The sequence below is a fragment of the Terriglobia bacterium genome (genome assembly GCA_020073185.1).
In the GTDB taxonomy this organism is placed as follows: Bacteria; Acidobacteriota; Terriglobia; order Terriglobales; family Acidobacteriaceae; genus JAIQGF01.
Genome location: JAIQFT010000023.1, coordinates 1 through 57,671, shown reverse-complemented (window position 1 = coordinate 57,671; position 57,671 = coordinate 1). Strand labels below are relative to the sequence as shown.

49 protein-coding genes and 1 pseudogene (1 of these 50 running past the window's edge) are annotated in these 57,671 nt (G+C 61.7%); 40 read left to right on the top strand and 10 right to left on the bottom strand.

The window, feature by feature from the left end:
- The 7 genes and pseudogenes from LAN64_10350 to LAN64_10320 all read left to right on the top strand — a co-directional run.
- Window positions 1–126 carry the final stretch of a transposase gene (locus LAN64_10350; GenBank protein ID MBZ5568235.1) on the top strand. It extends 381 nt beyond the left edge of the window, so 126 of the gene's 507 nt are visible here — the last part of the coding sequence; its start codon lies beyond the left edge, outside the window; it ends in the stop codon at window positions 124–126.
- A gap of 151 nt (window positions 127–277) precedes the next feature.
- Window positions 278–736, top strand: a complete 459-nt coding sequence (locus LAN64_10345; GenBank protein ID MBZ5568234.1) for a transposase — start codon at window positions 278–280, stop codon at window positions 734–736.
- A 489-nt stretch (window positions 737–1,225) separates the two neighbouring features.
- A pseudogene (locus LAN64_10340) lies at window positions 1,226–1,351 on the top strand (transposase).
- Window positions 1,352–1,529: 178 nt separating this feature from the next.
- Window positions 1,530–2,960: an aminopeptidase P N-terminal domain-containing protein gene (locus LAN64_10335; protein ID MBZ5568233.1), complete on the top strand. Its 1,431-nt coding sequence runs from the start codon at window positions 1,530–1,532 to the stop codon at window positions 2,958–2,960.
- Between the two features lie 113 nt (window positions 2,961–3,073).
- On the top strand, window positions 3,074–3,226 hold the full coding sequence (locus LAN64_10330; GenBank protein MBZ5568232.1) for a hypothetical protein: 153 nt from the start codon (window positions 3,074–3,076) through the stop codon (window positions 3,224–3,226).
- A 33-nt stretch (window positions 3,227–3,259) separates the two neighbouring features.
- On the top strand, window positions 3,260–3,817 hold the full coding sequence (locus LAN64_10325; GenBank protein ID MBZ5568231.1) for a biotin transporter BioY: 558 nt from the start codon (window positions 3,260–3,262) through the stop codon (window positions 3,815–3,817).
- Window positions 3,818–3,929: 112 nt separating this feature from the next.
- Entirely contained in the window at window positions 3,930–4,781 is an 852-nt protein-coding gene (locus LAN64_10320; protein MBZ5568230.1) for an ABC transporter substrate-binding protein, read from the top strand.
- Window positions 4,782–4,853: 72 nt separating this feature from the next.
- On the opposite strand, the gene LAN64_10315 is transcribed toward LAN64_10320, so the two are convergent.
- A complete protein-coding gene (locus LAN64_10315) occupies window positions 4,854–5,189 on the bottom strand; it encodes a hypothetical protein (GenBank protein MBZ5568229.1) in 336 nt (111 codons plus the stop codon).
- A gap of 16 nt (window positions 5,190–5,205) precedes the next feature.
- Window positions 5,206–6,903, bottom strand: a complete 1,698-nt coding sequence (locus LAN64_10310) for a Zn-dependent hydrolase (protein MBZ5568228.1) — start codon at window positions 6,901–6,903, stop codon at window positions 5,206–5,208.
- Window positions 6,904–7,108: 205 nt separating this feature from the next.
- Between LAN64_10310 and LAN64_10305 the strand changes: the two genes are divergently transcribed.
- From LAN64_10305 to LAN64_10285, 5 genes are all read left to right on the top strand, one after another.
- Window positions 7,109–7,822: an HAD family hydrolase gene (locus tag LAN64_10305; protein MBZ5568227.1), complete on the top strand. Its 714-nt coding sequence runs from the start codon at window positions 7,109–7,111 to the stop codon at window positions 7,820–7,822.
- A gap of 211 nt (window positions 7,823–8,033) precedes the next feature.
- Window positions 8,034–9,287 carry an HD domain-containing protein gene (locus LAN64_10300; GenBank protein MBZ5568226.1) on the top strand — a complete coding sequence of 418 codons (1,254 nt, stop codon included), beginning with the start codon at window positions 8,034–8,036 and terminating at the stop codon, window positions 9,285–9,287.
- A 331-nt stretch (window positions 9,288–9,618) separates the two neighbouring features.
- Window positions 9,619–10,278, top strand: coding sequence for a VWA domain-containing protein (locus LAN64_10295; GenBank protein MBZ5568225.1), 660 nt, complete (start codon window positions 9,619–9,621; stop codon window positions 10,276–10,278).
- 145 nt (window positions 10,279–10,423) lie between these two features.
- Window positions 10,424–12,544 carry a DUF1800 domain-containing protein gene (locus LAN64_10290; protein ID MBZ5568224.1) on the top strand — a complete coding sequence of 707 codons (2,121 nt, stop codon included), beginning with the start codon at window positions 10,424–10,426 and terminating at the stop codon, window positions 12,542–12,544.
- Window positions 12,545–12,616: 72 nt separating this feature from the next.
- Complete coding sequence (locus LAN64_10285) at window positions 12,617–13,903, top strand: DUF1501 domain-containing protein (protein MBZ5568223.1); 1,287 nt, start codon at window positions 12,617–12,619, stop codon at window positions 13,901–13,903.
- 135 nt (window positions 13,904–14,038) lie between these two features.
- Here LAN64_10285 and LAN64_10280 read toward each other — a convergent pair whose 3' ends face one another.
- Window positions 14,039–14,863: an ABC transporter permease gene (locus LAN64_10280; protein ID MBZ5568222.1), complete on the bottom strand. Its 825-nt coding sequence runs from the start codon at window positions 14,861–14,863 to the stop codon at window positions 14,039–14,041.
- A 235-nt stretch (window positions 14,864–15,098) separates the two neighbouring features.
- Between LAN64_10280 and LAN64_10275 the strand changes: the two genes are divergently transcribed.
- From LAN64_10275 to tsaE, 17 genes are all read left to right on the top strand, one after another.
- A complete protein-coding gene (locus LAN64_10275) occupies window positions 15,099–15,872 on the top strand; it encodes a DUF4412 domain-containing protein (GenBank protein MBZ5568221.1) in 774 nt (257 codons plus the stop codon).
- Between the two features lie 647 nt (window positions 15,873–16,519).
- Entirely contained in the window at window positions 16,520–16,732 is a 213-nt protein-coding gene (locus LAN64_10270; GenBank protein MBZ5568220.1) for a helix-turn-helix domain-containing protein, read from the top strand.
- Window positions 16,733–16,742: 10 nt separating this feature from the next.
- The gene (locus LAN64_10265; protein ID MBZ5568219.1) at window positions 16,743–17,801 is read left to right on the top strand and encodes a pilus assembly protein PilM; all 1,059 of its coding nucleotides are present in this window, start codon (window positions 16,743–16,745) and stop codon (window positions 17,799–17,801) included.
- Entirely contained in the window at window positions 17,798–18,394 is a 597-nt protein-coding gene (locus tag LAN64_10260; protein MBZ5568218.1) for a PilN domain-containing protein, read from the top strand. Before LAN64_10265 ends, LAN64_10260 begins: the two co-directional genes overlap by 4 nt.
- Window positions 18,395–18,404: 10 nt before the next feature.
- Entirely contained in the window at window positions 18,405–19,034 is a 630-nt protein-coding gene (locus tag LAN64_10255; protein ID MBZ5568217.1) for a type 4a pilus biogenesis protein PilO, read from the top strand.
- An 8-nt stretch (window positions 19,035–19,042) separates the two neighbouring features.
- Window positions 19,043–19,687, top strand: a complete 645-nt coding sequence (locus tag LAN64_10250; protein MBZ5568216.1) for a hypothetical protein — start codon at window positions 19,043–19,045, stop codon at window positions 19,685–19,687.
- A 198-nt stretch (window positions 19,688–19,885) separates the two neighbouring features.
- A complete protein-coding gene (gene pilQ / locus LAN64_10245; GenBank protein MBZ5568215.1) occupies window positions 19,886–22,333 on the top strand; it encodes a type IV pilus secretin PilQ in 2,448 nt (815 codons plus the stop codon).
- A 210-nt stretch (window positions 22,334–22,543) separates the two neighbouring features.
- On the top strand, window positions 22,544–23,620 hold the full coding sequence (locus LAN64_10240) for a Xaa-Pro peptidase family protein (GenBank protein MBZ5568214.1): 1,077 nt from the start codon (window positions 22,544–22,546) through the stop codon (window positions 23,618–23,620).
- A gap of 22 nt (window positions 23,621–23,642) precedes the next feature.
- On the top strand, window positions 23,643–24,155 hold the full coding sequence (accB, locus tag LAN64_10235) for an acetyl-CoA carboxylase biotin carboxyl carrier protein (GenBank protein ID MBZ5568213.1): 513 nt from the start codon (window positions 23,643–23,645) through the stop codon (window positions 24,153–24,155).
- A 150-nt stretch (window positions 24,156–24,305) separates the two neighbouring features.
- Window positions 24,306–25,664 (top strand): acetyl-CoA carboxylase biotin carboxylase subunit, encoded by a 1,359-nt coding sequence (gene accC / locus LAN64_10230; protein MBZ5568212.1) that lies wholly within the window; start codon window positions 24,306–24,308, stop codon window positions 25,662–25,664.
- 35 nt (window positions 25,665–25,699) lie between these two features.
- Window positions 25,700–26,359: a thiamine phosphate synthase gene (gene thiE, locus LAN64_10225; protein ID MBZ5568211.1), complete on the top strand. Its 660-nt coding sequence runs from the start codon at window positions 25,700–25,702 to the stop codon at window positions 26,357–26,359.
- Between the two features lie 255 nt (window positions 26,360–26,614).
- Window positions 26,615–27,340, top strand: coding sequence for a hypothetical protein (locus LAN64_10220; protein ID MBZ5568210.1), 726 nt, complete (start codon window positions 26,615–26,617; stop codon window positions 27,338–27,340).
- Window positions 27,341–27,525: 185 nt separating this feature from the next.
- Entirely contained in the window at window positions 27,526–28,986 is a 1,461-nt protein-coding gene (locus tag LAN64_10215; protein ID MBZ5568209.1) for an amino acid permease, read from the top strand.
- 30 nt (window positions 28,987–29,016) lie between these two features.
- The gene (locus LAN64_10210; GenBank protein ID MBZ5568208.1) at window positions 29,017–30,588 is read left to right on the top strand and encodes an amino acid permease; all 1,572 of its coding nucleotides are present in this window, start codon (window positions 29,017–29,019) and stop codon (window positions 30,586–30,588) included.
- Window positions 30,589–30,729: 141 nt separating this feature from the next.
- Window positions 30,730–31,728, top strand: a complete 999-nt coding sequence (locus tag LAN64_10205) for a potassium channel protein (protein ID MBZ5568207.1) — start codon at window positions 30,730–30,732, stop codon at window positions 31,726–31,728.
- Window positions 31,729–31,872: 144 nt separating this feature from the next.
- Complete coding sequence (locus LAN64_10200) at window positions 31,873–33,474, top strand: NAD(P)H-hydrate dehydratase (protein ID MBZ5568206.1); 1,602 nt, start codon at window positions 31,873–31,875, stop codon at window positions 33,472–33,474.
- A gap of 120 nt (window positions 33,475–33,594) precedes the next feature.
- Window positions 33,595–34,026 (top strand): tRNA (adenosine(37)-N6)-threonylcarbamoyltransferase complex ATPase subunit type 1 TsaE, encoded by a 432-nt coding sequence (tsaE, locus tag LAN64_10195; protein MBZ5568205.1) that lies wholly within the window; start codon window positions 33,595–33,597, stop codon window positions 34,024–34,026.
- Between the two features lie 22 nt (window positions 34,027–34,048).
- On the opposite strand, the gene LAN64_10190 is transcribed toward tsaE, so the two are convergent.
- Window positions 34,049–34,819, bottom strand: coding sequence for an enoyl-ACP reductase (locus LAN64_10190; GenBank protein MBZ5568204.1), 771 nt, complete (start codon window positions 34,817–34,819; stop codon window positions 34,049–34,051).
- Between the two features lie 129 nt (window positions 34,820–34,948).
- Window positions 34,949–36,202 carry an MFS transporter gene (locus LAN64_10185; GenBank protein ID MBZ5568203.1) on the bottom strand — a complete coding sequence of 418 codons (1,254 nt, stop codon included), beginning with the start codon at window positions 36,200–36,202 and terminating at the stop codon, window positions 34,949–34,951.
- 224 nt (window positions 36,203–36,426) lie between these two features.
- Between LAN64_10185 and secA the strand changes: the two genes are divergently transcribed.
- Complete coding sequence (gene secA / locus LAN64_10180; protein ID MBZ5568202.1) at window positions 36,427–39,342, top strand: preprotein translocase subunit SecA; 2,916 nt, start codon at window positions 36,427–36,429, stop codon at window positions 39,340–39,342.
- 225 nt (window positions 39,343–39,567) lie between these two features.
- Complete coding sequence (locus LAN64_10175; GenBank protein ID MBZ5568201.1) at window positions 39,568–40,836, top strand: OpgC domain-containing protein; 1,269 nt, start codon at window positions 39,568–39,570, stop codon at window positions 40,834–40,836.
- 377 nt (window positions 40,837–41,213) lie between these two features.
- On the opposite strand, the gene LAN64_10170 is transcribed toward LAN64_10175, so the two are convergent.
- Window positions 41,214–41,711: a hypothetical protein gene (locus LAN64_10170; protein MBZ5568200.1), complete on the bottom strand. Its 498-nt coding sequence runs from the start codon at window positions 41,709–41,711 to the stop codon at window positions 41,214–41,216.
- A gap of 568 nt (window positions 41,712–42,279) precedes the next feature.
- On the opposite strand from LAN64_10170, the gene pilB reads away from it, so the two are divergent.
- From pilB to LAN64_10145, 5 genes are all read left to right on the top strand, one after another.
- On the top strand, window positions 42,280–43,995 hold the full coding sequence (pilB, locus tag LAN64_10165) for a type IV-A pilus assembly ATPase PilB (protein MBZ5568199.1): 1,716 nt from the start codon (window positions 42,280–42,282) through the stop codon (window positions 43,993–43,995).
- A gap of 49 nt (window positions 43,996–44,044) precedes the next feature.
- Window positions 44,045–45,154, top strand: a complete 1,110-nt coding sequence (locus LAN64_10160; protein ID MBZ5568198.1) for a type IV pilus twitching motility protein PilT — start codon at window positions 44,045–44,047, stop codon at window positions 45,152–45,154.
- Window positions 45,155–45,226: 72 nt separating this feature from the next.
- Entirely contained in the window at window positions 45,227–46,435 is a 1,209-nt protein-coding gene (locus LAN64_10155) for a type II secretion system F family protein (protein MBZ5568197.1), read from the top strand.
- Between the two features lie 66 nt (window positions 46,436–46,501).
- Window positions 46,502–48,178 carry a hypothetical protein gene (locus LAN64_10150; protein ID MBZ5568196.1) on the top strand — a complete coding sequence of 559 codons (1,677 nt, stop codon included), beginning with the start codon at window positions 46,502–46,504 and terminating at the stop codon, window positions 48,176–48,178.
- Window positions 48,171–49,553, top strand: a complete 1,383-nt coding sequence (locus tag LAN64_10145; protein ID MBZ5568195.1) for a sigma-54 dependent transcriptional regulator — start codon at window positions 48,171–48,173, stop codon at window positions 49,551–49,553. The genes LAN64_10150 and LAN64_10145 overlap by 8 nt, the downstream gene beginning before the upstream one ends.
- Before the next feature lie 106 nt (window positions 49,554–49,659).
- Here LAN64_10145 and LAN64_10140 read toward each other — a convergent pair whose 3' ends face one another.
- Window positions 49,660–50,010 (bottom strand): tetratricopeptide repeat protein, encoded by a 351-nt coding sequence (locus LAN64_10140; protein MBZ5568194.1) that lies wholly within the window; start codon window positions 50,008–50,010, stop codon window positions 49,660–49,662.
- Between the two features lie 89 nt (window positions 50,011–50,099).
- Between LAN64_10140 and LAN64_10135 the strand changes: the two genes are divergently transcribed.
- Window positions 50,100–50,333 (top strand): hypothetical protein, encoded by a 234-nt coding sequence (locus LAN64_10135; GenBank protein MBZ5568193.1) that lies wholly within the window; start codon window positions 50,100–50,102, stop codon window positions 50,331–50,333.
- Between the two features lie 71 nt (window positions 50,334–50,404).
- Here LAN64_10135 and LAN64_10130 read toward each other — a convergent pair whose 3' ends face one another.
- From LAN64_10130 to LAN64_10120, 3 genes are all read right to left on the bottom strand, one after another.
- The gene (locus tag LAN64_10130) at window positions 50,405–51,232 is read right to left on the bottom strand and encodes an SAM-dependent chlorinase/fluorinase (GenBank protein MBZ5568192.1); all 828 of its coding nucleotides are present in this window, start codon (window positions 51,230–51,232) and stop codon (window positions 50,405–50,407) included.
- Between the two features lie 164 nt (window positions 51,233–51,396).
- Window positions 51,397–52,428: a DUF4097 family beta strand repeat-containing protein gene (locus LAN64_10125; protein MBZ5568191.1), complete on the bottom strand. Its 1,032-nt coding sequence runs from the start codon at window positions 52,426–52,428 to the stop codon at window positions 51,397–51,399.
- A gap of 139 nt (window positions 52,429–52,567) precedes the next feature.
- Window positions 52,568–53,776, bottom strand: a complete 1,209-nt coding sequence (locus LAN64_10120; GenBank protein ID MBZ5568190.1) for an efflux RND transporter periplasmic adaptor subunit — start codon at window positions 53,774–53,776, stop codon at window positions 52,568–52,570.
- A gap of 467 nt (window positions 53,777–54,243) precedes the next feature.
- Here LAN64_10120 and LAN64_10115 point away from each other — a divergent pair, with 467 nt between their 5' ends.
- The 3 genes from LAN64_10115 to LAN64_10105 all read left to right on the top strand — a co-directional run bounded on the left by LAN64_10115 (window position 54,244) and on the right by LAN64_10105 (window position 57,524).
- Window positions 54,244–55,608 carry a hemolysin family protein gene (locus tag LAN64_10115; GenBank protein ID MBZ5568189.1) on the top strand — a complete coding sequence of 455 codons (1,365 nt, stop codon included), beginning with the start codon at window positions 54,244–54,246 and terminating at the stop codon, window positions 55,606–55,608.
- Between the two features lie 162 nt (window positions 55,609–55,770).
- Window positions 55,771–56,688 carry an ABC transporter permease gene (locus LAN64_10110; GenBank protein MBZ5568188.1) on the top strand — a complete coding sequence of 306 codons (918 nt, stop codon included), beginning with the start codon at window positions 55,771–55,773 and terminating at the stop codon, window positions 56,686–56,688.
- Window positions 56,689–56,816: 128 nt separating this feature from the next.
- A complete protein-coding gene (locus LAN64_10105; protein ID MBZ5568187.1) occupies window positions 56,817–57,524 on the top strand; it encodes a PilZ domain-containing protein in 708 nt (235 codons plus the stop codon).
- Window positions 57,525–57,671: the final 147 nt, after the last annotated feature.

Sequence of the window (57,671 nt, the reverse complement as noted above, 5' to 3'; positions counted from 1 at the left end):
CACAAACTCGTGATGATCCGGAGCCGCGTGAAAAACGAACTGCAACACCTTTCCTTGAATAAGGGAATGCAGCGCAAGCGCAAGCTGTGGAGCCAAATCGGGCAGCAGATGCTGCGTGAGCTGTGAAAGCTGTGCGCTTGCAAAACCGCCACGCACACGCTGCTCAATCGCACGCGCAAACAATGCGACGGCATACTCCCGGAACTGTCAAACTTTGGGAGCCTCCCCGGCAGAGCCGGGGGAACTCCTAGTTGCATTAGACCAGCAGATCGGGAAGTTGGACGGAGCCGTGCAGCAAGCCGCCGATCAGCATCCGCAAGCGAAGCTGCTGATGACGCAACCCGGGGTGGGGCCGAACACCGCGCTGGCATACGTACTCACCATCGGCGATGCGAACCGCTTTGCACGCGGCAAGCAGGTGGCCAGCTACTTGGGTTTGATTCCGCGCGAGGAAAGCTCGGGTGGACGGCAGAAGCTGGGCGCGATCACCAAGCAGGGCAACCGGATGGTGCGCTCCTTACTGGTGGAAGCCGCACAGGTCGCAGTGCGCCTGGACCCAGGGATGAGGAAACAGTACTTACATCGCTGCCACCAAAAACCGAAAGGCGTGGCCAAGGTGGCAGCGGCGCGCAAATTAGCCGTACGACTCTACTGGATGCTGCGCACGCAGACGGGGTATCCGGAGATCGTTCGCATCGAGAGCAGCTCGGGGCTGGCCCTGGTCGGCGCAAGCTAGACCGCAGGTGTTGATTGGGCGCTCTCGCATCCCGCACCGGGGCGGGATGTTCGCATAGAAGAATCATGGCCGCGGTTTAGGTCGAATCGATGGTTGGTGGAACGATCTTCCACCGAGAGTGATTCAGCGTGAGATTTCCAGAGTCTTGGTCCTCAACCGCTCTGGCGAAACGAGCGGTGCTGACGCACCGCCAGGGGAATTATGTCCTTGACAACGCCTTCGCTCTTATCGAGGGCCAGCCCCCATAACGGACTTAATCACGTACCACTTGCCAAATTGCGAGGACCCTACCTTCGTCAAAATGGCTCTTGAGCACCACAAGAGGACAACAGGGCGAGACGCGAGCATCGCTCAAGTCTGCGACCAAACACTAATGAAATGGGAGTTCCCCCGGCTCTGCCGGGGAGGCACGAGCAGTTTGACAGATACTGGAGTCCATCCAAGAAACTCCAGGCGTGAGCCGCGAAGCACACGCAAAGGAGAAACTGGATGGACGAGTATGAGAGCTTAAGCCACTCGAAATGGGAGTGCAAATACCACGTGGTGTTTATCCCCAAGGGTCGGCGAAAAGCGTTGTATGGGGAGCTGCGGAAGTATTTAGGAGAGGTGTTCCGGAGGAAGACCGATTTAGATACGCCACGCGCTGGGCGATGTCTCGCAACACGTATAATCGCCGCTTATGAAACGAGCCGATCCTCTTCGTTCAAACGGTTGGCCTGTTAGCGACTGGGAGCAAGCCAGCCCCGCAGGGGCAGCACAGGATAGCCCGGCACGTGAGTGCCGGGATAGCGGCGTGAAAAAACTCCGGAGTCCCGTAGGGACGGCACGAGAAGCGTTTTCGGCGGGGCGGAACGCCGTAACGACAAAATTAACCATCGCCGTTGTTTTGCTGCTGCTCCTCATCGTCACCGCCGCCTTTGCCCTCGAGCGGCAGCCCAACCAGACTTACCGCGCCCGCCGCGAGGCGCTGGCCAAGAAAGCCAATGGCGCGCCGATCCTCGTCTTTGCCACCACCGAGAGCGATCTCACCGAGGTGCTCACCGGCTTCCGCCAGGACGAGGATTTCTGGTATCTCACCGGAGTGAACGAGCCCGGCGCGGCGGTGCTGATCGTGCCCGCACTAGACGCCGAAGCGTTGAAGGCCGCCAACGCGCAGTTGCCGCCCGGACGTCCAGCGACGTTAAAGCCGCGCGCGTACTCCGAGGTCCTGCTGCTGCCGCAACGCAATCGCGCCGCCGAGCGCTGGACTGGACCGAAGCTCGGCCCCGACGATCCCGAGGCGAAGACGGCAACCGGCTTTGATCGCATCGTGGCGATTGACGCATTGCGCGACGAGTTGGCGAAGGTCGTTTCCCCGCTGGGCGGCGTGGTGCTGGTCAATGAAGGCAAGGATTCCAAGCTCGCCCTCGACTGGCTGAAGCACGGCAACCTGTCGGTCTATTCGCGTGACGCCCGCCCGCTGATCGCGTCGCTGCGGGCGGTGAAGGACGCGGGCGAGATCGAGCTGATCCGCAAGGCTACCGACGCGTCGGTCGAGGCGCACCTGGCGGCCTGGAAGGCGATCAAGCCGGGCGCGTCCGAGCGCCAGATCGCAGCGCTCATGGTGTACGAGTACGAGCGGCGCGGCTGCGAGCGTCCGGCGTACGGGCCGATTGTCGGCTCGGGCTTTGACTCCACCGTGCTGCACTACGACGAAGACTCCGGGCCGATCAACGACGGCGACGTGATCGTGATGGACGTGGGCGGCGAGTACTCGATGTACGCCACCGACATCACGCGCACCGTGCCCGCCAACGGCGAGTTCACGCCGCGGCAGCGCGAGCTTTACGACATCGTGCTGGGCGCGCAGCAGGCGGCGATCCGGGCGTTCCGGTCGGGCAAGTCCGTGCTCAGCGGGCGCGACGAGAATTCGCTGTTCATGGCCGCCTACGACTACATCGACTCGCACGGCAAGGACCTGCACGGACAGCCGCTGGGACAATACTTCATCCACGGCGTCAGCCACATGGTCGGGCTGAACGTGCACGATCCCGGCGGCGAGGGCAAGCCGCTCGGGCCGGGCATGGTATTCACCATCGAGCCCGGCATTTACATTCCGGAAGAGAAGATCGGCGTGCGCATCGAGGACACGTTCCTGGTGGATGGAGGCGGAAAGCTGGTCAGCCTGAGCGAGAAACTGCCGAAGACGGCGGAGGAGATTGAGAGGTACATGGCGGGACGATAAATGGAGAATTCAGAATGAAGAATGTAGATTGGCCGGGGTTCGAGCGGATGTCCATTCTTTGATTCTTCATTCTTCAATCTGCAATCTTCAATGCCTCTGTTATCCTTACCACGGTGTTGATCAAGATTCTGTACGTAGTCCTGGTGGTTTCCATGCTGGCGCTGCTGTCGGCCGCGGGGGCCTGCTACGTTCGGGTGCGGCGTCACCTGGCAGCGAAGCAAGAAAGCGGAGAGCATCCCGCCTCGACCGCCTTGCGCAGAAACTGAAGCGCGTACCAGGCACGGTTAGGGAGCGAAATCATGGCGAGAGATACAGCGATCGTGCGGGACCAGGTCGCGGCGATGAGCGCGGCGCGGCAGGTGGCGATTGTCATTGGGGCGAGCCTGTTTGTAGCGCTGTGCGCGCGGCTGTGGGTGCCGCTGCCGTTTACGCCGGTGCCGCTAACGCTGGCCAACTTCGGGGTGCTGGTGGTCGGCATACTGCTGGGCAGCAAGCGCGGATTCGCCGCGCTCGCCGTGTATCTGGCGCAGGGGGCAGCCGGGTTGCCGGTGTTCAGCTCCTTCGGCCCGGGCGGCATCGCGCAACTGCTGGGCCCCACCGGCGGTTATCTGCTCGCCTATCCCGCGGCGGCTTTCCTGGCCGGATGGATCGCGGAGCGCGGCGCCGGCAAGTTCGCGCGATTCGTGATGGCGGCCCTGGCGGCGGAAGTTGTGTTATTTGCCGGCGGGCTGGCATGGCTTGTGGTGTTGACGCATGGCGCCACGCAGGCGATGAATTTCGGGCTGTATCCATTCCTGTTCGCCGAGATCATCAAGATCGCGGCCGCGGCAGGAATTGCGACGCGCATCGAGTTGTGAGTTGCGAGTTGCGAGCGTCAACTCGCGGATTCCCTCAGCGGCTCGAGCCGCCAGGTTAAAGGCATTCCACGGCACGGCTGAAGCCGTGCCCTTCCAAATCTGAACCAAGATCATGCCCACGACAGCCTCGACGAAAGCGCGCACCATCAGCATCGCGCACAGTCCCGACTCCGACGATGCGTTCATGTTCTACGGGCTGGCGACCAACAAGGTGCGCGTGCCGGGGCTGAAGTTCGCGCACACGCTGTGCGACATCGAGACGCTGAACCGCAAGGCGATGGAAGCCGTGTACGACGTGACCGCAATTTCCTTCCACGCCTATCCGTACATCCAGGAGAAGTACGCGCTGATGTCGTGCGGCGGCAGCGTGGGCGAGGGCTACGGGCCGATGATCGTGGCCGCTAAGGCGTACTCCATCGCCGAGATCAAGTCGAAACGCATCGCGGTGCCGGGCAAGCTGACCACCGCCTACCTGGCGCTGAAGCTGTTCGCGCCGGAGATCGAGACCGAGGTCGTGCCCTTCGACCAGATTGTCCCGCAGGTGATCGAGGGCAAACACGAAGCCGGCCTGATCATCCACGAAGGACAACTGACCTACGCAAAGTTGGGGCTGCACCGCGTCATGGATCTTGGCAAGTGGTGGCGCGACAAAGAAGGGCTGCCGCTGCCGCTGGGCGGAAACGCCATTCGGCGAGATTTGGGAGCCGAGACCACCGCAAGAATTTCCGACGCCGTGAAGCGCAGCATCCAGCACGCGCTCGATCATCGCGAGCAGGCGCTGGAGTACGCCATGCAGTTCGCGCGCGAGCTGGAACCGCGGATGGCGGACAAGTTCGTCGGCATGTACGTGAATGAGCGCACGCTGGATTATGGCGAGGATGGGCGCGCCGCGGTGGCGCTGCTGCTGCACATGGGATGGCAGGCGGGAATCATTTCGCAAGAGCCGAGATTGGAGTTCGTCTAATTTGGTGATTGGGTCATTGGGTAATTCGGCCGGAATGGAATTATTCGAACAGCGCGCCGAAAAGCGCGTTTCTTATTTTTCGGAACCCGGAACGTAGAAATATTTGCCGATAAGGACGCCGATTTCGACGGCCGCATCGGGATCGAGATGGTGGAACTCAAACCCCGTATCGCCTTGTTCAGTCCGATAGAGTAGGACGACATCGATGCGGCGGCGAATGCCGTCTTGCTCGGCCACAATGACCAACGTCAGCGGGACGTCGATGGGAAACGTGCGGCTGGTTTGCAACAGAAAGCCGCCGCGGCCGAGAACGAGGATTCGGCCCAGGCGCGTGCCGTGATCGTCTTCGGCAAAGAGGTTGGCCGCCGGCGGAATCATCACGCGATCGAATTTCCGGCGTTCTTCCATAGCGAGCCGCGAGCCGCTACTTCACTCCACCGGCTGCGGAAATGAGAACTTGGGCGTGATGTCCACCGGGACATCCGCAACCGTGCCGAGCGCGGCCTTCAGCTCTCCCGGCATGGCGCCGTATTTCTGAAACCAGTTTTCGGCGCGGGCGCGATCGCCGGTCGCCTCCATCTCCAAGCAGTTCCTTGGCAAGCGCGGCGATCGCGGTGGCGGTGCGGTCGTAATCAATGACGTAGCGGCCGCCGGCGTCGCGCTGAATGGCCTTCTGCTGGAAGAGATAGTTGAACTCCATCATTTCAGCCTTACCGTGGGCCTCGGCGGTGCCGAAGCGGATGGTGCGGAACAGGCCGGCCAGATACGACGAGTAAAACTCCGGCAGGCGCTCCTTGGGCAGCACGCCGTGGTCCACCAGCCATTTGATGCCGAACATGCCGACCACGTCGGCCTTGGCTTCTTCCAGCCCGTTGAAGGCGGGACCGATGGCTTCGCGGATGTCCACCTGCTTGCCGTTTTTGCGCGCGAAAGACGGACCGAGGCCATGGGAAATTTCGTGCAGCAGGGTGCCTGCGAGATAGCCGTCGGCGGAAGCTAGCGCGGCCTGGTCGGCACGCATCAGGCGCTTGGCGACCGGCAGGATCACGACGTTGACCCGCGCGTCCATGAAGTTCTTGAAGAAGATTTTCTTGGTGCCCTTCTCCTGGTGGATGCGCGGGTCATTGGGAAGATTGTCGGCGACGGCCTGGTAGCCATGGTTGAGGTCGCCGGCGCGGAAGGGCGTGTCCATGACTTCCATGGGCGTCTGGTGGCCGCGTTTCGAAGGGCGGTCTTCGGCGGGCAGGGGCAGCGCGTCCTGGATGTCGGGAATGTATTTTTCGTAGAGCGTGAGCTTGCGGCTCTCGGCTTGGTTGCGGACCAGGACAGCGGCGCCGTAACTGGTCTTCACGCCGAGCAGGCCGTCATCGTAGGTCTCGTAGGGCGCGAAGATGACGTCGAACTTGGGCGCTTGCAGGTCGAGCCAGGCGATATCGCTCTTGTAGTAGTCATCGGTGAGCAAGGCATCGGCACGCAGGCGGAGGAAGTCGGCGAACTGCGGCTCGTCGGCGAGCGCGGCGGCGTCACGCAAGGCTTGGGCCGCGGGCTCGAGAAACGACCGATAGGCAACGTGGTAAGAGACGGCATCGAGCTGATTGCCCTTCCAGCGAACGACGGTTTGCGGCGCGTAAATGGCGGCCTTCCCGTCGGGATGCTGCTTGAGATACTGCTCCACCTGGTCGCGCGTTAGGCCGTGCGGATAAAAGCCGCGTCCGGGATACATGGGCGGGCATGTACCGCCGTTGGCCTGCGCTTCCGAGTGCGTGCAGACGAAAGGCTGGTTGTCTTCGAGCAGGTCGAAGCGGCTGGCGTTGATGAAAATGTACTGGCGCACCAGTTGGTCGCGCGCGTCCTTGCTGCCGGCGAGTTGCTGGTAGAGAGTGAGGGCGTCAGGGTCGCTTTGGCGCCAGTAGATATCCTCGAGGTAGCGGCAGGCTTCGACCAGCTTGTCAACCAGTTGGCGCTCGCGCGCGCTCAGGCCGGCGGAGTCGAACGGCATTTCCACGGGCTTGAATTTGGCGACGCGCTGGGCAAGGTCGGCAACGACGTTGAGTTTTGGCGCCGTGGGGGAAGTTTTCGGCGCGTGCTTGCGGTGGGTCTGCGAGTCGGCAAGTGGAGACATGAGAAGGACCAGCAAGGCTACCGTGAGTCTAACGCCCGCGCTCGGCATATCGGAGGATTCTAGCAAACGCGGTGGGTTTCAGCGGAAGTCGATGGCCGATGGTCGATGGTCGATGGTCGATGGTCGATGGCCAAAGCAGATTCCTCGCTGCGCCTTGAAAATCGCCCTACTGACATTAGGAAAAAGTCGCGGCTATATTAAGGACATGTCCAGTTCTCCCCAGAACAACGGCGCGCAGACGTTGCTCATCGATGCCGATGACACGCTGTGGGAGAACAACATCTATTTCGAGCGGGCGATTGCCCATTTCATTTCGTATCTGAACCACCGCGAGTATTCGCCGGGACAGGTGCGGGCAGTGCTGAACCAAGTGGAGCGCGAGTGCATCATTTCACACGGATATGGGCTGCACAGCTTTGCGCACGCGCTGATGCGGACATTCGAGCAGTTGGCGATCGATCCGGTTACGCCGGAACAGCACGAGCGCATTCGCAGCTTCGCCCATGCCATTGCGGAGCATCCGGTGGAGATCCTGGCGGGCGTGCCGGAGACCTTGGAGTACCTCACGGCGCGGCATCACCTGATCCTGATGACCAAGGGCGACATCACGGAACAATCCGGGAAGGTGGAGCGGTCGGGATTGAAGGAGTATTTCGCGGCGGTGGAGATCGTGGCGGAGAAGGACGCAGGGACGTACAGCGAGGTAGTCTCGAAATACGGGCTGGCGCACGATGCGACGTGGATGATCGGGAACAGCCCGAAGTCGGACATCAATCCGGCGCTGGCGGCGGGGTTGAACGCGGTGTTCGTGCCGCACGATCAGACCTGGATCCTGGAGCATGAGGAAGTGGCGCAGGCGCCGCAGGGGCAGAAGTTGATCGTGGTGGAGAAATTTGCGGGGTTGAGGGAGCACTTTTGAACTTGCGCCATTGGCCATTAGCCGTTAGCCATTGGCCACTTCGAATCTGAGCAGCCAAGGCCGATGGCCAGGAGCCAACCGCAGGCTACTTCCGTAACTGGTTGCGAGCACACGAGTTTGAACCTATTTTGCTAACACGGGGACGGATTCGCAAACAGTTGTAGCGTGGTACTCTCATTCTGCTCTGCGATTCTTGCTCCCGCGCGCCACGATGGGGGTCAAGAACGACAATTTTCGGCGCCTTCTGCTCACCTTCCAGGCCCTGAGCGAACTCGGCTCGGAGATGACGGCGGAGACTGACTTTGTGGAACGTGCGCGCCGCATTCTTTCCTGCGTCATGGAGGCGGCGGACGCGCGCCAGGCTGCGCTGTTCGTTCTCCGCGACAAGCCCGCGGTGTTGGCGACGGTGGCCGCGCGCGGGTTCATTTCGTTTCCCGAGCCGGCCGTCATACCTCTGTTGCCCAAGCACGTTTATGCGCTGAACAACGTGCGCTCGCCGTTGCTGATTTCGCGCGCTTCGTGGGAACAATACCTGAGCGCCAACGGCAACGTGGCGCCGGAGCTATTCCAATGCATCACGCCGCTGCGGGTGGGCGGCAAGCTGGTGGGCATGATCGCGCTGGGACGTCGCGACGAAGACGCGGCGTACGCGGAAGACGATCTCCAGGCGATCGATATGATGGCGCATTACGTGGCGCTGGCGGTGCACAACCACGTGCTGTCGGAGTCGCTGGCGCAGCGAGTTTCCGATCACCTGAAGCTGCTGGCGTCGGTGCACAGTTTTTACGACACCGCACTGGAGACCTTCGCCAACGCGATTGACATCAAGCACGTGAACGTTCGCGGGCACTCGCTGCGCGTGGGGCGCTACGCGGCCGGGATCGCCGAAGCCATGGGGATGGACCAGGCGGACGTGTCCGGACTGCGCGCGGCGGGCTTCCTGCACGATATCGGCAAGGTGGCGGTGGACAAGCGCCTGTTTGCCAAGCCGAGCGCGCTGGATGAAGAAGAATTCCGCGAGATGGCGGACCACACGCTGGTGGGGCACCAGATCGTTCAGGGCGTGGAGTTTCCGTGGCCGAAGGTGCCGGAGGTGGTGCGGTCGCATCACGAGCGGGCGGACCGCAGCGGATATCCTGACCGGCTGACGGGAGAGGAAATCACGATGCCGGCGCGGATCACCGCCGTTGCCGACAGCTTCGACGCCATGACCAGCGAGCGTCCGTATCGGCCGGGCAGGGGCGTGGGCGAAACGCTGAGCGAGATCGTGCGCATTGCGCCGTACAAGTACGATGTCAACGCGGTGCAGTCGCTGCTGGTGCAGGTGCGGCGCGATGCGGTGGGGCGCCGGGAGCATCGCTTCCTCGATGAACGCATGTTATGCGACATCGGGCCGGCCGACATTGACGTGCTGGCCTCGGCGCTGAATCACAAGATCACGCATGGCAGGATTTACTCCGCGTGAGGCGGCAGTCCGTATGAGTGATCCACGGATGGACCTATAATCAAAGTGCGGACTCTCCTATTCCTATGCCCATTCCTGCACGGTGGACGCTCATGCTGGCGGTCTTGGGTTGCGCGCTGCTCTGTTCTGCTCAGCGACCCGACCCTTGCCTTGAGCGAAGGATACTGGTAGTGCCGACTGCGTCAGGATTCAGACCGGCTACGGAATTCTCGATGGAACAAATCCGCGGTGAGGTGCATGGCAAACCTGTGTCGGTTGTCGGACTAAGTCCGTTTGCGGGCAGGCGTCGCACGGTTGTGTTGCTCGACGCAAGCGGAAGTATGAAAAGCAGATGGGCCGCGGTGTTGGCCATTACCGCAAATCTCATCAAGTCGTCGCCGACGATGTTTCCATCGCCATGGTTAGCTATTCGGACAAGATGGAAGATGTTGTCAACTTCTCCCAACACTCGCGAAGCGACATCGGGCAGCGCCTACTGGAATATGTGAAGCGGCATGATCTCCCTCGGGGGAACAGCCCCTTGCTGGCTGCGATCAATAAAGCGGCCGATCTGCTCCAGCCTGCTCAGTTTGGGGATTCCATCATATTGATCACCGACGGTGTAGAAAGTGAGGAGCGCGAGCGGTTCGAAACCGTGCGGCAGAGACTTATCGCTGGCGGAATTCGGCTGTTTTCGATGCTCTGGTTTGATTCTACCCCGAGGACAGAAGAGGAACTGAGCGGCCCCGTCAGGTTCGAACGGCTATCTGAAGAAACTGGCGGTTGGTTCATCATCACAAGGGTTGGCCCCGATGCCGCGACCGCCGCGGCAAACGGCTTTCTTACGAGCATCAATGAGAATCACGGACTCAGCGTCCAGGTGCGGTTACCAGAACCGATACAAGAGTGGCGGAAGTGGAAGCTGACGATCGTCGACGCCAAGGGTAAACCAAGCACCAAGACCACCCTCAGTTATCCTCGGTTCCTGAGCCCCTGCGAGCAGAGGAACTGATCATAAGATCACGCACGGCAGGATTTATTCGGCGTGAGGCGGTCGTCGGTAGTCCGGATTTTCTCCTTAGATCCCGATCGTGCAACTTCCCTGCCCTCAATGGGTTCATAATCGGCATGGGATGGCGCTCGTTCGGAGGCCCACCATGCAACGCAAGCACCTAACAATCCTGCTGCTTGTTCTCGCCCTTGGGATTTCCGCGTCGGTCTGGGCTGGCAACAAGAAAAAAGATAAGAAGGCAGCGGCGGCCGTGCAGATGCAGATGGATGCCCGGCAGCGGGCGCTGCACGCGCTCAACCGCCTGACGTTTGGGCCACGACCGGGCGACGTGGATCGCGTGATGGCGATGGGGCTGGACAAGTGGTTCGAGCGGCAACTGCATCCGGAAAAGATTGATGACGCGGCGCTGGAGGCGCGGCTGGCGCCGTTGCGCACGCTGCGCATGGATGCGCGGCAACTGGTGGAGAACTTCCCTCCTCCGCAGTTAGTCAAGCAAGTGGCGGAGGGACGCCGGGCGATGCCGTCGGACAAGACGGAGCGCGCGATCTACCAATCGCAGGTGGAGAAATACGAGCAGAGGCAGGAGAAGAAAGCGGCGAAGCTGGAGACCGCGGGCACATCGCAGGAGGAAAATCCCCACCCTGTCGTGCCAAACCCGGGCCCGACAAGGGTGGGCCAACCGCAGGTGGGCGACGATCTGCAGATGACGCTGACGGAAGAGCAGAAGGCGGAACGGCGCGAGGCCCGCTGGCAGGCGCGCGAGCAGGCGGAAAGAATCATGGCGTTGCCCACGCCGGATCAGCGCATGCAGGCAATCCTGGCGATGGATCCGCAACAGCGACAGATGCTGGCGCGAGCGCTTCCGCCGGAGGAACGCGAGCGGTTGATGAACTCGCTTACTCCACAACAGCGCGAGCAGTTGATGGCGATGAACAATCCGCAGCAGGTGATCGCCACCGAGCTGATGCAGGGCAAGATTCTGCGCGCGACTTACAGTGAGCGTCAACTCGACGAGGTGATGACCGATTTCTGGCTCAACCACTTCAATGTGTTTATCGGCAAGGGGGCCGACCGATACCTGGTGACGGATTACGAGCGCGACGTCATCCGTCCGCACGCGCTGGGCAAGTTCCAGGATCTGCTGATGGCGACCGCGAACAGTCCGGCGATGCTGTTTTATCTCGACAACTGGCAGAGTGTGGGGCCGCGATCGCCGGTCGGGATGGGCGAATCGCCGCGAGCGAGAAACTACGGCGGCTTCCGGCGAAATCGTCCGTTTGGCGGGCCTTTCGGGCGTCCGTTCCCGCCGCCTCAACGTCGTCCGCAGCAGCAGGCGAAGGGCAAGAAGCAGCAGCGCGGGTTGAACGAAAACTACGCGCGCGAATTGATGGAACTGCACACGCTCGGCGTGGACGGCGGATATTCGCAGAAGGACGTCACGGAGCTGGCCCGCGTGTTTACCGGGTGGACGATCAGGGAACCGCGGCGCGGCGGCGATTTCGAGTTCAACGAGCGCATGCACGAGCCGGGAACGAAGTTCGTGCTCGGACACACCATCAAGGAACACGGCGAGGATGAAGGCAAGGAGATGCTGAAGCTGCTGGCGCATCATCCGTCGACGGCGCACTTCATCTCGAAGAAGCTGGCGATGCGGTTTGTGTCGGACAATCCGCCGCCAACGCTGGTCAACCGCATGGCGGAGACGTTCCTGAAGTCGGATGGCGATATCCGGCGGGTGCTGCGGACCATGTTTGACGCCCCGGAGTTCTGGGCGCCGGAAGCGTTTCGCGCCAAGGTGAAGACGCCGCTGGAATTCGTGGTTTCGGCGGTGCGGGCCAGCGGCGCCGAGGTCAGCAACGCCATGCCACTGGTGCAGACTCTGAACCAGATGGGAATGCCGCTGTACGGCGCGCAGCCTCCAACTGGGTACTCGATGAAGGCAGAGACGTGGGTGAATTCGTCGGCGCTGCTGAACCGGATGAACTTCGCGCTGCGGTTCACCTCGAGACGGATGCCGGGCGTGGCGTTTGCGCCGGAACGCGTGCTGGGTTCGGCGGAAGCGCCCAGCGATACCAGCACGGCACTGGCGCGGCTGGAGAACACGCTGCTGGCGGGCGACGTCTCCAAGCAAACGCACGAGACGATCCTAAAACACGCGGCAGAGCCGGAGATCACCGGTCGCATCCTGGATGATCCTGCGCGGCCACCCAATGTGGGAGCGCTGGCGGGACTCATCTTTGGGTCGCCGGAGTTTCAGAAAAGATAGCTGTCAGCTCTCAGCCATCAGCGAGGACTCGTTTTGCTGAAAGCTGATAGCTGAGAGCCATTGGAGTTCGCAATGTCGATCACAAGGAGAGTTTTCCTTCAGGGCGGAGCAATGGCGGTGGTGGGGACGACGGTGGTGCCGGCGTTCCTGCAGCGGGTGGCGTTCGCGTCGGAAAGGGCGGCGACAGGCAAGCGAAAGTTTATTGTCATCTTCCAGCGCGGCGCGGCGGACGGGCTGAACATCGTGATGCCGCACGGTGAGGCGTCCTATTACGCTATGCGACCGACAATTGCGATCCCGCGACAGCAGGTGATCGATCTGGACGGATTTTTCGGCCTGCATCCGGCGATGGCGTCGTTCAAGCCGCTGTGGGAGCAGGGGCATTTGGCGATCGTACACGCCGCCGGTTCGCCCGACCCGACGCGCTCCCACTTCGACGCGCAAGATTACATGGAGTCGGGAACGCCCGGAGTGAAGTCAACCGAGGATGGATGGCTGAACCGCGCGCTGCGCGACCGTTCGTGCGTGGGCAGCGAATCCGGGTCGGGAACACGCCTTGGAGAACCGTGCCACGCCGAGTCACCGTTTCGCGCCGTCGCGCTGGGCAGCGCGCTGCCGCGCATGTTAGCGGGAAGCGCTCCAGCAGTGGCAATCAGCAACGTCAACAATTTTGGGGTCGGCGGGCGGAACCCGCAGGCGCAACCGCTGGCCAACACGTTCGAAGCCATGTACGACCAGTCGGTGGACGCGGTGCTGCACGGCACCGGGCAGGAGACGTTCGACGCGGTGAAGATGCTGAAGTCTGCCGATCCGCAAAAGTACACGCCGGCGCCGGGAGCGAATTATCCGCGCGAGCCGCTGGGCAATGCGCTGCGTCAGGTGGCGCAATTGATGAAGGTGGACCTCGGAGTGGAGGTCGCGTTTTCCGATGTCGGCGGCTGGGATCACCACGTGAATGAAGGCTCGGTGCAGGGGCAGATCGCGCAACGCGTTGGCGACTTGTCGCAGGCGATGGCGGCGTTGTGGACGGATCTGGGGAACCTGGCGGAAGAGACGGTGGTCGTGACGATGTCGGAATTCGGGCGCACGGCGCGCGAGAACGGCAATCGCGGCACCGATCATGGGCATGCGAACGTGATGTTCATCTTGGGCGGTCCGGTGCGCGGAAGGCGCGTGTACGGGCGCTGGCCGGGGCTGGCGCAGGAACAGCTTAACGAAGGCCGCGACCTGGCGCTGACCACGGATTTCCGCACCGTGCTGAGCGAAGTCGTGTACCGCCACCTCGGCAACCGCAACCTGGGCACGGTGTTTCCGGGATTTGACGCGAGTCCGGGATCATTCCTGAAGTGTCTCGTCTAGGTCGAAATTTAGCCACAGAGGCCAGAGGAAAGAAGGCCTTGCCGAAGTTCGAAACCTTCATGGCTCCTCCGATTCGATCCTCGCCAGGCTGATTACCCTGGCGTTCTATATAGGTAAGAGTAGTCTGCGGGATTTCTACAAGCCGGCTTCGATGCGGGCGCGGGGGTCGAGGAAGTCGCGCAGGGCGTCGCCGATGAAATTGAAGGAAAGCACGGCGAGCATCACGGCGACGGCCGGGAACAAGACCAGGTGGGGCGCGTCGAACAAGTGCGAGCGGCCGTCATTGAGCATGGAGCCCCAACTGGCAGCCGGAGGCGGAACGCCGAGACCGAGGAAGCTCATGGTCGCTTCGGCGAGGATGGCGCCGGCCATGCCGATGGCAGCCTGCACGATGACAGGCTGGATCATGTTGGGCAGGATGTGGCGGGTGATGACGCGCCAGTCGCTGGCGCCGAGGGCGCGCGCGGCCTCCACGAATTCGCGCTCGCGCGTGGCCAGCACCTGGGCGCGGACCAGGCGCGCGTAGCCGACCCATCCGCCGATGGAAAGCGCCAGAATCAGATTGAACATCCCGGGGCCGAGAAAAGCGACGAAGGCGATCGCCAGCAGGATGCCGGGGAATGAGAGGAAGGCGTTCATCACCACGATGTTGACCACGCGGTCCACGCGCCCACCGTAGTAGCCGGCTATGCATCCGACAATCAAGCCGAGGAAGAGCGCGACCGAAACGACGCTGGAGCCGACCAGCATGGAGATGCGGGCGCCGTAGATGATACGGGAGAGGATGTCGCGTCCCAGTTCGTCGGTCCCGAACCAGTGCGCCGCCGATGGGCCGGTAAGGCGCGCCGGAAGATCAATGTGGGCGGGATCCTGGGGAGCGATCCAAGGGGCAAAAATGGCGAGCACGGTGAAGATGGCGACCAGGACGACCCCCACGGTGGCGAGCGGGTTCAGGCGCATTGCGAGCAGCAGGCGCTGGGCGGCAGGCGAGGTCGCCGGGATCCTTGACGAAGAGGTTGCAACTGTGGCCATGGGATAGGGTTGTAGTTGCTGAGAGTTTCAGTTTCTGTTTCTGTTTCAGTTTACTTCAGTTGCGGTTTGAGAGATGAATGAGAGTCGTGGCAGGTCGAGGAAAAGCAGTGGCGCGTCCTCGCTCGGGATGACATCACATTGAATGTATTGTGAAAGGCGTGGAATGCGTAAGCCCATTGTTACCCTCTGCTTCCTGCTGATGGCAACGGCGCACGCGCTCGCCGGCGTGGAGTTTGTAGCGCAGACGCGCAGCGATGGCGGCGGCGATGTCACCGTGCACGCGTTTGTCAGCGGGTCGCGGGCGAAGGTGGTGTTCGTGGAAAGTGACGCGGAGATCTATGCCACCGGCGACTACATGCTGTCGCCGGACGAGGGCAAGACGCTGTACCTGGTCAGCCCGGCGACCAGGACGTACACCAGGTACGACGTGCAGGCAATGATGGCGGGCATGGGCGGCATGGTGCAGGGTATGCGCGGCATGATGAAAGTCACCTTCGAATCGCCCAAGATCGAAAAATTGCTGGAAGAAGACGGCGGAGCGATCGCGGGGCTGCCGACGCGCCATTATCGCTATCGCACCAGTTATGCGGTGAGCATGCACATCACCGGGGCGAAGAAGGTGTCTACGGTGACGGAAGAAGACATCTGGACGACCGAACAATTGGCCGATCCGGCGTTGAAGGTCTGGCTGAAGCGGGATCCGCCGACGACGGGCGATGAGCAGGTGGACAACATGATCCGCGCCGAGATGAGTAAGGTGGAGGGCTTCCCGCTCAAGCGCGTGACGGTGACGCGCACGACTGACGCCAGCGGCGAACGCAGCAGCCGCAGCGAGATGAATGTGCTGGAAGTGAAACAGGTCAGGGTACCGGAGTCCGAGTTTGCGCTGCCGCGAGGATATCGGGAAGTGCCGCCGAAGAGAGCGTTGGAGGAATAACCAAGGCTAGGGACGACCGTGGAACGCGCTGCTCACTTTGATTGCGTGATTTGACCATCGACTCTGCTCTTGGACCTAATATCCTGCCGCGAGGATGGAATGGCGAAATTTGTCATCGAGCGCGAGATTCCCGGGGCGGCAGATTTCCGGCCAACAGAATCAGCCCGGTCAAGTTGCGTAATCGCCCCCGCCACGGCGGGTTGAGTGCGGGGCTCAGGTTGACCACTATGTCATCATGAGCCGGTCACCTTAGGCCCACGACCCTCGTAATGCCGTGGTCCTTTTGTCGAACCGTTTGCATTAATACCACCATATACTGTGGTGGCCAGGGGATGGAATCGCAAGATATCGGTGGATACTGCCCCGAAAGCGTAGCCTGCTTTACCAGCAAACAGGGAAAACTAAGGTACAAAACCCAAGTAGTTCTTGACACCCACCCTCGTTACACTGATATAACGTGCAGCGCTCAAGAAATTCCCCCCGAGACAGGAGAGGACCTTCCTCTCGCCCCGTGGACAGTGTCCGCTTCGGCTGAGCCGGCAGCGAGATCCTGACACGGCATTTCGCCCGGCTAGGTTGGCGCATACGGGTGGCTGTCACATCTGTGGAAAGGGCTTAGCGCTTTTATGGCCGATTCGCGAGAAGTTATGAACATTCGCCAGGCCTCCCAGTATCTGGGCGTAAGTCCGGACACACTCTACAAATACGTGTACGAGGAGAGAATCCCCGCCTTCAAGCTGGGGAACCGCTGGAGATTCAAGAAATCCAAGCTCGACCAGTGGATGGAAGAGAAGAGCACGATGAGGGAGACCCGGGAAAAGAAGAAGCCCAAGGCCGCGCGCGTGGCGGCAGGGCACTAGGGGCGGACGCATGTTTGGACTGGGTGGAAACAAAACGATCGTCGGGCTCGACATAGGATCCAGTTGCATCAAGGCGGTCGAGCTGAAGCGGTCCCGTGGCGGGATCGAAGTGGCTCATCTCGGAGTCGAGCCGCTGGCCTCCGATGTGGTGGTGGATTCCATGATCATGGACTCTCCCGCCGTGGCCAGCGCCATTACCAAGCTGTTTAGCGAGAACGCTATCAAGGTAAAAGCGGTGGCAACCAGCGTCAGCGGGCACTCGGTCATCGTGAAGCCGATCTCGATTCCCACCCGCTCGGAAGCGGAACTGGACAACGACATCAAGACCGAGGCGGCCCAGCACATCCCCTTTGACATCGACGTAGTCAACATTGACTACCAGTTGCTGTCGGAGGACCTCAGCGGGCCGCAGATGGACATCATCCTGGTGGCGGTGAAGAAGGACAAGATCCTCAACTACACCAACGTGCTGAACATGGCGGGCAAGACGCCCGCGGTGGTGGACATAGACGCCTTCGCGCTGCAGAACTGCTACGAATACAACTACGAGCCGGCGCCCAACACCACCGTCGCCTTGTTGAACATCGGCGCCAGCGTGATGAATATCAATATCGTGAAGGGCAGCAAGCCGCTGTTCACGCGCGATGTCAGCGTCGGCGGGCACCAATACACCGACTCGCTGCAGAAGGAACTCGACCTCAGCTTCGACGACGCGGAATCCCTGAAGCTGGGGCAGAAGGTCGGCACGGTCAGCGAAGACGCCAAGGCCCCCATCCTCCAGCAGGTGACCGAGATCATCGTGCTGGAAATCCAGAAGACCTTTGATTTCTTCCGCGCCACAGCCGCCGGCGAGCACATCGAGCGCATTTACCTGGCCGGCGGTTCTTCCAAGGTGACGGGACTGATGGAGGCGCTGCGCCAGGAGTTCTCGCTCCCGGTGGAGGTCCTCAATCCGTTCGCCCGGATCAGTTATGCGGAGGGCACGCCCGCCGCGGAATTGATTGGCCAGAATGCGGGACAACTCGCGGTTGCCGTGGGATTGGCCCTGAGGAGCTTCGACGACCTATGATCCGCATAAACCTGCTGGGTGTGTCCAAATCGAAGAAGGGCAAGCGCAGTCCAGTCGCCGCTGCCGCCGGAGTAGGTGGCGGCGGACCCAACATCCTAGTGGTGTTGCTGGTGGTCGCGGCCCTGGCCGCGGGTGGAAATTATATCTACTACTCGATGCTGCAGCGCGACGCGGCCAAGCTCAAGGTACAGATGGAAGAGGCGAGGCGCGAGAACCAGCGCCTGGCCGAGATCAAGTCCAAGTACCTGGAGTTGGAGAAACAGAAGGATCTGTACGAGCGGCGCGTCAGCGTCATCCACCAGTTGCAGGCCAACCAGGCTGGGCCGGCCACGCTGCTAACCACGATCGCCGACACCGTCAACAAGAGCGATGCCGTCTGGCTCAACACCATGAAAGAGGACGGCAACAACATCAACTTGGACGGCGTGGCGCTGAGCGTGGATGCGGTGGCTGGCTTGATGCGCAACCTCAAGGCGACGGGTTATTTCAAGAGCGTCGAGATCAAAGAGTCCTACCAGGATGACGTGGCTAAGAACCTGACCGCATTTGTCTTCACCCTGGTTTGCGAAAAGCAACCTCAACAGAAGAGTTAGGGCGGCAGATATGGCGAAATTTTCGGAGTTATCGGCGAAGGTGCAATTGCTGATCCTGGTGATTGTGGCCGTGGCCCTGAGCGGAGCGGCGTATTGGTTCGTGTACAAAGAGATAGACACGTCCAACCGCGCCCTCCGGGCGCAGGTCAAGGCGAAGCAGGATGAGAACGCGGCCCTCCGTCCCTATGCCGACAAAAAGGCCGACATGGAGCGGAAGATCGTTACCCTGAAGGATCAACTGGAACAGATGAAGCGCATCGTGCCCGACGAGAAGGAAGCGCCTCAATTCATGGAGATGATGCAGGCGGAGGCGCGCAAGGCCGGCATCGAAATCCGGCGCTATACGTCCAAGCCGACGGCCCAGCGCGAGTTCTTCAGCGAGGTTCCCTTCGACCTGGAACTGGATGGCCCGTACTACTCGATGCTGCATTTTTTTGAGAATGTGGCGCACCTGGATCGCATCGTCAACGTCTCCGGCCTCAGGATGGCGTCGCTGCGCAAGCCCGGCGAGTCAGGGGTCAAGAAGCAATACCAGTATGCGCCGGGCGAGACCGTGGCCGTGACGTGTGCGACGACGACTTTCTTCAGCCGTGAAATCGCGCCGGGGGCTCCCGCAGCCGCTCCGGCCAAAAGAAGGTAGAGGAAGCCATGAAGGCTAGGACGATTGCTCTGTTGTGGATGCTGGCGGCCGGGGTCATGGCAGCGCAGACGCCACCGCCGAGTCAGAAGGTTGTGCCTGATTCGAGGCCGAGGGTCGTCAGGCCGGTGGCGAAGCAGGCGAGTCGGGCGGCGGCGCCCGCCCAGCCGGCAGCAGGGGTCGGCATGCAGTCCAAGCCAGCGGCACCGCGGTCCAAGCCAGCAGCGGGGCAGTCCAAGCCAGCGGCGGCGGCGAAGAAAGCGGCAGCCAAGCCGCGGAAGACGGCGGGCACGGTGGTGAAGAAGGCAGAGGTACGCGCCAGCAGCGACAAAGCCCCGGCCAAGCGCGATCCTTTCCTCAGTCCCATCCGCGAATCGGGCGCGGTGGGGCCCGCCTGCACGACCGGCAAGAAGTGCCTGGCAATTAGCACGATTGTGCTGCGGGGCATCGTCAAGTCGCAGAGCGGGATGATCGCGGTGGTCGAGAGCTCCACCCGGAAAATCAGCTACTTCCTGCGCGAAAACGACCCGGTGTTCAACGGCTACGTGGTCAAGATCACCCCTGACACCATCGTATTCCGCGAGAACGTGATGGACAGGTTGGGAAAACAGAGCACGCGCGACGTCATGATGAAGGTGGTCGCACCGGCCGTTTAGTCGCAGGAGAAGAGTTTTCTGAGTTTTCTGAACGCGCAGGGGCAGTACCTCGGTTGGGCCGAACCCTTGGGAGCAGTAACCGCCATGGTTCCACGCCGCGGCACGATGCGGCAGAGGCGAAGGGCGGGGGCTAAGCTGGAAGCGGCGTAAGGCGCCGCTACACGCTCCAGGCATCGCCTGCGCGTGGGGAGAATCGCAATGAGGCTGAAGCAACTGCTGGGTATTCTCTTTCTGCTGCTCATTCTGAGCGCGATGGCGGCCGGCGCCGGATCGCAACTGACCGCCATCAGCGTGACCGGTCAGGGGCAGGCGTCCACCGTCATCCTGCACGCGAGCGGTGCCTTCACACACACCGAGTATCGTCCGGTAGACCAGACGCTGCTGGTCGACTTGGCGGGCGTGGCGCCGGGCACGCTCAAGGACACGGCCAAGGCGGTGAACCTGCCGGGCGTGGTTTCCTATCGCGTGCTTGGGTACACCGGCAACAGCGGCGCCGAAGTGACGCGCGTCGAGATTACGTTGAGCCCTGGCGCGGTGGTCAACGTGTCCGAGATAGCCCGCGGTGTGCAGCTGCGAGTAACGGGAGCGGCCAGCGCTGCGGCGGAGGCGTCCGAGCTGCCGAAGTTCGTGCCCGCCGCCGCGAAGACATCCGCAGCGGCCAAGCCCGCGGCCCATGCGGCCGCTCACCCAGTGCTGGTGCGCAAGATCTCGGTGGTGCGCGGGAAAACCGGCATGGAGGTGGAGATTTCCGCCAGCGCTCCGCTTACGCCCAAGCTGATGAAGCTGACCGCCCCCGACCGCCTGGTGGTGGACCTGCTCAACGCGATTCCCGCCGGACATCCGGGCACCATAATGGTCAACGGCGCCGAGGTCAAGTCCGTGCGCATGGGTCGCTTCCAGCAGGATCCTCCGGTGACCCGCGTGGTGGTGGACCTGATCGCGCCGCGCGACTGCGAAATCGTGCCTGCGGGCAACAGGTTGGTGCTGAAACTGCGCGCGCAACAATCCGCGGTAGCGGATCCGGCTTCGCAACCGGCTGCCGCCGCAGCGGCACCGCCGCCCGCTGCGGAAGCGCCCAAGCCGGTGACCGAGGCAATGATCGTTCCGGCCGCGATGAAGACGATGGTTGAGCCTGTGAAGCCGCAGGTAGCAGCGGACGTAGTCATGGTCGAACCGAAATTCACAACCAAACCGGCGGAAGCCGAGCTTGATCCCAAAGCGGTCGCGCAAGCGGCTGCTCAGGTGGTCGCCAAGAACGCGCCTGACCCGCATAGCGATGCCGCCTTGCTGCCTGCGCCCAGCGCCGCGCTCGGCGCGCCCGCCACCAACCTGGCCGCGCAACAGCAGCAGCAGATGCAGCGTGCCGCACAAGCGCCCGCCCAACCCGGGCAGCGCTACACCGGCGAGCCCATCTCGGTGAATCTGAAGGACGTGGACCTGAAGGATTTCTTCCGCCTGATTCACGAGATCAGCGGTCTCAACATCGTTCTGGATCCCAACGTGCGCGGCAGCCTGACCCTGGTGCTCGATGACGTACCCTGGGACCAGGCACTCGACATCGTGCTGCAGAACAACGGCCTCGACCGCCGGCTGGAAGGCAACGTGCTCCGCATTGCGACGCGCGAAACCTTCACCAAAGAAGCCGAGTCGCGCCGCGCGCAAGCGGAAGCCTTGGCCCTGGCCGTGGACAAGGTCCAGGTCACGCACTTCCTCAGCTACGCGCAGGCGACCGCCATTATGCCGATCGTGAAGAAATTCCTTTCCCAACGCGGCGACGTGATCGCCGACCCGCGCACCAACGCGCTCATCATCACCGATATTCCCAGCACCATCCCTGAGATCCAGCGCATCATGTCGCAACTGGACCGCAAGACGCAGGAAGTGGAAATCGAAGCCCGGGTGGTTTCCGCAACCCGCAACTTTGCGCGTGACATTGGCGTGCAGCTCGGTTTTGGCTGGGGCAACTCGCCGACGGCAGTCGGCGGCGCCGGCGCGGTCGGAACCAGCCCGCTACTGGTCACTCTGCCCGGCGGGCAGATACCAAACTACTTCGCTACCGCCGGCGCAATCCCGCTGTTCTCGAACCTGCCAGCCGTGGGGCCGACTTCCGGCATCAGCTTCTCGAATGCGACGGCGAACTACCGGGTGGATGCGATCCTCACCATGGCCGAAAGCCGCGGCCTGTTGAAGATCCTCTCCCGGCCTCGCGTGGTGACCCAGAACAACATTGGCGCCACCATGAAACAGGGCGTCAAGATCCCGGTGGTGACCGCAGCGCAGTTGGGCGGCCCGCCTACCACGACCTATGTGGACGCCGAGCTGCGCCTGCAGGTGACGCCGCAGATTACCGTGGAGAACACCATCTTCCTCAACGTGGACGTGGAAAACACCACGCCAGACTTCAGCCGTCAGGTCCAGGGCAACCCGACCCTGCTGACGCAGCAGGCGACAACCCAGGTGCTGGTCACCGACGGCGGCACGGTGGTCATCGGCGGGGTCATCCAGACGTCGAACTCGGTCTCGGTGTTCCAGGTTCCGCTGCTGGGCGACATTCCGATCCTCGGTAACCTGTTCAAGCGCCGCAGCGTCTCCACGCAGACTCAGGAACTGATCTTCTTCATCACTCCCAAGATCGTGCAGACATAAACCGGCAACCAATCACCCAACCAAGAGCCCCCGGCATGAGCCGGGGGCTTGTTCTTGCAGTGGCCAGAAGGGATTTACGAATTGGAGAATTTACGAATTGACGAATTCCTGGGCGACACGACAAATTCGTCAATTCTTCAATTCGACAATTCGTAAATCTGCTGAACACACTGGCCACTGACCACTGACCACTCTGCTAATCTTCCGTGCATGGACCACGCCCGCCGCCAGGCCGCCATCGAAGCGCACCTGGAGAAGCTTCGTCTCGATGCGCTGCTAGTCACGCATCTCCCCAATATCCGCTACCTGTGCGGTTTTACGGGCAGTTCTGGAGCCTTGCTGATTCATGGCGGCCGATCGCTGTTTTTCACCGACGGCCGCTACACCGCGCAGGCCGGCGCAGAGGTCTCGCGCGCCCGCGTTGTCACCGTGAAAGGATCGCCGCAGCTCGCTGCCGCTCAGTCCGCGCAACGCCACCGCCTCCGCGTGCTTGGCATTGAAGGCCATCACATGACGGTGAGCGCGCGAACCATGCTGCATCGCGCGCTGGGGCCGAAGACGCGTCTGCGCGATTCCGGACCACTGGTCGAGAAACTTCGCATGGTCAAGGATAGCGATGAGATCGCGCTCATCCGCGAAGCCGTCAACCTGGGAGCGAGCTTGCTCGATACCGCAGTGCGGGCGATTCGTCCGGGCGTGCAGGAAATGGAAGTCGCCGCCGAGTTGGAATATGCCGCGCGGCGCGCGGGCGTCGAGGCAATGTCGTTTGAAACCATCGTGGCGGCGGGCCCGCGCTCGGCAATGCCGCACGGTGTCGCGTCTTCGGCCGCCATCCCCGCGCATGGATTCGTCGTCCTCGACTTCGGTGTTATACTCCACGGTTACTGTTCGGATATGACGCGCACTGTGCACGTGGGGAAAGTTTCCGCGGCCGAGCGCCGCATGTATCAGGCAGTGCGGGAGGCCCAGCAGGCAGGAATGGATGCCGTGCGCGCCGGAGTCGCGTGCGGCGAGGTGGATCGCGCCGCGCGCAACGTACTTCGCCGCGCCGGGTTGGCGCGGTACTTCATGCACTCCACCGGTCACGGCGTCGGCCTGGAAATTCACGAAGCGCCGCGTTTTGCCCGCGGTGTGGCGGAGACTCTGCACGCCGGCATGGTGGTGACGATTGAACCCGGCGTCTACCTCCCCGCCCGAGCCGGCGTTCGCATCGAGGACATGATGGTGATTACCCAAAGCGGCGGCGACGTTCTCACCCCGGCCCCGAAGGAGTTGATCGAGCTGTGAAAACTCAAAAGGCCGATCCCCTATGAATCAGAAAGAGCTCAAGGAGCTGATCGAATTCCTCATTGAGAAGGACATCGCCGAGTTCGAACTCGAGCGCGGCGACGTCAAGGTGCGCATCAAGCGTGCCCACGCCGACGCGAACCCGGGCACCGAAACGCGCTACGTGCTGGCCGCGCCCGCGCAACCCGCGCCCGCAGCGGTTCCGCCGGCGCCGGTAGCGCCGCCGCAAGCCGTCCCGGCATCGCCCGCCACCGCACCTGCGTCGCCGGCTGCGGAGCAGGCGGAGGAGGCCGGGGTGCACACGATCCGCTCGCCCATCGTCGGCACCTTGTACGAGGCGCCGTCGCCGGGCGCGCCGCCCTTCGTCAAGGTTGGCGACACCGTCAGCGTCGGCCAGGTGCTGTGCATCATCGAGGCCATGAAGCTGATGAACGAGATCGAATCCGACTATGCTGGCGAGATCGTGAAGCGGTACGTCAACAACGCACAACCGGTCGAGTACGGGCAGCCGCTGTTCGCCATCCGTCCAAAATGAAGTCTCTCGGTCTATCAGTTGTTCAGTTACTGTGTTCCTCAGTATTGACATCCTAGGAGACCCAACGGACAAACTGACAGACTGAGGAACTGATCGACCGATTGAGCGACAGAGTGATCGACCAAAATAACTGAAACTGAAACCGAAACTTTGTTCAACAGAATTCTCATCGCCAATCGCGGGGAAATCGCCCTCCGCGTCATCTGCGCCTGCAAGGAACTGGGCATCCGCACGGTTGCCATCTACAGCGATGCGGACCGGAACTCGCTGCATGTACGCTTCGCCGACGAGGCCATCTGCATCGGGCCGCCGCGGCTTAGCTTGAGCTATCTCAACATCCCCGCCGTAATCAGCGCCGCCGAGATCGCCAACGTGGACGCCATCCACCCCGGCTACGGACTGCTCAGCGAGAATGCCAACTTCGCTGAAGTATGCGAGACCTGCGGCATCAAGTTCATCGGCCCGCCGCCGGAGATCACGCGCCTGATGGGCGAGAAAGAGAAAGCGCGCGAGGCCATGAAGCAGGCGGGCGTGCCCATCCTGCCCGGCTCGGACGGCGTGGTGCAGTCGGCGGGCGAGGCCGCCGAGTGGGCGCGGCAGGTCGGGTTCCCGGTCATCGTGAAAGCCTCGGCCGGCGGCGGCGGGCGCGGCATGAGGGTCCTCCGCAGCGAGGCCGAACTGCCCAACCTGTTTCACGCCGCCCAGTCCGAGGCGGCGGCGGCGTTCGGCAATGGCGACCTCTACCTGGAGAAATTTATCGAGCATCCGCGCCACATCGAGTTTCAAATCCTGGCCGACAGCTTCGGCAACGTGGTCTCGCTCGGCGAGCGCGAGTGCTCCATCCAACGCCGTCACCAGAAACTGCTGGAGGAAGCGCCTTCGGTGGCGGTCACGCCCGAACTGCGCGCTCGCATGGGCAAATTGCTGGCCGAGGTATTGAACAAAATCGGGTACGTCAACGCCGGCACGGTCGAGTTCCTCATGGATGAAGATGGCAGCCTGCACTTCATCGAGATGAACACGCGCATCCAGGTCGAGCACGCCGTCACCGAGATGGTCACCGACGTGGATCTGGTCAAGAGCCAGATACGGATCGCCATGGGGGAAAAGCTGGAGACGGTGCTGCAGGGGCCGATCACCACTCGCGGACACGCTATCGAGTGCCGCATCAATGCCGAGCACCCGGAGAAGTTCACACCGTCGGCGGGGAAGATCACCACCTTCCACCCGCCGGGCGGCACCGGGGTGCGGGTCGACACCGCCGCCTACGCCGAGGCTGTCATTCCGCCCTACTACGATTCCCTCATCGCGAAATTGGTGGTGCGGGGCCGGGACCGCGAGGAAGCGATCTCGCGCATGACCCGCGCGCTGGAGATGTTCATTGTCGAGGGCATCTACACCAGCATCCCGCTGCACCGGCGCATCGTTGCCGATGCCGACTTTCGCGCCGGACGCACCGACAACCGGTTCATGGAACGCTTGCTGGCCGCGAGCAAGGCCGCCGATTAAAGCAGTGTAGAACTTCTAACGAGTTAGTCTCCTCCATGGCCATCGACCATCGACCACCGACCATCGACCATCGATTACAGGCCATCGAACTTCCCCGCTTCTACCCGATCCTCGACTTCTCCTGCTTCCCGGACGATCGCGCTCTTATTCAATTTGCCGAAGACCTGCTCGCCGCCGGCGTTATCTTGCTGCAATACCGCAACAAGCACGGCAGCTCCCGCCAGATGCTTTCTGATGCCCGCGAGTTGCGGCGCCTGGCCGGCCCGAGCGCGCGGCTGATCATGAACGACCGCGCCGACCTCTGCCTGGCCGCCGATTGCGACGGCGTGCACGTTGGCCAGGACGATCTCCCGCCCGCCGCCGTTCGCGGGATCGTCGGAAACCGGCTCTGGGTAGGCGTTTCCACGCATCGCCCCGAACAGCTCCGCGAGGCCGATCGGAGCGATGCCGACTACCTTGCCATCGGTCCAGTGTTTGCCACCACCAGCAAGGCGAATCCCGGTCCGGTCGTCGGGCTCGATGGCGTGCGCGCCGCCCGGTCTCTGACGCAGAAGCCGCTGGTAGCGATTGGTGGGATCACGCGGGCAAACGCGCGGTCGGTGATTGAGGCGGGCGCCGATTCGGTTGCGGTCATCTCCGATCTGCTCCGCGACCCGCGCCGCGCGGTGGAAGAATTCTTTGCCGTTCTAGGCTGACGACCCACACAATCCCGACACCATGCCTGAGGGGCTAGCACGTCCGATTCGGGCGTAACTTGTGATAGGCGCGCTGGTGACATCAGTTACCTCGTTACCGAACGTTGGTTGAAGTAAACTCTGCAACGTGGTCGGCTGTCGCAAAACCCACAGTTATCCCCACATGCCCCGCCTATGGCGGAAGTGGAAATTAGCGATCGAAGATGTACAAGCTACCACCGAAAACAACAGGATGTATCGTTCCAACCTACCTTCATGCCGGTAGCATTGCTCAGCATTCTCGTGTCGCTGTTGCCTCGCCGCTATCGCGGCTACGAGCTTGGCGACGGCAATCTCGACGTGCGGCGGGGCGCCATCTTCTCTTCGTCCCTGCAGTTTGTCCTGTGCTGTGCGGCACTGTGGGCGCGCTATCCGGCGTTCCTGCGCGCGCGCCTCGCCGAGGCCGCCGCTGTTACCGGCGCCACGGCCGGTAGCGACAGGGTCGTGGCCGGCCTCACCGATTTTTCCGCCGGCGCATTCGCCGTTTTTCAGTACATGTTCTCGCCCATCACGCTCCTGATCCTCTACTTTGCGCTCGAAGGCGCGGTGCGCATCTTCGCTGTCGTGGCGAGCGATGAAGTGCTGCCAACACTCCCCCTGCAACTGGTCGCGTGGGCGCTCGAGGTCGGCAAGGTCGAGTACCAAGAACATGAACTCGGCCCGCGCCTCGCCGACGTGGTGGAACCGGGCTTGCCGGGGAAGTACGATCTTAAGGTCCTGTCCTGCCGTCCCAAGGAGTGGAACCACCTGGTCACCATCCGATTCAACGACCAGATGTATGAAGTGCAGAGCGAGCAGACGGGCTTGCCTCCGTGGCGCTTCGTCTATCTGCTTCGGCTCAAGCCCGAGTCCAAGATTGTTCGCAGTCTGCAGGATTACGATCCCGAGGAGCCGCGGTACCAGCCGGGCTGGGCCGAAGTGCACGAAAGCCCGCGAAATTAGCCGCTTCTGTGGCCTTCCTTACCAATTGCAGCCGCCGCCGAATCGGTGTAGATTCTTGCCCAGTTTCTCACCCCCCAAGGAGCTTCGTGAGCACCCAGACCGGCAGCCAAGGCCGCACCGCCGCCGCCAGCCAGGATCAGGAACTCGTCAAGGGACTCGGCCTCACCAGCGCCACCACCCTGGTCATGGGCTCGATGATCGGCTCGGGAATCTTCATTGTCTCCGCCGACATCGCCCGCCTGGTGGATTCGCCTGCGCTGCTGATCGCCGCCTGGCTCGTCACCGGAGTCATGACCGTGATCGGCGCGCTCTGCTACGGCGAGCTGGCGGCGATGATGCCCAAGGCCGGCGGGCAATACGTCTTTTTACGCGAATCCCTCGGGCCTTTGTGGGGATTTCTGTACGGCTGGACGTTTTTTCTGGTCATCCAGTGCGGCACGATTGCCGCCGTGGGCGTGGCGTTCGGCAAGTTTCTAGGCGTCTTCTTTCCGTCGGTATCGTCGAGCCACTGGATCCTGCATTTCTGGAAGGCGCCGCCGATTCGTCTCGGTCCCATGGTGCTGGGCAACATGGACGTTGGCCTCAACACGGCGAATCTGGCCGGTATCGTGATCATCGTCGTGCTCTCCATTGTGAACGTGTTCGGGGTGCGCACCGGAGCGATGGTGCAGAACATCTTCACCTTTGCCAAGGCGGCGGCGCTGATCGGATTGGTCTTCGTCGGGATCCTGATCGGGCGCACGCACCTCGCCGAGATAGCTAACTTCGGAGCTGCCTTCTGGCGTAACGCAAACTGGAGCTCCCGTTTTCCGGTGGAAGTGGGCGTTGGTGGCCCGATTGCAATGGTCGGCATGCTGACCATTCTGGCGGTCGCGCAGGTGGGTTCGCTGTTTTCCGCCGACGCGTGGAACAACGTCACCTTCACCGCTGCCGAAGTGAAAAACCCCAGCCGCAACCTGCCGCTGTCGCTGGCGATGGGCACCGGCTTCGTGATCCTGCTCTACGTGGCCGCGAATTTCGCGTACCTCTCCGTGCTGCCGCTGCACGGCGACCCGCACGGCGCTACGGTCTTCGCCCGCGGCATCCAGTATGCCGCCGAAGACCGGGTCGCGACGGCGATGATGCAGGCCGTCTACTACCAGTTCGGCGCCGGGCTGATGGCGGCGGCGATCCTGGTCTCGACCTTTGGCTGCAACAACGGCCTGATCCTGGCGGGCGCGCGCGTCTATTACGCCATGGCCAAGGACGGGTTGTTCTTTCGCAGCGTGGCGCGCCTTCATCCTACCTACAAGACGCCGGTGGTTTCGCTGATGGTGCAGATGGTGTGGTGCTCGATCCTGTGTCTCTCCGGAACGTACGGCCAGTTGCTCGACTACATCATCTTTGCCGTGCTGGTGTTTTACATCCTCACCATCCTTGGGCTGTTCGTGTTGCGGGTGAAGCAGCCGAACGCGACGCGGCCGTACCGCGCCCTCGGCTATCCGGTATTGCCCGCCATTTACATCCTGATGGCGCTCTTTATTGATATAGTGCTGCTGCGTTACAAGCCCCAGTACACTTGGCCAGGTCTGATGATCGTTCTGGTGGGGATTCCGGTGTATTACCTGTGGCGCCGGTCTGCGGAGCACGCCGCCGTGAACGGCTGAAACAGAGGTCGAAGGAGATCTACAAACGGCATGTCTGATTTGCTGGCAACAAAACCACTCGACATGATTCTGACCGAGGCGGGGGAAACGGGCGAGCACGCGCTGAAGCGCGCCCTCGGCCCGGTGAACCTGATCACTCTCGGCATTGGCGCCATCATCGGCGCGGGAATTTTTGTGCTCACCGGCGCCGCCGCTGCGCAGTACGCCGGCCCGGCGATTGTCCTGTCATTCATTCTGGCGGGAATTGCGTGCGCCTTTGCCGGCTTGTGCTACTCGGAATTTGCCTCGCTGATTCCGATCGCCGGCTCCGCCTACACCTATGGCTACGCCACCCTGGGCGAGATCTTTGCCTGGATCATCGGCTGGGACCTGATCCTGGAATACGCCTTCGGCGCAGCCACCGTGGCGTCCGGCTGGAGCGGCTACGTCAACAGCCTGCTGCAGGACTGGGGCATCCACCTTCCCCCGTCGCTGACCGCTACTCCCGGTACAGAAATGGTGCTCTACCACGGCCGCTGGGAACGACTGGCGACCATCCAGCCGGCACTGGAGAAGGCGGGTGTAGCCTCCGGCTCCTTGCCACATATCACCGGGAGCTTCAACCTGGTGGCGTTCGTCGCCATCTGCCTGGTGACTGTAATTCTGGTGATTGGCATCCAGGAATCGGCGAACTTCAACTCGGCGGTCGTGATCATTAAGGTTTCGATCGTGCTCGTGTTCATCGGCATCGCGGCTGCGTTCGTGACGAAGAACCCGTCGCTCGCTACCACGAATTGGCATCCGTTTATTCCGCCCAATACAGGCAAATTCGGACAATACGGCTGGTCGGGGGTGGCGCGCGGCGCTGCCGTGATTTTCTTCGCCTACATCGGATTTGACGCGGTTTCAACCGCCGCCCAGGAGGCGAAGCAACCGAAGCGCGATATGCCCATCGGCATTCTCGGCTCGCTGGTCATCTGCACTATCCTCTACATCCTGGTTTCCGGCCTGCTGACAGGCGTGGTTTCCTACAAGGCACTCAACGTTCCGGATCCGGTTGCGGTTGGCATCGACGCCACCGGCGTGCGCTGGGGCTCGCTGCTGGTGAAGCTGGGCGCCATCGCCGGACTCGGCTCAGTGATGCTGGTGATGTTGCTCGGCCAATCGCGCGTGTTCTTCTCCATGTCGCGTGACGGTCTGCTGCCCGAATGGGCGGGCCGCGTTCACCCACGCTTTCGCACGCCTTACATTTCGTCGATCACGGTAGGAATTTTCGTGGCGATCTTCGCCTCGCTGATCCCGATCGGGATTCTCGGCGAACTGGTCTCCATCGGCACTCTGCTCGCCTTCGTCATCGTCTGCGCCGGCGTGTGGCTGATGCGACGCAGGCGGCCCGAGATCCATCGGCCATTCAAGACGCCTTGGGTGCCGTTCACGCCTATCATGGGGATCGTCGTTTCCGGCCTGATGATGGTCAGTCTGCCCGGGGACACTTGGCTCCGGCTGGTGATCTGGCTGGTGATCGGCATGGCCGTGTACTTCTTCTACGGTCGCCATCACAGCCGCGTGCAGTTGGCGAGGCGCGAACCTGTCAGCAAACCGCCGACGGTAATGGCCGACTGAGTTTCTCCCTCCACTGCTTGCAACCAGCCCCTCGCGATCGCGAGGGGCTCGTTGTTTGCCGGAATCACAGCCCGGGCGCCGCTTTTTGTTTTACACTCAGCAGCCGCCTGCCGTCCGGAGCCAAGAGCCTGGAGCCTGTTCTTGAAAGCGATTCGCAATCTGCAGTTGGTCGCGCTAGCGCTGCTGGTGCTGTTCCTGCTGGGCACGATTGGCTTCCACCTCATCGAGGGCTGGCCGTGGTTCGACAGTTTCTACATGGTGTTGATCACGGTCACTACCATCGGCTACAGCGAAGTCCATCCCCTGTCGCATGCCGGCCAGATCTACAACGTCTTCGTGATCATCATCGGCGTCGGGCTGGTGTTCTTACTGATCGGGGTGGTGGCGCAGGCTTTGTTAGAATTCGAGCTTACGCAATTCTTCGGAAGGCGGCGCATGGAACGCGAGATCGACCGCCTCGACGGTCACTTCATTGTCTGTGGCGCAGGACGCGTTGGGCGCAGCACGGCGCGCGAGTTGGCGCACGAGCCGGTGCCGTTCGTCATCATTGAAAGTACCGCCGTCAAGATGGAGCGGCTACCGCCGGAGTGGCTGGTGATCAGGGGCGACGCCACCCAGGAGGCAGCGCTTCGCCAGGCGCATATCGAGCGCGCCCACGGGTTGGTGGCGGCCACCACCACCGACGCCACTAACATCTACATCGTGCTGACCGCACGCGGGCTCAACCCGAAGCTGAAGATCATCGCGCGCGCCAGCGAGGAAGACGCCGAGAAGCACCTGAAGACCGCGGGCGCCGACTCCGTGATCTCGCCGTACCACTTCGCCGGGCACAGGATCGCGCAGTCATTCCTGCGGCCGCATGTGCTCGATTTCATCGACTCGGCCACAGTAAGGCTTGGCGTGGACTTGGAGATCGCCGAGATCGAGGTGCGACTCGGCTCGCGCTACGTCGGCCAGACCTTCCGGTCGTCGAAGATGCGCCACGATACGGGCATCATCGTGCTAGCCATCAAACGCGCCGGCTCCATGCGCTTCAATCCCGCTCCCGACGAGCGCATCGAGGCGGGCGATACGCTGATCGCCATGGGCGAAGCGGCGGGATTGCGCAAATTGGAAGAAGCAGCGGGAATCAATGCTTAGCCGCAGATCAACGCAAATGAACGCAGAGGGATGAAGAATGAAGAAGTCAGAATGAAGAACCCAGAATCGATGATGTGCTTCATCCATTCTTAATTCTGACTTCTTAAATCTTGATTCCTAATTCTCAATTCCTAAGTGCGTCCTATGAAGGTCACCACTACCGAGGAAATGCGCCAGATTGACCGCCTCACCAGCGAGCGCCACGGCGTGCCGTCCCTTACGCTGATGGAGAACGCGGGAACGCACGTGGCGGAATACGTGTTGCGGCGCTACCAGCGCGCGGAGCGAATCTGCATCGTTTGCGGAAGAGGAAACAACGGCGGCGACGGATTCGTGGCGGCCCGCAAGCTGCACGAGGTTGGGAAAAAGGTGGACGTCCTTCTGCTGGGAAGTCCTGCGGAGGTGAAGGGCGACGCGGCGGCAATGCTTAAGAAACTGCCGGTTACGCCGGTCACGATCGCCAGCGAAGAAGAATTGATGAGCGGTGAACGCTCGCCCGCAAGTGCGCTGCGTGATGCCGATCTCATTCTGGATGCGATTCTCGGGACGGGCTTCAAGCCGCCGGTTTCCGGGCTGATCGCGAGCGCGATCAAGCTGATCAATTCACTCCCGGTTCCGGTGTTCGCGGTGGACATTCCTTCCGGCGCCGGCGCCGATGCGTTCGCTCCGGAGCCGCACCTGCGCTGCCGCGCCGACGCCATTGTCACCTTCACCGCGCCCCGTCCGGCACACGTCTTTGCCGATCTGACGCGCGGCGAAATCGTGGTCGGGCAGATTGGCTCTCCGCGGGAGGCGATCCAGTCCACGCTGAGCCTGGAGGTCATCGCGTGGAACGACATTGGATCCTGTTTTGCCCTGCGCGCGCCGGATGCGAACAAGGGCAGCTTCGGACACGTGCTGACCATCGGCGGCTCGTTGGGAAAATCCGGCGCGGCGGCCATGGCCGGCATGGCAGCTTTGCGCGCCGGAGCAGGGCTTTCCACGGTGGCGACGCCGCGGTCGGTGCTGCCCATGGTTGCCGGTTTCGCCGCCGAATTGATGACCGAGCCTTTGCCGGAAACCGAGGCGGGATCGATTTCACTCGCGGCGGTGGATTACGGACGCCTCGATTCGATGGTGGAAGGCAAAACCGTTCTCGCCCTGGGACCGGGAATTTCGCGGCAGGCGGACACCGTGCAGTTCATCCGCGCCATCGTGGACAAATACCCGCAGCCGCTGGTGCTTGACGCCGACGGGCTGAACGCGTTCGAGGGCCGAGCGGAGAAGTTGGAGGGGAGCAAGCGGCCGCTGGTGCTGACGCCCCATCCCGGCGAAATGGCGCGCCTGACGGGGCTTTCCACCAAGCTGGTTCAGCGGGACCGCATCGGCGTGGCACGTTCCTTCGCGCGCGATCATCATTGCGTTGTGGTGCTCAAGGGACATCGCACCCTGATCGCCGAGCCGGATGGTCACGTATGGGTCAACATGACGGGCAATCCCGGCATGGCGACCGGAGGCACCGGCGACGTGCTCACCGGCTTGATCGCGGGCATGATCGCGCAGTTTCCGGATGACCTGGTACGCGCGGTGTGCGCGGCGGTGTGGCTGCACGGGTACGCGGGGGATCGCGCCGCCAGGGTATGGTCGGAGCAGTGGCTGACCGCGACCGACATCCTGAACACGGCCATCGTTGACGGCGTCACCAAAGACTGGCTGGAACGCGATCCCTTTGTCGCCATTCAGCATGGCGGCGGCCGGCAGGCGTAACTTACCAAGATTGGTAATTTGTAATTTGCGCTGACCACAAGACAGGTTTTTACTTTTCAAATTACCAATTACAAACTGCAAACTCTGCTGCCTCCCTGGTAATCCAGGAGACTACGGACAATGGCGACCGGCGAATTTACTACTCACTCCGCGGAAGAGACCATCCAGTTGGGGCACCAGCTTGCGCGCGAGTTGAAGCCGCCTCAACTGGTGGTGCTGCGCGGCGAACTGGGCACAGGAAAGACGACGCTGGTCAAGGGAATCGCCGAAGGTTTCCAGGCAGCGTCGCAGGACGACGTCACCAGCCCGACTTTCGCGCTGATCCGCGAATATCGCGGGCCGTCGGTCAACGTGTTTCATATTGACCTGTACCGCATCGACACCGATCGTGAACTGGAAACCCTGGGCATTGACGATCTGTATGGCAATTCCAACGTCCTGCTGATCGAGTGGGGCGAGAAGTTCGCGCGCTTCGAACGCGAGCGGCACGTCGAAATTCGATTCCGGCGCTTGGGTGAGAACGAGCGACGGATTCGGGTCAGCGGCTTGTAGCGCGCTGGATCAGGTTACCCCATCAGAAGCCCATGATGTTATACCCGCAGTCCACGTAGATCGTCTCTCCGGTCACGCCCGTGGACAGATCCGAAGCGAGAAACAGCGCTGCCCTGCCCACCTCTTCGGCTTCAACGTTGCGTTGCAACGGGGCGCGCTCGACGTGGCCTTTCAACATGTCGCCGAAGCCGGCAATGCCGCGCGCGGCCAGCGTCTTGATGGGCCCTGCGGAAATGGCATTCACGCGCACTTTCTGCTTGCCGAGATCGGCCGCGAGGTAGCGGACGGTGGCTTCCAGAGCGGCTTTTGCCACGCCCATGACGTTGTAGTTGGGCACGACTTTCTCCGCGCCGTAGTAGGTAAGGGTCATGATGCTGCCGCCGTCGGCCATCAGCGGGGCGGCGCCGCGGGCGAGCGCGATCAGCGAATATACGCTGACGTCGTGCGCAATGCGGAAGCCCTCGCGGGAAGTCTCGACGAAGGGCCGGCTGAGTTCGGCGGCGGGGGCAAAGGCGATGCTGTGCACCAGGACGTCGAGTTTCCCGTAGCGCTCCTTCAATTGCTCGAAGAGACGCGTGACCTCGGCGTCGTTGGATACGTCGCACTGAAAGCCCTCGGCGCCGAGGAGCGACTCGACCAAGTCCTTGGATTCAAGCGCAAGCCGCTCGTTCTGATAGGTGAGTGCCAGGCGCGCGCCGGCGCCATGCAATTGCTGCGCGATGGCCCAGGCGATGCTGCGCTTGTTGGCGACTCCGAAGACAACTGCGGTACGTCCTTCGAGCAGAGCTGTCATAGAACCGACGTTGGTCGATGGTCGATGGCCAATTGATCGGACTTGCGAACGACTAACGACCAACGGCGAACGACGGACAAGCGTGAAACTCAAGAGAATAACAGGTGAGAACGCCGATGGTCGATGGCGTTACTCGGCCACGGCGGCCACGGCTTCGGTTGCCCCGCTCGTCGCCGGTACCGGCCACACCGAGCCGATAAACGCCAGCACGTACACCATTCCCAGCAACGCGAACGCTGCGGTCAGCGACAGGCGGTGCGCGATGACTCCGGCTGATAAGGCAAGAATGATTTGCAGGGCGGTACCGGCGAAATAGAACGTGTTCTGCACGCGTCCCATGAAGTGCTTGGGAACCAGGTGCATCATGCTGCTGGAAATCGAAATGCCGCCCACGCCGCGCGCCGATCCCATGGTCATGTAAATGAGAACTGCAAGCGGCACGAAGCCCGAATAGGGGATCACGAAGATACCGGCGGCGAGCACCGCCATGGCGATCTGCAGCGCGCGCCGCGCTCCGATACCGCGCATCAGCGCGGGCACATACAGTGCGCTGAGGAATGCGCCCAGGCCCCATCCTCCATAGATCCATCCGAACCCGGTGGCGCCGGCGTGCAGGATGCGGTCGCTCAGCGGCGCCATCACCACCGTCGAGGACATCATCGCGCCCAGGTACAACGACCAGCTTGAGCCCAGGAGCAGCACGTCGCGTCGAGGGCGCAGATAGCGGATGCCCTCGCGCATCTCATGCAGGTAGCGCGCCAGCGCTCCCTCCGCACCTGGCTGCCCCCCGTCGGCCGGGCGCACCAGATGCCGACCCTTGCGAACCCCGAAGTAGCAAGCGAGCGAGACCAGGTAAGTACAGAAATCAATCAGCAGCACGCCGCCGAGGTGGATGTGGTTGTAGACGAAACCTACGACGGCGCCGGAGAGCAGGAATCCGCCCTGGATTCCGGCCATCAGGAAGGTGTTCGACTGGACGTATTGGCCGGCAGGCGTTAGTTCCTGGATCAAGGCATTGATGGTCGGCCAGAACATCCAGAAGCCGAGTTGGACGAACGTGTTCATGACGTACAGGTGCCAGACCTGCACCCGTCCCGTGAGCGCGAGAAAGGCGACGGTAAGGATGATGAGGGCGCGCGCCGCGTCGAGCAGCATCACCAGATGGCGGCGGTCTTCGCGATCGATGATCACGCCACTGAAGGGAAGCATCAGCATCGAGGGAATGGTCTGCAGCACGACCAGCATGCCGAGCGCGACCTCGGAATGCGTCGCCTGCAGAACAAACCACATCACCGCGGCGGAATTCATCCCGCTGCCCATCATGGAGATCACGTTGGCTGTGAAAACCAGCCGCAGCGGCCGGACTCTCAGGATGGAGCGCATGGGTGGTGAGACGTGCAGAGTAGCGCAGAATCAGGCGGTCGTCGACCGGGAGAGAACTCGGGAGTCAGGACTCGGGGTATTCCGAACGTCACTCAGCTTGACTCCCGACGCCTGAATCCCGACAACTGGTTCCTCGCCCAAGCCGCCGCATCTATATATGTTAGCCTGTTAGAGCAACGCGCTCCGGTCGTCATTCCGCCGGGCGCGCGTGGATTCCGACTACATTGATCAATACTTTAGCAGCCAAGATTTTCGGCACCAAGAACGAGCGCGAGGTCAAGCGCCTGATGCCCGCGGTCGCGCAGATTAACGCGCTGGAACCGCAGATGCAGGCCCTCACTGACGCCCAACTGTGCGCCAAGACCGGCGAGTTCCGCAAGCGCCTGGCCGAACGCCTGGAGGGGATCGAGGACGACGAGGAGCGCCGCACTGCGGAAAACGAATTCCTGGAAGAAATCCTGCCGGAAGCGTTTGCGGTGGTGCGCGAGGCCGGGCGCCGCACCCTCAACATGCGCCACTTCGACGTCCAACTCATCGGCGGCATGGTGCAGCACCAGGGCAAAATTTCGGAAATGAAGACGGGCGAAGGCAAAACCCTGGTCGCCACCCTGCCGGTGTACCTGAACGCGCTGCCGGGGCGAGGCGTGCACGTGGTCACGGTCAACGATTACCTGGCCAAGCGCGACTCGGAGTGGATGGGAAAGATCTACAACTTCCTCGGCCTGTCGGTGGGCGTGATCGTGCACGATCTGGACGACGAGGAGCGCCGCGAAGCTTACGCCGCCGACGTCACCTACGGCACCAACAACGAGTTCGGCTTCGACTACCTGCGCGACAACATGAAGTTCGACCTGCGCGAGTGTGTGCAGCGCGGACACAACTTCGGCATCGTGGACGAGGTGGACTCAATCCTGATTGACGAGGCGCGCACCCCGCTCATTATCAGCGGCGCCAGCGAGGAATCCACCGACAAGTATTACAAGGTCAACAAGATCATTCCCAAGCTGGAGAAGGGCGAAGAGATCGAGCAGGCGCAGGGCGAGGCCAAGATCCTCACCGGCGACTACGTGGTGGACGAGAAGCACAAGACCATCACCATCAGCGATCAAGGCTGGGAAAAGGTCGAGAAACTGCTCGGGATCACCAACATTGCCGACCCGGAAAACTGGGATTTGAAACACCACGTCGAGACCGCGGTCAAGGCGCACGCGCTCTACAAGCGCGACGTCGAATACGTGGTCAAGGACGGCGAAGTTCTCATCGTGGACGAGTTCACCGGGCGCCTGATGCCCGGGCGCCGCTGGAGCGATGGCCTGCACCAGGCGGTGGAGGCGAAGGAGAACGTCAAGGTGGAGCGCGAGAACCAGACGCTGGCCACCATCACCTTCCAGAATTATTTCCGCATGTACAAGAAGCTGGCCGGCATGACCGGCACGGCGGAGACGGAAGCTCCCGAATTCGAGAAAATCTACAAGCTTGAAGTCGTCGTAATTCCCACCAACCAGCCGCTGCGCCGGCTGGAAAATCCGGACGTGGTGTACCGCACCGAGCCGGAGAAATACAAGGCCGCCGCCGACCACATCGAGGAGTTGCACGAAAAGGCCCAGCCGGTGCTGGTGGGCACGACCTCGATCGAAAAGTCGGAACGGCTCTCCGAAATGCTCAAGAAGCGCAGCGTCAAGCACGTGGTGCTGAATGCCAAGTATCACGAGCGCGAGGCGGAGATCGTGGCCCAGGCCGGCCGCCTCGGTATGGTGACCATCGCCACCAACATGGCGGGCCGCGGCACCGACATTCTGTTGGGCGGCAACCCCGAATTCATGGCCAAGCAGGAGCTGGTCAAGAAAGGAATCGCGCGCCCATTGCAAGAAGCCGGCGGCGAAGTGGAGGCGGCTGCCAGCAGCGAGGAGATGACCAAGTTCTACTACCAGGGCACGGAATTCGAAGCTCCGCTGGAACAGTGGAACGAGGCGTTGGCGCGCTACAAGTCGGAAACCGACAAAGAGCACGACCAGGTGGTCGAAGTCGGCGGCCTGTTCATCCTTGGTACGGAGCGGCACGAGGCGCGGCGCATTGACCACCAGTTGCGTGGCCGCGCCGGACGCCAGGGCGACCCCGGCGCGTCGCGCTTCTTCCTCTCGCTGCAGGACGACTTGATGCGCATCTTCGCCAAGGAGTGGGTCTCGACGCTGCTGCAGCGCCTGGGCATGGAGGAGGGCGTACCGATCGAGTCGAAGATGATCACGCGGCGCATCGAGGCGGCGCAAAAGGCGGTCGAGGCGCAAAACTTCGAAGCCCGCAAACACCTGCTCGAGTACGACGATGTGATGAACAAACAGCGCGAGGCGGTGTACAGCCTGCGCCGCCAGTTGCTGGAAGGACTGGACCAGAAGGATCTTATCCTTGAGGACTATGTGGCCGACATTCTCGGCGAGCTGCTCGATAAGTACGCCGGCAAGGACGTTCATCCCGAGGATTGGGACACCAAGGGCTTGAAAAACGAGGTTTTCACCCGCTTTGGCGTGGACATTGTCGCCGAGAAGGTGACGCCGGAGACCCTGAACCGCCAGGAGCTGGGCGACGCCGTTTTCGGCAAGCTGAAAGAGCGCTACGATGCCAAGGAGAAGCTGATCGGCGCCGAGCAGATGCGCTATCACGAGCGCATGATCATGTTGAGCGTGCTCGACCAGCAGTGGAAAGACCACCTGCTCAACATGGACCACCTGAAGGAAGGCATCGGGCTGCGCGGCTACGGCCAGCACGATCCTCTGGTGGAGTACAAGCGCGAGTCCTTCGACATGTTCGAAGAAATGATGGCGCGCTTCGAGGAAGAGACCGTCCGCTACTTGTACCTGATGCAGGTGATCGAGCCGGGCGCGCCGCAGGTGACCATCGAGGCAGGCGGCGATGGCGACGGTGCGGCGCGGCGACGGCGCGCGGCCGCGACTTCGGTGGACGAACTCGAAGAAGCCTTCCAGCGCCGCAAGCGTAAGGAGCTGGAACAGGCGCGCATGGCAGGTTCCGGAGAGTACCAGCCGGTGCAACAGCGGGTGCGCTCGGGCGCCAAGATCGGGCGCAATGATCCTTGCCCCTGCGGGTCAGGGAAAAAGTACAAGAAGTGCTGCGGAGTGAACGCCTAGAACGGCTTCAAGTTTCAGTTTCAAGAAGACCCCACCCTTGGCCAAGTGTTGATGTGTGTCAGGGGAAAATCACCACCCTATCTCGCCACACCCAGGCGAGACCGGGGTCCGGCAACCTCAAGACTTAGTGCCCTGGGAAAGGCGAGCCTGCCCCCGATCCAGCACACCTCCGCCCTGCGCACCAGGCAGCAACGATTTTCGCTCTTTTCCGCCGTGGTGACCCTTGTGCAGAACCCCGATTACGAGCGTCATTTGTACTGCACAAGAGACTTGGATAACACTTCCACTAAGGTGCTATCACGGGTGCATAAGATTGCCATGGCAGAGATTGATTCCCCACCTTCGCAGTCACAGCGCGATCCGCGCATCGACGCTCTCCGCGGCTTGGCGCTTGTCGTAATGACCTGGGATCACCTCCCGAACCCTTGGCGGCAGTATACATACCAGTCCTTTGGATTCGTGTCGGCGGCTGAAGTCTTTGTGTTTCTTTCCGGGACCGTGACTGCCTGGGTTTACGGCAGGTACCTGATCAGGGAAGGTAGCGACGCGTCCACTGGGCGCGCGTTACGGCGCGTTCGGTTACTCTATTTCGTCCACATTGCATTGCTCACCATCTTTTTTGCGGCGAATCAGATGGCACCTGAGCATTCCGAAGCCACGTTCGCTTGGGATTCCTGGAAGGCTTGGATTCAGGGCGCCACATTCATATTCCAACCCGCATTACTCGACATCCTGCCCATGTACTGTTTGTTCATTGCGGTCGCTCCGCTGCTGTTGAAGCAGTTGAGTTGCGGGCGGTCCTCGATGGTGCTGGCGATCAGTGCGGGCATTTGGGTGATCGCGCAGTTTCCCGGCAATGTTCCTTATTTCATGGGCGCGTTCAACCCGCTCGCGTGGCAATTACTGTTCGTGTGCGGCATGATGCTGAGTTTCCCGGCAGTCATGCAGCGAAAAACAAAGTTGCCGCGCCCGCGATTCGCGATCGCCGTGGTAGCCATTGTTGCGGGATTGTTCTTTGTGTTCCGCCACCCAGATTTCTTTCACCTTGCGCTGATGCCCGCGCAACACACGTATTCGACGTATCTGACCGCTCGCGACGCCAGGAGCATTCTGCATCCCTTCCGGCTGATTGATTTTGCGGCTTTGGCCTATCTCGTCTGGTCCATCCCGCGCTCCTTCGAGGACAGGTACGGCAAGTCAATGCCCTACGCGAGCCTTTCGTTTCTCGGCAAGCACTCGTTGCAGGTGTTCGCCTGGTCATCGTGCATTTGCTTTTTTGCACGAATGATCTACGGGATGGTGGGTCCTTTGTCCGTCCCGTTGCGTACCAGCGCATCGATCTTGTTAACCGCGACCCTGTGGCTGCCGGCCTGGCTGCACGCCAGATTCGCCGCACGGTCGCGCCAAGGCATGATCGTGCCCTCCCGCACGGCAAGACTGCGCTCCGCTAGCAGGCCACGAGCGCTGGTCACGATTTCGAACCGAGTTGGTTGACATCGTACGGTGGAAGCGCGGAGCCGACGCGTCCGGAGATGGCGGAGCGGGATGATGAACTGAACCTAGCCGAGCTTCTAGCCGAGCTTGTGTCCGGGGTCATCCCAACTGAACACCAGCCACCTGCAATTGCAGTTCTTGCACCGTAGTGGCCAGAGCCGCAGCCAAGACAAAAAGACCTCTTTGTAATTGGCGCGATGGGATCGCGCGACATCCGCGCTGCTGCACTCGGGACAATGCATAGGGGGTCGGAAGTTGTGCGCTGCAGATCAGGATTATGTTGACGGACGATTTATCTTGCAGCGCAACCCGCGCTGCGTTTGGGCCTGAAGCCGCCGCCCCACCCAGGGTACGGACACAGAAAATTCTCAGCCTCTCTAGGCATTGGTGCGAGGCCGCTGCAACACTCTGGGCAGAACCTCGGCCAGGGTCAACTCGATGCGCTGCACCGAGTCGGCGGTATAGCGGCTCACTTCCGGCGATCCCGGCTGGGTACGCGCGTCGCGGGTGAGGCTCAGCACTTGCAAGGCATTGCGGATGTGGTGGTTGCACTCGGCCACTGTCCGGAAGCGCTGAATGTCGGCGGCGCGACGGTCATTGGTATACCGCAGTAATGTGTAGATAAGTCCGCCGACCACCAGCAACATGAAGGTGCCGTGAACCATGCCCCCTATGGACGGATACCACATGATGGCCAGCCAGCGGGAGAACAGTGCACACGCACCGGTCACAATGAGGGCGGCCACGGTGGTCGCCCAAATGTAGAGGCGAGGATAGGGCTGCGGCATACGAGCGGTGTCCACCAGCACGGGCGGAAGTGCCTGGAAATGCTTTGTCCATGCCTCTTCCCTCTGGTCCCCGTTTCTCGCAACCAAGGAGGTTGAGCTCGAATGAGGGTGAGTGCGGCAGGCGTTTACCACGTCTTCAAGGGTGCCTGCGGCTTTGAACCCACAGGCATGGCACTGCGCATGCACCAAGACACTGGTTGTGGGGGAGGAATGTGTCATCCTTCGAATTGTCGTTCTGGAACAATTCAAGCCGCAAGGGTACTGACGGACATGTCCGAAAGTAGGTTCTGATGCGGGTTTTGGGAGCAGGCTTCAGGGTGCCAGGGCTCGCTCAGGCTCCGCTTCACAAGCGCTGGGCTTGGACGCTGAAGCCTCCCCATCTGGCTGTTCCTTCTGGCGGGCCGAGGCCATACCCCTGCGCCAGGTCCATGCCAGCGCTTCTACCATCGGCTGCCGCCGCCAATAGGTCTTGTCCTAAAGTGTAGTGTCCATTACCTTTTCAACCATGCTTCTCGATTGACAATTTCTGTCACTCAACATACGATTCGGCCTATCCAGGATTGAACAATATTGCCCCGAAGACTTCTGCAAGGCCCGCAGCATGGGGGGCAGTTCGAGTCAAGCTGGCGGCCCGCGAGGATAGGGAGACCGGAGCATGTCTCAGCGGTTGGGCGACCTTCTCGTTAAGGAGAAGGTAATCACGACGGAGCAGCTGGAACAGGCTCTGAAAGTGCAGAAAGAATCCGGGACGCGCCTGGGCTCCATTCTGGTCAAGCTGGGGTATCTGTCCGACGAAGACGTAACCAATTTTCTCTCCCGCCAGTACGGTGTGCCGGCCATCAACCTCACTTATTTCGAAATTGATCCCACGGTGGTCAAGCTCATCCCGTACGAGACCGCCAAGCGTTACCAGATCCTGCCGCTGAGCCGGGTGGGCGCGTCGCTCACCATTGCCATGGTGGACCCGACCAACGTCTTCGCCATGGACGATATCAAGTTCATGACCGGCTTCAACATCGAGCCGGTGGTGGCGTCGGAGAGCTCGATCCTGGACGGCATTGAGAAGGCCTACGGCGCAACCCACGAAGAAGACTTGGAAAAGGTCATGATGTCGATGACCGAAGGCGTCGAAACCGACATCGAACTCCAAGCCGAAGAGGAGGAGAAGGGGCTATCGGAACTGGAGAAGGCGGCCGACGAGGCGCCCATCGTCAAGCTGGTAAACCTGATCCTCACCGACGCGGTCAAGCGCGGCGCCAGCGACATCCACGTCGAACCCTACGAGAAGGAGTATCGCGTCCGCTTCCGCGTTGACGGCATGCTGCTCACCATCATGAGCCCGCCCATGAAGCTGAAGGACGCCATCACCTCGCGGATCAAGATCATGGCCAAGCTGGACATCAGCGAGAAGCGGCTGCCGCAGGACGGCCGCATCATGCTGAAGGTCAATCTCGGGGGAAGAAAGAAGCAGCTCGATTACCGGGTCAGCACCCTGCCCACGCTGTGGGGCGAGAAGATCGTGATGCGGCTGCTCGACAAGGAAAATCTGCGTCTCGATATGACCAAGCTGGGCTTCGAGTCGGAGTCGCTGGTGAAATTCGAAAAGGCGATCCTGAAGCCCTATGGCATGGTGCTGGTCACCGGCCCCACCGGTTCCGGCAAGACCAATACACTGTACTCCGCGATTTCGCGCCTCAACCAGCCCGACACCAACATCATGACCGCCGAGGATCCGGTGGAGTTCCAGTTGGCGGGCGTGAACCAGGTGCAGATGAAGGAATCCATCGGGCTGAATTTTGCGGCCGCGCTGCGCGCCTTCCTGCGGCAGGACCCGAACATCATCCTGGTGGGCGAGATCCGTGACTTCGAGACGGCCGAAATTGCCATCAAGGCCGCGCTCACCGGGCACCTGGTGCTTTCCACGCTGCACACCAACGGCGCGCCGGAAACCATCAGCCGCTTGATGAACATGGGCATCGAGCCCTTCCTGGTGGCGACCTCGGTGCACATGATCGTGGCGCAGCGCCTGGTGCGCCGCATCTGCTCCGAGTGCAGGGCAGAGGTGGACCTGCCGCCGCAGGCGCTCATCGAGGCTGGCTTCACCCCCGAAGAAGCCAAGACCGTCAAGGTCAGCAAGGGTAAGGGATGCGGGATTTGCAATAACACCGGGTACAAGGGCCGTTGCGGTCTGTACGAGGTGATGGAAATTGACGACGAGATTCGCGAACTGATCCTGGTGGGCGCCTCCGCGGTGGAATTGAAGAAAAAGGCGGTGGAGCGCGGCATGATCACCCTGCGCCGCAGCGGCCTGGTGAAGGTTTTGACGGGCGCAACCACACTGGAAGAGGTGGCGCGAGAAACCGTGCACTGAGTTCCGAGTTGTTAGTTCTGCGTTGTGAGCAGGGAGAGCGGACACCGATATGGCTGTCACACTGAGCGATCTTCTGAAGAAACTGCTGGAGTTGAACGGCAGCGATCTGCATATCACCACGAATTCGCCGCCCCAGCTCCGCGTGCACGGTCACTTGCAGCCGCTGGACATGCCGCCGCTGACCCCGGCCGAAACCAAGGCCTTGGCCTACAGCGTCATGACCGACGCGCAGAAGCACCGCTTTGAGGAAGACTTGGAGCTGGACTTCTCCTTCGGGATGAAAGGCCTGGCGCGGTTCCGCGCCAACATATTCAATCAGCGTGGCGCGGCAGGAGCGGTCTTCCGCGTGATTCCGTTCGAGATCAAGAGCTTCCAGCAATTGAACCTGCCGCCGGTGGTGGCGAAATTGTGCGAGAAGCCGCGCGGCCTCATCCTGGTGACCGGACCAACCGGCTCGGGCAAATCCACTACGCTGGCGGCCATGATCGACAAGATCAACACCGATCGCCACGATCACATCATCACCATCGAGGACCCGATCGAGTTCGTGCACCAGCACAAGAACTGCCTGGTGAACCAGCGCGAAGTGCACGCCGACACCAAGTCGTTCTCCAACGCTCTGCGCGCCGCCCTCCGCGAGGACCCCGACGTAGTGCTGATCGGGGAAATGCGCGACCTGGAGACCATCGAAGCGGCGTTGCGCATCGCCGAGACCGGCCACCTCACCTTCGGCACCTTGCATACCAATTCGGCGGCCTCCACGATTAACCGCGTGATTGACGTTTTCCCGGCGCACCAGCAATCGCAGATCCGCGCCCAGCTCTCGCTGGTGCTGGAAGGCATCATGTGCCAGGCGCTGCTGCAAAAGATCGGCGGAATGGGACGCGCCATGGCGATGGAGATCCTGATACCCAACGCCGCCGTGCGCAACCTGATCCGGGAAGACAAGATCCACCAGATTTATTCCGCCATGCAGTCCGGCCAGGACAAGTTCGGCATGCAGACATTTAACCAGTCCTTGGCCACGCTGTACATGAGCAAGCAGATCACGCTGGAAACGGCGTTGCAGCGGTCGTCCAATGCGGAAGAGCTGCAGGAGATGATCAATCGCGGCGCGGGCATCACCAAGGGAGTAGGAGCAGCGCCGGGGAAGAGGTAGTCCGTTCGGTCTATCGCTGGGTCGGTCTGAACGCACCCATCGACCGCAAGACAGAAGACAAGAGAGGTTCACATGCCAGTTTTCACATTTACCGGCAAAAATGCCGCCGGCGAGAAGGTGTCCGGAGAACGGGTGGCCGAGAATAAGCAGGTGTTGAAGGCGGCGCTCACCCGGGAGCGCATCAGCGATTCGACCATCAAGGAAAAGGGCAAGGAATTTGTCATGCCCACCTTCGGCTCGGGCAAGGTTGCCACCAAGGACATCGCCATCTTCTTCCGCCAGTTCTCGGTGATGATTGACGCCGGCCTGCCGCTGGTGCAGTGCCTGGAGATCCTGGCCGCCAACCAGGAGAACCCGGCCTTCCAGAAGGCCCTGACCGGCGTACGGCAGACGGTGGAAGGCGGCGCGACGCTGTCCAACGCGATGCGCGGCTACCCAAAGATTTTCGACGACCTTACCACCAACATGATCGAGGCCGGGGAGACGGGTGGCATTTTGGACATCATTCTGCAGCGCCTCTCGGCCTACGTGGAAAAAGCGGTGAAACTGCGCTCGGCGGTAAAGTCGGCGCTGATCTACCCGGTCTCGGTGATCAGCATTGCCGTGCTGATCGTGGGCGCGCTGCTGAAGTTCGTGGTCCCCATATTCGCCAACTTGTTTGCCGGCCTCGGCGTCGACCTGCCCGTCCCGACGCGCATCGTCATGAACCTGAGCAAGTTCGTGAGCAACTTCTGGTGGGTGGTTTTCGCCGTTCTGATCGCGCTGGTCATCGGCGTCAAGCAGGTGCGCAAGCACCCCAAGGGCCGCTACGTTTGGGACAACATGATGCTGCACCTGCCGGTCTTCGGCATGGTGCTGCGCAAGATCGCGGTGGCGCGCTTCACCCGCACGCTGGGAACCTTGATCACCTCCGGCGTGCCCATCCTGGAAGGGCTGAGCATCACCGCGCGCACCTCCGGCAATGCGGTGCTGGAACAGGCGCTGATGAAGGTGCGCAAGGCGATCGAGGAGGGCCGCACCATCGTGGATCCGCTGAAGGAATGCGGCGTCTTTCCCAACATGGTGACACAGATGATCGGGGTAGGCGAAGCCACCGGCGCCATGGACGCCATGCTGCAAAAGATTGCCGACTTCTACGAGGACGAAGTGGACTCCGCCACCAAGGACATGCTGACGCTGCTGGAACCGGTGATGATCTCATTCCTGGGCGTGGCCGTCGGCGGCATCGTCATCTCGCTGTACATGCCGCTGTTCTCCATGATCGCCAAGCTGTCCGGCTAGAATCCCGGGCGCTCTTGAAAGGTGGCAGAGGAGCGGCGCAGGCGGTGACATCGTTCGAAGGACAGTGTGTCGAGTAGCAGGGGCGTGATGCGCGAGGAGTTCAACGAGCGAAGCTGGCTGATCTGGCTGAGCAAGGTGCGGATCATCGTCATCACCTTGCTGTTCGGGATCGAGTTGGCGGTCGCGGTGCTGACCCCCACCAGCCTCCCTAAGGGCCTGTTCATTGTCGCGATCCTGCTGTGGTACACCATCTCCGCGTTCTATCTTCTGCTGCTCTCCTTGTGGCACGATGGACGATTCCAGGCCCGCCTCCAGGTCCTCACCGACCTCTGCATGGCTGCCGTCGTTGTCTATCTTACCGGCGGTATCGACAGCTCTTTTAACTTCCTTTACCCGCTGATCATCATCGTCACCGCCATCCTGCTATCGCGGGCGTGGACCTTCCTGAGTGCGGCGCTGGCATTCATCCTGTGCGGCGCCATCCTGGAGCTTTCCTACTTCGACGTCTTGCATTCGTATTCGCTGAACCGGCCCGACCTGCGCAGTCTGCAGGCCTCCATCTTGATCAACCTGTTCGCCTACGCCGCCATCGCCTACCTGGCAAGCTACTTGAGCACGAAGCTGCGCCAGGCCGACGTGCGCTTGCAGGAACAGAGCGGCGCGCTGGAAAACCTGCAGGCCCTGCACGAGAACATCGTTGATTCCATCAGCGGTGGGTTGATCACCACCGCCATGGACGGCCGTGTGCGCCTCATCAATGCCGCCGGCCAGAGGCTGCTGGAACGCCGCCAAGCGGACATAGTCGGTAGGAGCGTCGAGCTTCTGTTCCTCGACCAGTTGCCCGAGCCGGGTATCTTCCCCGTGCGCTGCGAAGTTCGCTCCGCCATTCCCTCCGGGGGCACGCGAACCTTCGGCATGGCCCGCTCGATGCTAGAGGTACCGGGGCGGAGCGCCATGGGTTACGTGTATACCTTCGACGACCTGACCGAGATCCGCCGCCTGGAGCGCGAGGTGCGGCTGCGCGACCGCATGGCTGCGGTCGGACGCATGGCGGCGGCGATCGCGCACGAAATTCGCAACCCGCTGTCGTCCATCGCGGGATCGGTGAAAGTGCTGGCGGACGTTGCCGTCCTCGACCAGGAGCAGCGCACGCTGGTCGACATCGTGACCCGCGAGTCGGAGCGGCTCAACAGCATCGTGTCCGACTTCCTCACCTACTCGCGGGAGAAGAAGTTCGAGTTTGCCATCCTGGACCTGGTGCCGCTGCTGGAGGACACGCTGACTCTGCTGGAAAACCGGGCTGAAGCGGGTTCGCCCCGAGTGGAGGTCGTGCGCCGCTTCGAACCGGAGCGGGCCTTGGCGCAGGTGGACGGCGACCGCATGAAGCAGGTCTTTTGGAATATCTGTGACAACGCCGTCCGCGCCATGCCCGACGGTGGAACGCTGACGATCACGCTGCGCGGCCAGGAAGCGAACTGGCTGATCAGCTTCGCCGATACGGGACACGGCATGCGCGGGCCGGAGATGGAGAAAATCTTCGAGCCGTTCCAGTCGGGATTCGACGGCGGCACCGGGCTGGGATTGGCGATCGTGTACCAGGTAGTGCAGGCGCATGAGGGCAAGGTCACCGTACGTTCCAAGGTCGGACAGGGAACCACGTTCACGGTGCTGTTGCGTCAGGCCGCCCAGCCCGTAGGCGAGCCGGTGCAAGACGCAGTGGTGGCAAGGGGGCGGCGTGGGTAACGTTCTGGTGGTTGACGACGAGCGCTCGATTTGCGAGATGTTGGAAATCGCCCTGCGCAAGGATGGGCACAAGATCGAGACCGTCAACTCCGGCGAAAACGCGAAGAAAAAGGTCGACTCCGCGCTGTTCGACGTGATCGTCACCGACATCAAGATGCCGCGCACCAACGGCATCGAAGTCCTACGCTACGCCCACAGCGTGTCGCCCGATACGGCGGTGGTGCTGATCACGGCGGTGGATGACCTGGAGTCGGCGGTACAGGCGGTCAAGGCGGGCGGCGCGTTCGATTACATCCGCAAGGGCCCCGGCCTGGTGGAGGACGTGAAGTTCGCCATCAGCAAGGCGATGGAAAAGCTGGCGCTGCGACGGCAGAACCTGGCGTACAAGCGCGACGCCCTGAGTCGCAACTCGCTCGACCACCTGGTCGGCATCAGCCCGGCGATCGAGAAGCTCAAACTGACCATCCGCGCCATCGCGCCCACCAACAGCACCGTGCTCATCGATGGCGAGAGCGGCACCGGCAAGGAGCTGGTAGCGCGCGCCGTCCATGCCTGCTCCACCCGCGCCGGAGCGCCATTCCTTCCGGCAAACTGCGGCGCGTTTACCGAGACGCTGCTGGAAAGCGAGCTCTTCGGATATCTCAAGGGTTCCTTCACCGGCGCTAACCAGAACCGGCGCGGCTTGTTCGAGGAGGCCACCGGCGGCACCGTTTTTCTGGACGAAATCAGCGAGATGAGTATCGGTATGCAGGTGAAACTGCTGCGCGTGCTGCAGGAAAATACCGTGCGCCCGCTGGGGTCGGCCGCCGAGATTCCGGTGGACGTGCGGGTCATCGCCGCCACCAATCGCGATCTGGAACGTACAACCGCGGAAGGCGGCTTTCGCGAAGACCTCTACTATCGCTTGAGCGTCATTCCCATCCATGTCCCACCCTTGCGGGAGCGGCGCGAGGATCTGCCCATCCTGGCGAATCATTTCTTGAAGAAGTATGCGCCGGCAGCGGGGAAAAGCATCCTGCGCATTGCGCCTGACTCGTTGCTGGCCCTGACCGGATACGACTGGCCGGGCAACGTGCGCCAGCTGGAGAACACCATCGAGCGCGCCGTCGCTCTGTGCACCGGGAACGAACTACAGATGGAACTTCCGGTGGAGCGCGGGGTGGTGCGCGCCGCCGCGCCTAGTGTTGGCGGACCGGGGACCAGCGTCTCCATTCCGGCAGATGGAATGGACATGGAGCGCTACGTCGCCGACTTGGAGCGGGCGTTTATTCAATCCGCCCTGCGGCAGTGCAATGGAGTTCAAACCCGGGCCGCCGAAATGTTAAAGCTTTCCTACAGGTCTTTCCGGCATTTGCTGAAAAAATACGATCTGTAGGAGTTTCAGTTTCAGCATGAGGCTTTCAGCTCTTAGCTCCTAGCTCTCAGCCAGACCGCACGAGCGAACAGCTAAAAGCCAAGAGTCTAAAGGCTGGAAACTGGAGCTACTTCTTCCCCTCCCTCAACTGCTGCTTCCAGCCTAAGATGCGCGCTTTGTTGCCTTCCGCTTCGGCCTCGGGAACCATGCCCTTCTTCTGGTAGAGGATGGACAGAGAAGTGTGTGCGAGCACGTCGTCGGGGTCGAGTTCGGCGATTCGGTTGGCGATCTCGATGGCTTCATCCAACCGGTTCATGTCTTGGTAGGCGCGCGAAAGGCCGTGCATTGCCTCGGTGAAAGTAGGGTCGGCCGCGATGGAGTTCTGGTAGGCTACCACTGCTTCTTCGTGGCGCCCTTCGGCATAGAGGTCCAGCGCGTGGTAGTAGTGGTCTTCGGCGACCTGGCGCGAGTCTGGCATGAACACAGTCTGTCAGTCGCTCGGTCGATCAGTCAATTGGGCTCGGAATGATGGACCGATAGACCGATCGACCGATAGACTGACAGACCATGTGGTACCTGCTCCGATTCCTGTGGAACGCCACCCGCGGCCATCACCTGTCCCCGTGGCGGAGCCCCTATCTGCGCTGGCGGATCGAGACCTACACCGGCGTCAAGATGACGGACATCGGGTTTCTGGAATTTTTCGAGTTCACATGGAAGGAAAGAGGCGAACTGCTTCGCTTCCTGCAGTGGACGGCGGAGATGGAGCGGTACGCCCGCCCCAAACCAAAAAATCCGTAACCACAGAGGCCACCGAGAAAAACGGCAAGCCAAGCGACTACCTAATGACTCTGTGTCCTCCGTGGCTGAGATCAGGGTGCGATCGCACCCATCTGCGCGCTCTCAAACAGCACGCCGACATCCGAGCCCTTTCCCGCTCCCACGATATGCGCCGCCGAGCCGCGGTGGCTGGCAATTTCCAAGAATCCCATGGAGTTCAGCACGACAAACACTTCGCCGGGCGTGCCCTCCGAGTACGAATGTGTCATCTTGGCGATCTCGTGCCTGGCGATCAGCACTTTGAACGGCGGCGGCTCGGAGGTGAACAGTTGCGGCAGATCATCAGGCGTGATGTTGGTGATCAGGTTCCCAAATTTGTCCACCTTCAGGACCACGCCCTTCAGCAGCTTGTCATTGACCGGCTTGGGTTTGGGCGCGGCGAAGCGGGTGTAGTCGGTGATTTCGTCGCCGAACTTCGCCACCTCGACGCCCTTGCTCAGCCAGCCGGCAACCGCGGCAAAAACGTCGCGTCCGTGGAACGTGCTGCTCACCGGCTGCAGGAAATAGTGGGTGGAGGTGATGTCGCGCACCAAAATACGCTCCTCGCGGTCGTACACAAACGATAAGACGCCGTTGTCGGGGGCGAGGAACATGTGCTTGTCGGTGGTCACCAGCAGCGGCCGCCGGGTCGAGCCCACCCCCGGATCCACCACCACCAAATGGACCGTTTCGGAGGGGAAATAGGTATAGGCCTGCGCAATCGTCAGCGCGCCGTCGAGCACATCGAACGATTGCACCGCGTTGCAGATGTCCACGATCTGCGCCGTCGGGTTGATGCTCAGAATGACGCCCTTCATGGTGCCGACGTAGTGGTCGTTCAGTCCGAAGTCGGTGGTAAATGTGATCAGGCGCTGGGCCACGAGAGCCTCGTTTCGCGGGGAAGGGGCTCTTAGCTTTTAGCTCTTAGCCTTTAGCTTGTCAATGTCAGGGCTGCTGCCCATATGGTTGTGGGAGTGATGTTGAAGCAGTGCAACGGATCACGTAAGGGCCAGGAGACTCGAAGCTGAGAGCTAAGAGCTAGAAGCTATTCAATCCGAATCGTTCCCGAGCCGGTGTGAAGATCCAGATGAAATCCGCCACCGTTCACCGTGCCGCGCAGCTCATGTTTATCGAGCGTGCCTTGCACAACGACCTGCCGGTCAGTACGGACGGACCCTGAGCCGGTGCGTGCGTCCAAATTAAACGCTGCCTGTGCCGGCAGGCGTACGGTGATGCCGCCGGATCCGGTGGTCATGCTCCAGTCTCCGGTGGGCTGACCCTGCAACTCGATGCTGCCGCTGCCAGTGTGCGCGCGCAGGGTGCCACGCAGGTCGTTGACGCGGATGCTGCCCGATCCGGTCTGGAAGTCCAAATCCGCTGCCGAACCCATGGTGGATGTATCGGTGAAGCCGGAACCCGCCTTGGTGGCCGGCGCCGGCGAAGGGTCCTTGCCCTGGTATTTCGCGCGGTTCTCCACCAAGGTTGAAATTCCCACACCCTCGCCCTTGATGGAACCGCTGCCGGCGTGGGCGCGTACCGAACCGCGCAGGTTGCTCATGGTGATGCTGCCCGAACCGGTGCGCGCGCGCACCTGGCCGGCAATGTCGGACAGCCGCAAGCTGCCCGAACCCGCGCTCACCTCCGCCGGACCGGCAATCCCCGAAATCTCCTGGTGTCCCGAGCCGGTCTTCGACAACAACTTGGTTTCGGCGGGGACAACCAGCTCATAGCTGATGGAAATGTTGTTGTAGCGCTGCGATTCGCCGAGGTGCCCGACGCGCACCGTGCTGCCGCTCTGCTCGATCGGCGGATTGGCCGCGATCGCTTTCACCGCCTCAGCCGGATCGCCGCTGCCGCCGCAAAAACCGAAGCAGAAGCCGGCCTTCACCGTACCGTGCACGGCGATCATTCCCGGCGCGCCGTTGCGCACCGTGATGCTGCCCGACCCGGTCACCACTTCCAGGTCCACCGGACCGCTAACCTTCAAGGTGCGATCAAACGTCGCCTCCTCCGCCAACAACGGGAGGCTGCCGAACAGCAGAACCACGCAGAGGACAACACGCAGCGATGTTTTCATCGTGACCTCGTTCAAAGCGCGAGGCTCAGGGCTGATGGCGTTTCTGCCATGACCTGGCGCCTGGGGACTGAACCCGGGGACTGAAGCCTGCATCTTCTGGCCCCCCCAAGCTGGAGGGTTCTTGGGGGGCCCCGTCAAGTTACTGCAGCACGACCTGGTCGCCTTCCTTGAGTCCCTCGAGCACTTCGGCCTTCGCTCCGTTGGAGATCCCAAGCTTGACAGCGACTTTCCTCTTGCCATCCTTGGCGTTGGGGCTGGGCACTTCCACCGACGCCTTCTTGTCCTTGTCGTACAGCACGGCGCCTTCCGGTATCCGCAGCACGTTCTTGTGTTCTTCCAGGATAATTTCCGCGTTGGCGGTCATGGCGGCCTTCAACTCGCCGCCCGGATTGTTGATGGAAGCGCGCACCTCGAAGGTCGTGACGTTGTCTTTCTCCACCCCCATGGGCGAGATCTTGGTCACTTTGCCGGTGAAGGTCTTGTCCTTGAACGACTCCACCTTGATGCGCGCCGGCTGGCCGAGATAAACCTTCCCAATATCGCTCTCGTCCACCTTGCCCTTGACGTACACCTCGCTGGTGTCGCCTTCGGTCATGACCAGCGTCGCCGACGAGCCCATCACCAGGATGGAACTGACCGCGTTGCCAATTTCCACGTCGCGCGAGAGAATGATGCCGTCTATGGGTGCGACGATCGTGTAGTACGTGTATTGTTCCTGCAACTGCGCCAGGGTCGCGCTCGCCTGCGCCACCTGTGCCTGTGCCTGCTTCTCTCTTGCCTTCAAAACGCCGAGATTGGCCTGCGCAACCTGCTGCTTGTTGAGCGCCAGCACATAATTCCTCTGTGCGTCGTCCAGTTGCGACTGCGATACCACCCCGTCCTTCGCCATGCTGACGGCGCGTTCGTAAGCGCGCTTGAGCAGAGGGACGTCGGGGCTAATCGCATCCACCTTGGCGCGCTCAAAGTCGGCGATGGCAGCGCGCTCGCTGGCCTCGGCCGCCTCCAACTGCGCCTTCGCCTGCCGCACCTGCGCCTCGATTTCCACCTTGTCGAGGTCGACCAGCACCTGACCGGCTTTCACCATCTGTCCGGCGTCGGCGTTCCACTTCTTCACAATGCCGCTGGCCTTGGACTTGATTTCCACCTTGGTAATCGGCTCGATCTTGCCGGTCGCGACCACGCTCTTGGCCAGATCGCCGCGGTCAACTTTCGCCAGCTTCGATGCGTCAATCTTAGTCCCACCGCGGGTGGCAGCCACCACGCCGAATACGATTGCCAGCACGCCTACAATCGAGCCACTGATGTACAGCCAGCGCCTCTTCTTTTTCTTACCATTGCCGTTTGCCATTACGCCCTCCTCGCCTTAGCCGCCGGCTGGTATCGATGCCACGGTGCTGGCGTCGTGCAGGGGTACGCATACCCATGACCTTCATTACGCAACCGCCGAGGATTTGGTTCCGCAATAACACTGACAGCTATTTCCTGGTCCGATTCTGGACGCGCCCCAAGCCGTGCACGTCGACCCCTGTCTTAGACGCCGCCGTTGGAAAAAGGAAAGCAAAGAAAGGCTGCAGGCGTCAGGCCACAGGCAGCAAGCGGAAAAGCATCTGTACGGTTGCCCCACCCTTATTTCGCCTGAGTTTGGCGAGACAGAGTGGGAATGTTCATTTTGGTCCCTGGCAGGCTGCCCCACCCTTGTTTCGCCACGGTTTGGCGAAACAAGGTGGGGATGTTATTTGGACCTGGCGCACTTAGGTTGCGTCAACTGCCTGGAGCCCGAAGCCTGGAGCCTGCAGCCTGTTAGAATCTCCGCCAATGGCCGGATACGTGCTCCTGCGGGTGTTTGGCGTCGTGCTGCTGGTGGCAGCCAATGCCTTCTTTGTGGCAGCGGAATTTGCCCTGGTCAGCGTCCGCGACACCCGCATCCAGCAGCTCATTGACGCCGGCCGGGTGGGCGCCCGCACCGTGCGCAAGCTGCACGAGCGCATGGACGAGTTGCTCAGCGCCGTCCAGCTCGGCGTCACCCTGTCCAGCCTCGGACTGGGCTGGCTCGGCGAGCCTACCCTTGCCGCCTTAATCCAGATGGCAATGGGCCGAGCTGACCACCCCACGGTCCTGGCCCACACCGTTGCCGTCGTGCTGGCATTCATCGTGATCACCTACTTGCACGTTGTCCTGGGAGAGGTAGTACCGAAATCGGTGACGTTGCAGCGTCCCGACCGGGTTGCGCTCGCCGTGGCCGCGCCCATGGACTTCTTCATAACGGTGGCACGCCCGTTTCTGCGCGTGATCAGCTCTTCCGCCCGCTTCGTGCTGCGCCGTTTCGGGACCCATGAAATACGTTCCTCAGTCGTGCACTCGCCCGAGGAGCTGAAGCTGATCGTGGAAGCTTCCCGCCGCTTCGGCATCGTCCCCCAGGTCGAGGAAGAGATGATCCTGCGCGCGCTCGAACTGGGCGACATTACCGTGCGCCAGGTCATGGTGCCGCGGCCGCGGATTTTTTCCTTGCCCGCCGACTTGCCCTTGGAACAGGCGCTGGCGCGCGTAGTCGAGGAACAGCATTCGCGCGTTCCGGTATACGACCCGCAGAGCGGCCCCGAACACATCATCGGCCTGCTCTACAGTAAGGACCTCACCCGCTGGATGCGGCTGCGCTACAGCCAACCATCGTCCGATCCCGCCGCCCCGCGCCTGGCGCGCATGGTGGTGCGCGACATCATGCGCAACGTGCTGGTGGTGCCGGAGACCAAGCCGCTCACCGACTTGCTGGCCGAATTCCGCCACCGCAGGCGCCATCTGGCGGTGGTGGTGGATGAGTTCGGCTCCACCTCCGGCGTGGTGACCGTCGAAGACGCGCTCGAGCAACTGGTGGGGGAAATCGAAGACGAGTTCGACATCACGCCGCAGCCGCTCCCCGCCGGCGCTACCAGCATGGTACTGGAGGGCGCGGTCAACATTCGCGACCTCGAAACCCAACATCACGTAAATCTGCCTTCGAATCAGGGGTTCGAAACGCTGGCGGGCTTTATGCTGGCAAATTTCCAGCGCATCCCGAATCCGGCCGACTCGTTTGAATTCGATGGCCGCCGCTTCACCGTGCTGGAAATGGAGAACCGCCGCATCGCCCGCGTGTTGATCGAAACCCTCCAGCCCGAAGCGGCACAGCGGGCAGGAGACTAGGAATTGGGTAATCGGGTAACTGCGTAATTTGGTGATTTGAAAACACAGGAACCGTCCTCCGGACTACGGGCTTCGGACTACCGATACTACCGATAACCGATTGCGCCAACGACCAACGACTGATCGGCCAACGACTGAGTAACGACTAACGACTGCCGACCGATGCTCCGATTCTTACTAACCCGCGCGCTCTACACTCTCCCGGTCCTCTGGCTGGTGGTATCGGTCGTCTTCCTGCTGATCCACCTCGTCCCCGGCGACCCCATCCAGCAAATGCTCGGCGAAGGCGCAGCAGCAGCCGACATCCAGGCAGCGCGCCACGCCTACGGTCTCGACTTGCCGATCAGGCAACAGTATCTGAAGTATTGCAGGGGTGTCCTGCACGGCGACCTCGGCCAGTCGCTGCGCTTCAATGAGAAAGTCGGACGCCTCATCGCCGAGCGCTATCCCTTCACGCTCGAGTTGACGCTGGCCTCGCTTTTCGTTGCCCTGGCGCTCTCCATTCCAGCCGGCGTGCGCTCGGCGCGGCGACGCAACCGCTGGGACGAACGCGCCATCAGCTTCGTCAGCCTGCTCGGGCTTTCGTTCCCCAACTTCGCTCTCGGCCCGGTGCTAATCCTGTTTTTCGCCGTCAAGCTGGGAATCCTGCCGGTATCCGGCAGCGGAACGGTGGCGCACCTGGTCCTGCCCGCGATCACCATGGGCGGAGCGCTGGCCGCCATCCTCACGCGCATGGTGCGCACCTCGATGCTGGAGGAACTGAGTCAGGACTACATCCGGACCGCCCGTGCCAAGGGTCTGCCGGAGCGCACGGTGGTTTACCGTCACGCGCTGCGCAACGCCATGATTCCCGTTCTAACCGTGATCGGGCTGCAATTCGGCGCGCTGCTGGCCGGCGCCATCGTCACCGAGACGATCTTCTCCTGGCCCGGCATCGGCCGCCTGACGATTCAGGCAATCTCCAACCGCGACTACTATCTCGTGCAGGGCTGCATTCTGACGATTGGATTGACTTATGTTGCGGTGAATTTCGTGACGGACTTGCTGTACTCCGCGTTCAATCCGCGTATCAGGCAGTAGGGCTTCGATGCCGATGCCCATTCCTCGTGGAAAACTAACTGTGCGTCTGTCCGCGAAACTGCTGTAGAATCCGCTCCTTCTCCGAAACTTTCTCGTAACAGCGACGTGTTGTTGCTGGAGTGGTCATCATGCCGGAACAGGGTCGCGATGGTACACCGTGGGCCAAGAAAAAGCCAACGGTCGCCCTCTTTCCTTTGGATCAGCAGAGTCGGGACGTTCTCAGTGACTGCTTCAGCCAGTTCAGCATCGAGGTCATTGCCGCTCACGACACCACCATCTTGCGCAATGCGAAACTGGAAGGTTGCGTGGTGTCCCTCACCAGTCCTATTGTCGAGGACATCGTGGCCGAAGCGCGCAATTCGGCGTGGCAGAAGCGCATGGTCGTCTATGCGGTCGGACCGGCCGGCAGCATCCACGGCCTCAGCGGCTTGGCCAAGTACGGTATCAATGTTCTTTTGGATTCACCTGTCACCCGTCAGACGGCGCTCAAGGCAATCCACGCTACGCGCTCGTTGCTGTTGAACGAGCTGAGGCGCTATGTTCGCCTTCCGCTTGCCGCGCCGGTCGCCCTCGAATATGGATCGCGCCGCTTCACGGCAACCTCGTCCGAGATCAGCGGTGGCGGCATGTCACTGCAATGCAAGGATCACTGCCCGCCGCCCGACACTACCGTGCACGCCTCATTCGCCGTTCCCGGATCCGCGCAGGCCGACATTGCCTGCGTCGTCTGCTGGTCCGACGATAAGAATGGGCAGTTCGGACTGCGCTTTGACCCGGCGGCGGAAGGTCGCCAGGCGGTGAAAGCCTGGATCGAGAACTACCTCGGGATCGACTAATTCACTTCGCCTAGAGCGGTTCCCGAGTAGATATACCCGCGAATGAGTGTTTGGACGTAAGCTGCTGGTGCTGGCGGTCTCTGCGAATACAGCTGATGGCACGAGCCTTTTCCGACGATCTGCGGCGGAGGATTTTGGTGGCGTACG

What these genes read in the sequence shown, in the direction of transcription:
- LAN64_10325 (MBZ5568231.1), top strand. Translation starts at nt 3,260, where the DNA reads ATGGCGAGAGATACAGCGATCGTGCGGGACCAGGTCGCGGCGATGAGC.
- LAN64_10320 (MBZ5568230.1), top strand. Translation starts at nt 3,930, where the DNA reads ATGCCCACGACAGCCTCGACGAAAGCGCGCACCATCAGCATCGCGCAC.
- LAN64_10315 (MBZ5568229.1), bottom strand. Translation starts at nt 5,189, where the DNA reads ATGGAAGAACGCCGGAAATTCGATCGCGTGATGATTCCGCCGGCGGCC.
- LAN64_10310 (MBZ5568228.1), bottom strand. Translation starts at nt 6,903, where the DNA reads ATGTCTCCACTTGCCGACTCGCAGACCCACCGCAAGCACGCGCCGAAA.
- LAN64_10305 (MBZ5568227.1), top strand. Translation starts at nt 7,109, where the DNA reads ATGTCCAGTTCTCCCCAGAACAACGGCGCGCAGACGTTGCTCATCGAT.
- LAN64_10300 (MBZ5568226.1), top strand. Translation starts at nt 8,034, where the DNA reads ATGGGGGTCAAGAACGACAATTTTCGGCGCCTTCTGCTCACCTTCCAG.
- LAN64_10295 (MBZ5568225.1), top strand. Translation starts at nt 9,619, where the DNA reads ATGGGCCGCGGTGTTGGCCATTACCGCAAATCTCATCAAGTCGTCGCC.
- LAN64_10290 (MBZ5568224.1), top strand. Translation starts at nt 10,424, where the DNA reads ATGCAACGCAAGCACCTAACAATCCTGCTGCTTGTTCTCGCCCTTGGG.
- LAN64_10285 (MBZ5568223.1), top strand. Translation starts at nt 12,617, where the DNA reads ATGTCGATCACAAGGAGAGTTTTCCTTCAGGGCGGAGCAATGGCGGTG.
- LAN64_10280 (MBZ5568222.1), bottom strand. Translation starts at nt 14,863, where the DNA reads ATGCGCCTGAACCCGCTCGCCACCGTGGGGGTCGTCCTGGTCGCCATC.
- LAN64_10275 (MBZ5568221.1), top strand. Translation starts at nt 15,099, where the DNA reads ATGCGTAAGCCCATTGTTACCCTCTGCTTCCTGCTGATGGCAACGGCG.
- LAN64_10270 (MBZ5568220.1), top strand. Translation starts at nt 16,520, where the DNA reads ATGAACATTCGCCAGGCCTCCCAGTATCTGGGCGTAAGTCCGGACACA.
- LAN64_10265 (MBZ5568219.1), top strand. Translation starts at nt 16,743, where the DNA reads ATGTTTGGACTGGGTGGAAACAAAACGATCGTCGGGCTCGACATAGGA.
- LAN64_10260 (MBZ5568218.1), top strand. Translation starts at nt 17,798, where the DNA reads ATGATCCGCATAAACCTGCTGGGTGTGTCCAAATCGAAGAAGGGCAAG.
- LAN64_10255 (MBZ5568217.1), top strand. Translation starts at nt 18,405, where the DNA reads ATGGCGAAATTTTCGGAGTTATCGGCGAAGGTGCAATTGCTGATCCTG.
- LAN64_10250 (MBZ5568216.1), top strand. Translation starts at nt 19,043, where the DNA reads ATGAAGGCTAGGACGATTGCTCTGTTGTGGATGCTGGCGGCCGGGGTC.
- pilQ (MBZ5568215.1), top strand. Translation starts at nt 19,886, where the DNA reads ATGAGGCTGAAGCAACTGCTGGGTATTCTCTTTCTGCTGCTCATTCTG.
- LAN64_10240 (MBZ5568214.1), top strand. Translation starts at nt 22,544, where the DNA reads ATGGACCACGCCCGCCGCCAGGCCGCCATCGAAGCGCACCTGGAGAAG.
- accB (MBZ5568213.1), top strand. Translation starts at nt 23,643, where the DNA reads ATGAATCAGAAAGAGCTCAAGGAGCTGATCGAATTCCTCATTGAGAAG.
- thiE (MBZ5568211.1), top strand. Translation starts at nt 25,700, where the DNA reads ATGGCCATCGACCATCGACCACCGACCATCGACCATCGATTACAGGCC.
- LAN64_10220 (MBZ5568210.1), top strand. Translation starts at nt 26,615, where the DNA reads ATGCCGGTAGCATTGCTCAGCATTCTCGTGTCGCTGTTGCCTCGCCGC.
- LAN64_10215 (MBZ5568209.1), top strand. Translation starts at nt 27,526, where the DNA reads ATGGGCTCGATGATCGGCTCGGGAATCTTCATTGTCTCCGCCGACATC.
- LAN64_10210 (MBZ5568208.1), top strand. Translation starts at nt 29,017, where the DNA reads ATGTCTGATTTGCTGGCAACAAAACCACTCGACATGATTCTGACCGAG.
- LAN64_10200 (MBZ5568206.1), top strand. Translation starts at nt 31,873, where the DNA reads ATGAAGGTCACCACTACCGAGGAAATGCGCCAGATTGACCGCCTCACC.
- tsaE (MBZ5568205.1), top strand. Translation starts at nt 33,595, where the DNA reads ATGGCGACCGGCGAATTTACTACTCACTCCGCGGAAGAGACCATCCAG.
- LAN64_10190 (MBZ5568204.1), bottom strand. Translation starts at nt 34,819, where the DNA reads ATGACAGCTCTGCTCGAAGGACGTACCGCAGTTGTCTTCGGAGTCGCC.
- LAN64_10185 (MBZ5568203.1), bottom strand. Translation starts at nt 36,202, where the DNA reads ATGCGCTCCATCCTGAGAGTCCGGCCGCTGCGGCTGGTTTTCACAGCC.
- pilB (MBZ5568199.1), top strand. Translation starts at nt 42,280, where the DNA reads ATGTCTCAGCGGTTGGGCGACCTTCTCGTTAAGGAGAAGGTAATCACG.
- LAN64_10160 (MBZ5568198.1), top strand. Translation starts at nt 44,045, where the DNA reads ATGGCTGTCACACTGAGCGATCTTCTGAAGAAACTGCTGGAGTTGAAC.
- LAN64_10155 (MBZ5568197.1), top strand. Translation starts at nt 45,227, where the DNA reads ATGCCAGTTTTCACATTTACCGGCAAAAATGCCGCCGGCGAGAAGGTG.
- LAN64_10140 (MBZ5568194.1), bottom strand. Translation starts at nt 50,010, where the DNA reads ATGCCAGACTCGCGCCAGGTCGCCGAAGACCACTACTACCACGCGCTG.
- LAN64_10135 (MBZ5568193.1), top strand. Translation starts at nt 50,100, where the DNA reads ATGTGGTACCTGCTCCGATTCCTGTGGAACGCCACCCGCGGCCATCAC.
- LAN64_10125 (MBZ5568191.1), bottom strand. Translation starts at nt 52,428, where the DNA reads ATGAAAACATCGCTGCGTGTTGTCCTCTGCGTGGTTCTGCTGTTCGGC.
- LAN64_10120 (MBZ5568190.1), bottom strand. Translation starts at nt 53,776, where the DNA reads ATGGCAAACGGCAATGGTAAGAAAAAGAAGAGGCGCTGGCTGTACATC.
- LAN64_10115 (MBZ5568189.1), top strand. Translation starts at nt 54,244, where the DNA reads ATGGCCGGATACGTGCTCCTGCGGGTGTTTGGCGTCGTGCTGCTGGTG.
- LAN64_10110 (MBZ5568188.1), top strand. Translation starts at nt 55,771, where the DNA reads ATGCTCCGATTCTTACTAACCCGCGCGCTCTACACTCTCCCGGTCCTC.
- LAN64_10105 (MBZ5568187.1), top strand. Translation starts at nt 56,817, where the DNA reads ATGCCGGAACAGGGTCGCGATGGTACACCGTGGGCCAAGAAAAAGCCA.